Here is a 57008-nt window from a genome sequence, read left to right as displayed (position 1 = left end):
GAAATGATGGGTACCATGCGGCTTTCGCAATACTGTTCAAGGACAAGGGTGTTCTCCAAGATCGGGGCGACTCCGGGTCTTGGTTGGTTGATTGAGTCAGTTCCCTCGTTAGGATCTTCCTTCCAGACCTGTTTGCGACCTCCCCTATGACAGCGGCTTGTTTCGAGCCTTCTTCACGGATTCTTTTCGGCAGAATATCTTCCTCTTCAGTTGGCATAGAGAGGGGCGGCTCTTCCGGCGTGGGGGTAAGTGGGTGCCGCCCAGACGTTGAATCAGGGAGGAAAACCCTGGGCCGAGCCGACAGAGGGCACTCAGGGTATTGCTTGGGGCTGGTGGAAAGGCATAACCCAAAGCCTTTGGTTCGAAGGCACGAGCCGTGTTCCGATCCGCCGCCACAAGAGCCCAAGATGGATCGTGATTGACAATCAATTAAACTCGCCTTATACTTTTAGAGGAGTCAAACTTTATTGGGTTGGTCTAAACCAAAGACGGATCACGGGGGGAATGCGTATCCTCGCCGGGAGAGACCTTATCGGCTACCCCCCTTGCCGGTTGAAAAACCTGAGAGTGGAGGTGCACCGGTCGAGAAGTCTGACCCATGTGACGCGATTTTTGGATGGAAAGGCTGCGGATCGTATTGCGGTGTTGTTCCTGAGGCCCAACTCGTAGAGTTGGTCCGAGTGGTTCGGACAAATACAGACAAAATGGAGCAAGGTGAGTCATGCCAGTTTCCAGTCAACCGCGAATAATAGTTTTCACAGGCTCCTCGTGTCCCTGGTGCAATAGGGTAAAGGCGTACCTGAAGGAGAAACGCTTCAGGTTTCGAGAGGTGAATGTTGAGAGGGATCGGGATGGGGCCAGGGAGTTGCAGCGCAGAGGTATTACGGGTGTGCCGGTTGTCTTGATCGGAAGCCATACCATAGTCGGCTTTGACAAGGCAAGGATCGATAAACTACTGGGAATCAAAAGCTAGGAATGAAGATTGCTCAAAAGGGAGATTAAGGCCTTTTGAGGGTCGGGTCTCAGTTGAACCCGAAGAGGTTGAAGAGAGCAGAACCAAGAACGGGATAATCATCCCTGACACGGTGAAGAAAAAACCGAGAAGAGGCAAGGTTGTCGAGGCTGGAATCAGATGAATAACCTGGAAAAGGCCTTAAGTAAATTCCTAAACGATAGTAAGCTTACAGGTCTCTTGGCACAAGTTCTAGCCTGTGCGTGTGAAAAAGGCAGAGTCTCCTATCATGACGTAGAGAGGATAGCTAATGATAGTCTTGAGGATGTTTTACTCCTGGGCAGCGAATGGAGGCTGCTTCTCCCAGTGAAGACACTCAAGAGCGGTGCATGGGAGGACCGGCTACTCCCAGCTGCGCCGGGTGACTTGTATGAAGTGCCTAACATCATAAAATATCTGCTTGAAGATGCCGGCAAGACAGGTTCCTGGAACTCTCAATATGCCATAATTGAAGTCTTCAGGGAGATGGGCGAGCCAGCGTGGGAGCGGATGCCAAGACTGGTCGAAGGGTTGTGGGACCAGGCTAGAGATTACCGGATTACGGTATTTCAGATAGAGAAGATATGCTGTGAGCTGGGTCTGGGAGACAGGGTTGATACTCTGATAGCCGAGCTCAAGGGAAGTGGGGTGATGAGTCCCAAACTGGGCTCATTGGCCGAAGTCTCCCGGACAGGGATGCCTATCTATGAAGTAAACCCATCGCTATTCGTAAAAGAGGGGGAGAGGCAATAGGCGGAAGATGCTGGTTGAGGTGAGATGATGAAGACGCCATCAGGCTGAGCACGAATCTAGGAAGGAGCGCTCCGGGTGGAGAGAAAAAGGACAAACAATCAGAAGGAGGGGAAGGAGGAAGCGAAGATGCAGATCAAACCTTTTGAGGATCGGGTCTTGGTTGAGCCACAAGAGCTTGAAGAGAGCAGAACCAAGGGCGGGATAATAATCCCTGACACGGCGAAGGAAAAACCAAGAACAGGGAAAGTTGTTGAGGTTGGAACCGACGAGGGGCTTGCCGAGAATATAGAGGTGGGAGATAGAATAGTCTTTGCCAAATTCACGGGTGACGAGATTGAATTTGAGGGCAAAAAGTATCTGATAGTTTCCAGAAGCGACATACTCGCCGTAATTAAATAGGCCACTCCGGAAGCAGCAGGATCGACCCTGGCACAGGGCAACTTATCAGCCGATAGACGAGGGGCTTATTGAAAGGGATAAACGAGGAGGGAAGTATGAGCAAGGTGATTGAGATAACAGACCAAAACTTTGAGGAGGAGGTTCTGAACTCGGAACTCCCCACAGAGGTTGATTTCTGGGCCCCTTGGTGTGGCCCCTGTATGATTGTCTCACCGATATACGACAGGCTTTCGGAAGAGTATGACGGCAGATTCAAGTTTTGCAAGATCAATGTGGATGAAAACCAGCGTACGGCGGCGAAATATCAGATTATGAGTATACCCATGCAGATGTTTTTCAGTGACGGCGAGAAGGTCGACGAGATCCTCGGTGCGGTTCCTGAGCAGACAATCCGGACGATGATTGAAGATATTCTCAAATCGTTCCCAACTGATGAAGCGGGAAGACTCAAAGTGATTTTCACCTCATGGGTTGAGCATAACAAAAAGCATAGGGAGCAGTTTAGCAAATGGCTGGAGAAAACTGAGAAGCTGGGGGGCAACCCGCTCTATGATGGCGCGATGCAAGCAGTACGACAAATGGAGAACGCCGATGCGAGGTTGTCCGAAGTCTTGGTCCGGTTACAAGAAGAGGGATAAACAAGGTAAGTATCGGCCTTTTGCCTTATTGGAATGGATATGCGGAGGTCGAAGAGTCGCTTCTTGAGTTCCTCCTCCATGACTTTCATACCGTAAAGGGATCCAGAGACTCTGCCTTTGACCAGGTGTAGGTCGAAGAAACGAGAGACGTCGGCAAGCCCGGTGAGTTGCTTGAATTTCAATCCTTTACGATGTGAAGCAGTTTGAGTAGAAGCCTTAGGAAGTTGTGGTTTTTCTCCGCACAAAAACTCCGAACCCGATAAGCAAAGGAAATATTGAGATGAGATAGAGGATGTCGGCCCTCTCCTTTTTCAACGCGATAATGTTTCTTGTGCTCTTTTCCAGTGGCTGCCCCTCCTTGTTTTCCAATCGGAATGTGTATTTTCCCTTTCCAGAAGGGGGGGGGAAGACTATCTTGTGCGCCTCAAAGGTGGGCGTCGTGTCTGGGAAATCCTGGGCTTCATAATCCAAGATCCTGTACCCCAGCTCCGGCCCCGGAATGTTCCTGACGAGATAGGGCTTTCTCTCCTCCTTTGCCACCACGCGGCTTCCGGCGAGCAGTGCCAGCCGGACCTCCTGGATGGGGGATATGTGGACCCAGATCCACCGGTCAGGATTGCCCTTGTTCTGGGGATCCTGGAGCTTCCTGTAGAAGAGTTCGTTGTATTCATCCTCGTGAAAGGGACGGACGTAAAGGGTGTTCTCCCCTGCTGCGTAGAGAGTCTCAGCGGGATCGTTGGAATTCTCCGGTTTTGTCCACTTGTTTGCCCGGATGATTTCATAGCCGACCCCGCCGGCTCTCCTCCGGGTGAAGACCACGAGCCTCTTTTCACTGTCCTCGATGATCGTGCCGTCTCGTGCTCTCATACGTATCTTGTAGAGGCCTTCCGGAAGGTTGAGGACGAAGTCGCGGCGCAGAGAGGTGACATCGAACTCCGGTCTCTGCGGAGGGGTGGGTTTCCGGGGCATCTCGGCCCTTATCTCATCAGGGTCGAGCTTCTCTCCGGCCTTCTTTCTCCTTTCGAGATCTTTCACATAGGCAAGGATTCTCTTCCTGTACTCCTGGTTGGCTCTCTGAAATTTGTCCATCCTCGTGTAGTAATCGGTCAGGGGTTTTTCGTATTTCTTGAAAGTCGCATAGGCATCCCTGCCCACGTGCATCTCGGCAATCCCCTTCATGAAGCCCTCTGGATAGAAGAGCATGTAGTCCTGCTTCTGGTGTGATTGGATCACCCGCCCCTCTCTCAAGATCTCAAGGCTTCCCTCTATCTCCTCGTTCAGCTTCTTGAACGCGGCCACATATTTGCCGGTGATCGGCCAAAAGTAGACCAGTGTGGCCCGGGGCGAGAGTGCATTGTTCTTGCTGGCCATCATGTAAATCGTCTCTTCACTGCGGGGAACGAAGGCCTGGGTGTATCCTCTCCCGTCGAAAAGGCTCATGCGGTAGACCAGTTCTTCATGGAACTCGGGGACATCGGCCCGAGCAGGCAGCGGCATGAGTCCGAGAAGAAGAAGCAGCAAGAGCGACGGAGGGAGTCTTCTCATCCGCGAACCCCCTTCCTCTCCAACGCCAATACGGCAGCTACCATGAAAGCAGCCGAATAGGCGAGTGAATGGAGAAGATTCAACCCATACAGGCGGGCGCTCTCCACGTGGATCGACTCCATGCCCCTTTTGAGATAGGAGAAGGGGGAGATCCATTCCGTACCCTTGAAGAGTACACCCAGTGCGGCCCTCAGATACTGCTGCGATGGAGAAAGAGCCGCTTGGTCGAGCCTGGTAAGCATGGTATGAGAAACCTGGATGGCGACAAACACCGAAAGGAGGGCCACAAGCCAGACAATAGAGGTTCTTGTCTTTGAAGTCAGGGAGGATATGAAGAGGCTGAAGCTGATAACGCACGACATAGAGAATATGGATAGGAAGACGGCCTTCACGAGATTCCAGGACAAGGCCAGATTGGTCAGCATGGATACGGCGATAAAATAGAGAACCAGGAGGCAGATAACGAGGAGATAGATGACGAGGTCGGCCAGAAACTTGGCTGCCATATATGACAGGGAGTCGACGTTCCCATAGAAGAGAACCTCCAGGGTTCCCTGGTCCCTCTCGCGGGAGATAGAAACGACCGAGATTACCGCCAGATAGAAGGATATGACCACCAGGGAAATGAGAAGAGGGAAATTCAAGGGGTCCGAAGAGATGAGGATGTCCTTCTCCTTGATCGCCTCAACGTAGTTCTTGAGAAGGAAGGAGGAGGCCAGGAAGGAGACAAAGATCGCCACGTAAGTTCCCCAGCCCCTGAGATTGGAGAGCAGATCCCTTCGAGTCAAGGCGTAGACCGTCTGGAGAGCCGATGAGAATCTACCGCTCATTCTGCGACACCTGCCTGACCAGTTCGACCCGGTCGGTCGTATAGCGAAAATCGCCCTGAGGTGTATGGAGAACAACCTCGAGGACCCCGCTCTTTTCTCGTTCGGGATTGACCGTTATGCGATCCCAGGGAATGATTCCCTTGTTCTTGGCAAGGGGATCGTGGGGCTCCCAGAAGAGATCGATGGGGCCCTGGAAGAGCTTTCTGCCCCTGCTGCATTCTCCTTCCTCCCCCTTTCTGACATAGAGAGTCCCCTCCAGTGTGAAGGGAAGGGCCGGAGGGTTCATGATAGCCATTCGCTTGCTGTCGGTCAACCTTATCTCTATCTCGAGCCCCTTGTCGGTAGCCTCCGTGAAGACGATGATCCCCTGGAGATCCGGTATCTCCCGGCCTCTCATGGCTATGTCGATCACGTTCTTCCCCCTTTTGATCTTTACGGGTTTTACGAAATCGTAGTAGTTGGGGGCGGTCGCCCTGAGAGTGTAGGAACCCTTTTTGATCCCCGTAAGCCGGTAAGAGGTGCTGGCGAACTTGGTCGTGGATTTTCCTCCCACACGAATCGTCACGTGCCAGACCGCGTCCTTGCTCAGGGTGTCGATGATCCTTCCCTCGATCCAGGAGGGTCTCTGGTTGAACAGGAAGAGAAACACACCAACAGAGGCGAGTCCCGCAGCCGGAAGGACGATTCGATATATGGCAGAGGTTTTCGATTTCATCAAACAGGCCTTCAGGGCTCATCTGGAGAGGAAGCCAGGAGGGAGACGTTCCTTTGTGTAATCGTCATAAAGGCCTCTTCAAGGGAGATCTCCTTGGTGCGGATGCCGAGGACCACTCCTCCTCTGCTGGCGATGGCCTGGGAGATGTCCCCCCGGTAATCCCTGTCGGAGTCGATTTTCAAAACGAGGCTCTTCCCCTCGTGCTTGATCTCCCTTACAAAGTCGAATGCCGACAGGGCCTCCACTATCTCCCTTCCCACCGATGAGAGTTCAACCTCGAGCTCTACGGAATCGCTGAGTCTTCTCTTGAGATTCTCCATGCTTTCCTCGGCGAGGAGTTTCCCCCTGTTGATGATGCCCACTTTTTGACAGAGTTTTTCGACTTCGGAGAGAAGGTGGGAAGAGATGAAGACGGTCTTCCCTCGCCTGTTCATTCCGGCGATCAAGTCCCGGATCTGCTTCACGCCTCCCGGGTCGAGACCGGATATGGGTTCATCGAGAATCAGCAGGTCCGGGTCGTGGAGGAAGGCCCTGGCAAAACCTATCTTCTGCTGCATGCCCCGGGAAAAAGCCCCAAGCCTCCTGTTCTTCGCCCCCGCGAGATCGAGTTCCTCGAGGAGTCGGTCGATTCTTCTGGCCCGGTCAGGGACCTGGTAGAGATAGCCGAAAAAATCGAGATACTCTCCCGCCGTCATCTCCTTGTAAAGGTACTGTTTTTCCGAAACGACCCCCACCCTTGTCTTGATCCTCAGATTGGCCCGGGTGAGTTCTTGGCCCAGCAGAAAGACTCGGCCGCTGCTGGGCTTGACTATGTTCAGGAGCATCAAGATCGTGGTGGTCTTGCCGGCTCCGTTGGGCCCCAAGAACCCATAAATCTCCCCCTGTTCTACCCTCAGATTGAGGCCGTCCACCGCCTTGAAACCGTTGTATTTTTTTGTCAGGTTTTCCACTCTGATCACGGGTCTTCCGCTCACAAACACGAGAGTGTACGAATAGTAGTCGATAAGGAAATCTCTGTCAAGATTGGGTCCCGCGGCGATTTCCGGGGATTAAGATGGCTCGCAGGCCTTTCTTTGTCCGGGGGGAGGCGGGGGAAGGTGGTCTGCGGGTTTTCAGGGGAAGACCGAGGCCGTAGGCTGTGAAAGGGGGAGTTCTCTCGAGGAGAGGGGTGAGAACTCTCTCCGTCCAAGGATTACGGCCCCATTTTGGAGCGTAGAGCCCTTGACTTTTCGGTTGTCTTGTGGTCTAAGAGATATCATGAAAGAAATTTCGCACCTCCCAGGCAGTTTCTCCGACCGGGTCGAAAGGAGCTATCTCACCCTGCGGCGATCGGAAAAGAAGATTGCGGACCACTTGAAAAGGAGTCCCCCTCAGAGGCTCGATCTCTCGATCACGGATTTTGCGAGACTCCTCGATGTAAGCGAGGCCACGGTCAGCCGCTTCTGCCGAACCTTGGGATACCGCGGATTCCAGGATCTGAAACTCTCTCTGGCTGCGGATCTCGCTGCGGTAGAAGGGTTTCAGAACATCCCCGTGGATATCTTGGAAACCGATTCGCCCGCCGTGGTGGGCAAGAAGCTCTCGGATACCCTTTCCAGTGCCATCGTCGAGACCCAGAGAAGCCTCGAAATGGACAAGGTGGATGCCGCGGTGGAAGAGATCGTCCGGGCCAGGAGGGTCGAGTTCTATGGAGTGGGAGGGGCTTTTGCCGTGGCGAGCGAGGCAAACCATCTCTTTCTCAAGGCCGGCATCAACTGCACCGCGTTCCGCGACGGCTACATGCAGACCGTGACAGCATCCATGCTGGAAGGGAACTGTGTGGCCATCGGGATCTCCCATACCGGGCTGAGCATGGACGTTGTCAATGCCATGAAGATAGCCTCGGACAACGGGGCCGTGACGATCGGCATTACCAGCAACAGGGAGTCGCCCCTGGCCCGGGTTTCGAGGATCCCTCTTTTTACGCCGCCAAGACAGAGAGATATCCCTCTTTACGGTGACTTCATGGAGGCCCGGGTGAGCCAGCTTTACATCATCGACCTCCTGTATCTAGGGATCATCTTCAGGAAAGGAGAGGTCTCCAAGAAAAGCCTCAAGAAAAGTGCTCATGCCCTGGAGACCTACTACAACCCCATACGATGAGGACGGCGTCTTTTCGGACGGTTCCGCTGGAGCAAGGCAAAGTGGGGAAGAAGGGTAGACATGGAAAAAGAGCTGAATCCAGGAAAGCGTGGAGACGTGGAGCTTGTCGCTGATGACCTCGATGAGGCGCTTCTGTTGGAAATGTTCCGGAAGGCCTATACGATCCGCCGTTTCGAGCAGAGGTGTGTCGAGCTCTATCGTGAGGGTTTCATAAGGGGTTATTTCCACCCGTATCTCGGGGAAGAAGGCGTTGCGGTCGGGTCCATCGCCGCCATCGGCCGCGACGATTACATCGTCAGTACCCACCGCGGCCACGGGCACTGCATCTGCAAGGGGGGGGATCTGAAGCTGATGATGGCCGAAATCATGGGGAGAGAGACCGGATACTGCAACGGTCGTGGAGGTTCGATGCATATCGCGAACCTGGATGACCACAATCTGGGGGCAAACGGCATCGTCGGCGGGGGTATTCCCATTGCCACAGGCGCGGCCCTGGGAATAAAGATCAAGAAGGGGGGAGAGGTCGTTCTCGGTTTTTTCAGCGATGGAGCGGCGAACAACGGCGTTTTCGGGGAGTCGCTGAATCTCGCGGCGATCTTCGATCTTCCCGTGGTTTTCGTCCTGGAGAACAACCACTACGCCGTCTCCACCCCTGTGGAGTATTCCAGCAGGGTGACCGATCTGGCACGGAGGGCCGACGGTTACGGGATGCCCGGGGTGACTGTAGACGGAAACGATGCCGTCGCGGTCTATCTGGAAACCAAGAAGGCGGTCTCTAGGGCCCGCCGGGGGAAGGGCCCCACCCTGATAGAGGCAAAGACCTATCGCCACGGCGGACATCACGTCAACGATCCCGGCCTCTACATGGACCAGGCCGCCATGGCACGGTGGAAATCAAGGGACCCAGTAGATCTGCTCAGGAAGAGACTCAACGACGATGCAAAGATCAGAGAGATCGAGGAGGAGGTTGAATCGGAACTAGCAGAGGCCGTCGAATTTGCCAAGAAGAGCCCTGCTCCGTCTGTGGAGGAATTTCTGGCGAGCATCGAGGACTACTGAACCTCGGGAAGTAAGGTACTTGTTAACCCCTCTTTCAGGAGTCGTAATATGGCTGAGATGATGTACAGGGAGGCGCTTAACATGGCCCTCCGCGAAGAAATGCAAAGGGACCCTCTGGTTTTCGTTATTGGGGAAGGGATCGGTCAAAGGGGGGGATCCTACAAAGTAACGGACCGGTTGTACGAGGAATTCGGTGCCCACCGGGTGATCGACATGCCCATTTCCGAGGCCTCCTTTACGGGTGCTGCCGTGGGGGCGGCCATTGTGGGCGCCCGGCCCGTGGTGGAGATCCTGTTCATCGACTTTTCCATGCTTGCCATGGATCAGATCGTAAACCAGGCGGCCAAGTACAACTTCATGTCCGGAGGAAAGGGCCATGTCCCCATGGTGCTGAGAACCCAGGGCGGGGCCGGAAACGGTCTGGCCGCCCAGCATTCTCAGAGCCTCGAGGCCTTTTTCTATCATATTCCCGGCCTGAAAGTCGTGATGCCCTCCGTACCTTACGATGCGAAGGGACTTCTGAAATCATCGATCCGCGAGGACAGCCCGGTGGTCTTCATCGAACACAAGTTGCTCTACATGACAAAGGGGGAAGTCCCGGAAGAGGAATATTTACTCCCCCTTGGAAAAGCCGATGTGAAGAGATCCGGTAACGACATAACGGTGGTGACATACTCCTACATGACCCTGAAATGCCTTGAGGCGGCGGAGGTACTGGAGAAGGAGGGAATCGGTGTCGAGGTTGTCGATCTGCGAACCCTCACCCCCCTGGACAAGGAGACGATTCTCGAGTCGGTCAGGAAAACCGGCAGGGCCCTCGTCGTTCATGAGGCCTGCAAGAGGGGAGGTGTGGGAGGTGATATTGCGGCCATGATAATGGAGGAGGCTTACGACGATCTGGACGGACCGGTTCAGCGGGTGGCAGGAAAGAACACGCCTATTCCGTACAATATCGATTTGGAAAAGGTCTGCGTTCCCACGGTCGAGGAGATTGCGGAGGCGATTATCAGAATGGTATGAGAGGGCGGTGCCCTGTGAGTCTGCTCGCCGTCGAGTAACGGGATTTCCGACAGAGGAGACTCAGGGAGGAAGGACGAGGGAGGATTACGATAGATCATGGCAACAAGAATCATCATGCCCCAGGGGGGGCAGGATATCACCGAGGGGACCGTCGTGAGCTGGCTCAAGAAAGAGGGGGACGCGGTCAGAAAAGACGAGGTGGTCTGTGAAGTGGAAACCGAGAAGGCCGTCTTCGAGGTACCCGCTCCTGCCGATGGGGTACTGCTCAAGATCGTTGCAGGGGAGGGAGAGAGGGTTCCTATCTTTTCGGTGATCGGGATCATCGGGGAGCAGGGCGAGGAGATCGATCTCGGAGAGTTTATCGGGGGAGAAAGACAGGACGAGGAGAGACTCGACATAGCCGAGATTCGAAGGCGGGTGGGAAAGGAGGCCCCGGCGGGGACGGGCCGAGTCAGGGCTTCCGGAAGGGCGAAGAGGATAGCCGCGGAGAAAGGGATCGACCTTTCGAATGTGGAGGGAACAGGGCCTTCGGGCAGGATTACGGAGAAGGACGTCCTGGATTATGCAGAGCGGTCCGGAGCCGTCTCCGGGACCGGGGAACCCGGCCCACCGACTCGCGAGGCACGACCCGGCAGGGTCGTACCCATGTCCAAGATGCGGCGGGTCATCGCCCGCCGCATGCAGGAGAGCAAGCAGATAATCCCCCATTTCTACGTGACCGTCTCCGTCGACATGACGGACGCCCTCGGTCTGCGCGATCACCTGAACCAACGGTCTGAGGGAAAGGAGAAGATCTCGCTCAATGACATGATCACGAAGGCGGCTGCTCTCGCCCTGGATGAGTTCTACCAGGTCAACTGTACGCTCCAGGATGGGAACATCATCTATCTCAAAGATATCAATATCGGGATCGCCGTTGCCCTGGACGAGGGGCTGGTGGTGCCGGTGCTTTCCGGGGTCGATCGGCTCTCCCTGGAGGAGGTCGCCAGGAAGACGAGGGAGATGGTGGATCTGTCCAAGTCCGGGAAGCAGGCGAGCCTGGCTCGGGGCGGTTTCACCATCACAAACATGGGGATGTTCGGCGTGAAGAACTTCGTCGCCATCATAAATCCCCCTGAAAGCGCCATTCTCGCCGTGGGTTCCGTGGAGAAAAGGATCGTTGTCGGCGCCGACGGGGCCCTGCGCGTCCGGGACATGGTGGAGATGACCCTGTCGGTTGATCACCGCCTGCTGGACGGTGTCATCGCTGCCAGGTTTTTGAACAAGATCAAATACCATCTGCAGAACCCAAAGAGTCTTCTCTTGTAAGAGCTAAGTCAGGCGGGGGTATGGGCCGTGGAGAAGCGAAGATGACCAAGAGGCTTATCATCATCGGTGGCGGGCCGGGCGGATATGTCTGTGCCGTCAGGGCTGCCCAGCTCGGCGCACAGGTTAGCGTGGTCGAAAAGGGAGAGCTTGGTGGGACCTGTCTGAACAGGGGATGTGTTCCCACAAAAACCCTGCTTCACTCGGCCCGTGTCTACAAGGCGCTCGACAGCCTCAGGAGCTTGGGGATCTACTGCACGCCTGGGGAAGTCCGTTTCGACAAAATGGTGGAGAACAAGAACGCCGTTGTACGAAACAACGTCTCGGGCATAGGAAACCTTTTCAAGAAGAACCGGATCAAGACGATCAAGGGGAGAGGCCGCCTGCTCGACCCGGGGACCGTGGAGATCGAGGGGGAGGACGGCAAGCTGGCAAGGGAAACGGCCGATTCGGTGGTTATTGCCACCGGATCAGAGCCCCTCGTGCCGGGATTTATCAGGCTTGACCGGGACCGGGTCATAACTACCACGGAGGCCCTCAACCTCGACCACGTGCCGGGGAGCATCGCCATTATCGGCGGGTCTGTGTCCGGATGTGAATTCGCCTCTCTCTTCGGTCAATTGGGCTCGGAGGTCACTCTGGTCGAGATGCTCGACCGGCTTGTTCCCACAGAGGACTCCGAAATCTCACGGAGACTCGAGGGCTCCCTGAGGGTTCTCGGGGTCAAGGTCAAGACCAGGACCGCCATCAAGGCGGTGGAAAGGCGTTATCCGGACGGCTCGGTCCGGTTGATAACGGAAAAGGACGACCCCATCGAGGCCGACTACTGTCTTCTTGCCATGGGGCGGAGACTCAACACCGAAGGCATAGGCCTCGAAGAAGTGGGAGTTGCCTTCTCGCCCAAAGGGATTGTCACGGACCAGCGCATGGAGACGAGTGTGAAGGGAGTCTTCGCCGTCGGAGACGTGACGGGGAAGGTCCTGCTCGCCCACGTGGCGAGCCAGCAGGGTATCGTGGCGGCCGAGAACATCATGGAGAAGGACGCCGCCATGGGCTACTCGGCGGTCCCGGATTTCATTTACACAGAGCCGGAAATCGCGAGTGTGGGGATGACGGAGCAGGAGGCGGCAGACCGGGGCGTCGAGGTTCTGAAAGGCAAGGCGATTTTCAAGGCCAATGCCATGGCCCACGCCATGGGGAATACAACCGGATTTGTGAAATGCCTCGTGGCTCGAAAGACCGGCAAGATCCTCGGCATCCACATAATGGGCCCCCATGCGACGGACCTTCTGGCAGAGGGTGTTGCCATGGTGGGAACGGGGATGACAGTGGAAGAAGTGAAAGGCCTGATCCATCCCCACCCGACCCTCTCGGAGACGGTCAAGGAGGCGGTTCTGGCCTCGATCGGCCAGGCGATTCACGGCTGAACGGTTAGGAGGGCGGGTGTGCCGGGGATGGTCCTGGAGACTGTGAAGGTGAAAGAAGAAGTTCTCACCCGTGCGTATGAACTCGGACTTCTGTATGAGAAGAGCTATCACGGTTGCGCCCAATGCACTGTTGCGGCGATTCAAGACGCCTTGGAGATCAGGGACGATGACCTGTTCAGGGCGGCCAATGGACTGGCAGGCGGGCTCGGATCGAGTTCGAAAGGAACCTGCGGTTCCCTTGCCGGAGGCGTGATGATCATATCCTCTCTTTGTGGAAGATCGAGGGACCAGTTCGATGATCCGGGCCGTATCAGGGAAAGAGCGTATCGACTGGCTCGGAGGCTTCTCGAAAGGTTTGAAGCCGAATTTGGCAGCGGGATGTGCGGGGAGATTCAGAGGAGACTGATGGGCCGTTCCTTTGATCTGCTCGATCCTCAGGACAAAGAGATCTTCATGAAGGCCGGAGGCGAGCGGATCCACTGCCCGGACGTGGTGGGGAAGGGAGGCCGCTGGGCCGTCGAGATTATTCTGGATGAGGGGTTGGTCGGCGGGAAGTAAATCTCTCCTCGGTTGCGAACGGGTCGTCATGTCTGGGAGAAAGGGTTTGAGAAGAGCCGCGGTTCTGGGCGCCGGATATATGGGAAGTTCGATTACGTTTCCACTCGCAGAGAACGGAATAGCCGTAAACCTCTGGGGTACCTGGTTTGACGACGACATAATCGATTCCTGCCGTAAGGGGCACCACCCAAGACTGAAGAAGAGACTTCCTGAGGATGTAAATCTCTACGGTTCAGAAAACCTGGAGGCCGCACTAAGGGACGTGGATGCGGTCTGGATCGCCGTATCGAGTGGGGGGTTCCTTCCGGTGTTCAGCAGGGCGGTCGAGCTGATCAGCGGAGAGACCGTCTTCTTCGCCCTCACAAAGGGCCTTATCCCTGATAATGGAAGAGTGAAAAGGCAGAGCGAAATCGCCGAGGAACTCTTTGAAAAGGAGTTTCCGGGCAAGAGGTTCTTGTGGATCTCTATCGGCGGTCCTGTAAAAGCCGTGGAACTGTCGGACAGGATACCTTCGGCGAGTGTGTACGGGATAAGCGACCCTGAATTGAGGAGGATGGCCGGTCTGGTTTCAACGGATTGTTATCGAGTCTTTTGCACGACCGACGTTGTCGGGGTCGAACTGTCCGCCTCCTTCAAGAATGTCTATGCGATGGCAGTGGGCATGTGCGACGGCATCTATGGGGGTGACAGAAAGGGAGGGTATCACAATTTGAGTTCCCTCCTCTTTACCCAGGGTGTGAAGGAGATGTCGGTCATCGTCGCCAGAGCCGGTGGAAAGAATGACACGGCATTTGGTCTTGCCGGTGTGGGCGACCTCTATGTTACCGCCCGGTCCGGAAGAAACCGACGGTGCGGGGAGATGATCGGCAGGGGTATCGAACCCAGGGAAGCCTACGCTGCAATGCTCAAGGAGGGTGAAATCGCCGAGGGTTATCCTGCACTCGAACAGGGGGTGGAGTGGATAAGACGGCTCGATCCAGGCCTGATGAATCGACTGCCGCTGTTGGAATGCCTCCACCGGATCGTTTTCCAAGGGCAGGACCCGGCCGACTGCTTGAAGGGCCTCACCAAGATCCTTCCGTTGTTCTGACCGGCCCGTGTGAGCACGGCCGGCAAGACTCGTCTTTTTCCGGAGTTTACAGACTCTCCGATCGAGAACTCCGTCAGGTTGCCGACTCAACGACCGTTGCTCTCCCCCAGGAGAACAGCCGTGTCCGTTCCCTTCGACTGCGCCCAGGACCGCGCCCACTCGGCTTCGATGGGTACCTCCACGGCTTGCACGGTGTCCCTCTGGAACAAGAGGTTTCCCCGGAGTGGAGGGCCTTTGAGGGTTTCTCTATTGCCATGGGGGAAGGTGGTATTGTATCTATTGGATGGAGGTCTCTCTTTGACTCAATGGGACCGCCCGGGAGGGGCGACGTGACTCTGAAGAGGTTCCATTTCTACCTGGCCGTTATCGTCGCCGTAGCAGGCCTGGCAGCCTTAGGGGTGTTTCGCCACGGTTCCGGGCGGGAGGGGTGCATTGCCGGAACCGTAACGGACGCTCTGGGGGGCGGGCCTGTTTACAAGGCGAGGATCGTGGTGGACGGGCGGTCCACCATCCGTTACAGGGACAAGAACTTCCGGATAACTCGGCTGAAGCCGGGGTCCTATGAATTGAAGGTGACTGCTCCGGGATACGCACTGGCGCAGATTGGGGTCGTCGTCGGACGGGGAACCACCCGTGTGGAAGTACCGATGCGGGGTGAGAGGATTCCGGGACTCGACCACATCCTTGTTTTCGCGGATTCGGTGAAAAATCGCGGGATCGAACTCGAGATCCGATTCGTCAGCAAGGATGGTACCGGAATAAGGCATTATCCCCGGCTTCCGGTGACCATGGATGCCAGGCTCTGCGTCCGGCTCGGTGATGAGAGGAGTTACGCCCGGGGAAGGTTGATCTACTCGGGGCCGGTGGACCTCTACTGGGACCAGAAGGCCGTGCTGGCGAGAAACCGGGGTATAATCCCGAAGGAGAAGCTCAACCTGGATCCTGCAGTCGAAGGGACGTATGGGGTGCTCGATGTGGTTCTTCACACCCCCCAGGGTGATTTTCGAGATACCAGGGCCGATGTCCTTCTCGAGTGGTGACAGGAGCGGGTGGGGGTCCCACCTCTTCGGCAATGTCGCTCGGGGACAAGGGTGTTTTTCAAAGAGTCGGGAAGCTCAGGTAGCGAGTTCCTCGACGGGGTGGGGCAGGCGTGATTAGAACGTCCAATCTGGGCAAAAGATACGGTGACTTCTGGGCGGTCCGGGATCTGAACCTCAACGTGAAGGCCGGCGAGATATACGGTTTTCTGGGTCCGAACGGCGCGGGGAAGACGAGTACCATCCTGATGGTGCTCGGCATTATCCGGCCCACCACGGGGAAACTCACCCTTTTCGAGGAGGGAGATGCCTCGAGGCTGGACATACGCCGCAGGATAGGGGTGGTCTCGGAGAGCCAGTTTTTCTACCCGGAGATGACCATGGGGGAGTATCTCGATTTTTTCGGGGAACTCTACCGGGTGGAGGGGCGGAAGCAGAGGATAATGCAACTGGCAGAGCGGGTAGATCTCGCTCATGTACTCGACCGGCGGCTGGGAACGTTTTCCAGGGGGATGCAGCAGAAGGTGGGATTCCTTCGGGCCCTTCTCCACGAGCCGGAACTGCTCATCCTCGACGAGCCGGTTTCGGGGCTCGACCCCATGGGGATCCGCCAGGTGAGAGATCTCATCGAGGAGGAGAACAGGAGGGGGAAAACGGTCTTCATCTCCTCCCATCTCCTCTCAGAGATAGAGAAGCTCTGCCACCGGGTCGGGATCATGAACAACGGGAGGCTTCTGGCAGAAGACAGGATGGGCCGTCTCGTGAGAAGGCTCACGCAAGAGATCGAGCTCGAGCTGGAACTGGCCGGCAAAGGGGCGGCGGAAGGGGTCGATGCCGTCAAGGACCTTGATTTCGTCCGTTTCGCCTCGGGGGAGGGCGGCTTCCTCAAGGTGAAGATAGCCACGGACCGGGACTATCGGCTGGATCTTGTCCAGGTCTTGATCTCTCGGGGACTGGTTCCGGTGGGAATCCAGATGCGGGGGATGAGCCTCGAGGATGCATTCATTACCATCACAAAGGAGAATATCCCCCTTCTTGCAGCGGGAAACGGGTGAATGAACGCTTCGAGATTGGGTACGGTTTGGGTGCTGGCCAAGCGGGAGATCCGTTCGAGCCTTTACGGTTACGGTATTTACCTGGCTGTGCTGATCTCCCAGGTTATCGCCTCTTTCGTTCTCATCAACTACCTGAGGGCGGTCACGCGGGACGGCATGCTCATCACTGCAAGTCCCCTGGCCTACCCCCTGTTCATCGCCACGGCTGTCTGTGCGATCTATCTCGCTCTTGCCGCGGTGACCTCGATTTCCCGTGAGAAGGACATGCAGACCCTGGAGGTTCTATTCTACGGGCCCGTGGACTACGTGGTTTACATCCTTGCCAAGTATATCAAGGGGCTGCTTAGCTATGGTTTCATAGTCCTTTTTTTCGCGGTCTATTTCGCGGCCGTCTCCATGGTATGCAACCTCGGAATCTCGGCAAAGTTCTGGGGGGTCATTCTTCTCTCCCTCTTTCTTTCTTCCTGTGTAATCACCTTCGGCATCTTCGTTTCAACCCTGAGCCGAAGCGTGCGGACCTCTGTAGTCCTGTTCCTGGGGATTGTGGGAGCGCTCGTCGCCGTTCAGGTGATTCATGGGACGCTCACCCAGGTGGAGGAGGCGGGCCTGTCACTGCCGGTGGTCTATCTCAGAAACACCTTGGGTATCATCAACAGCGCAGTAAAGTGGGTATCACCCTTCTACTACCTGAACGAGGGGATGGAAGCCGTCTCCATCGGCAGTTTCACAAAGTACGCCCTTAGCGGGGGTGCCTCGCTCGTCTACTCGGCGGCTGCCCTCTTGCTTTCCACCTTGGTGCTCAAGAGGAAGGGAGTCAGGAAGAGTGGGGGGATGTAGCGGCCTGCAGGTTGGATAGGACTACCGCCTGATCGGGGGAGCGGCTTTTGTCGCACCTACCTCGCTTTTGGAAAAGGCGGGCTCGATCCCTCTGGCCGGAGGGTGAAAGTCTCGAGCCCGGCGAGGGAGGAGTTGTTGCCCGGGAGGAACCGTGCACTGGGTGAAAAGATTCCTCATCTGCCTGGTTTTCTTGCTTCTCGTCATGGGTTCAGGCCGGACCGAGGCACCGCTCATGGAGGAGCAGATGGTCTACAGGTTGGGGCTGTTCGACGGGAAGGGGTATGCCCGCTCTTTCTGCCCCCGGACAGAGCCCTGCATTTACATCATCGCCGGCACCGACAACCTCTTGCTTCCCACCATGACACTTGTCTACTACTGGCCGCTGACGCGCCGGTATAGGGCGGGCTTCAAGACCCTGAGCGAGCCCGTGGAGGGGATCCTCGAGATTATCCGGAAGGGGAAGGTGGTGCAGAGGCTCAACCCCCAAACCTATACGTTCTACTATGAGAAAGGGTGGTACGCGGGGACATCGGAGATCCTAGTCGGGCAGGAGGCTGAAAGGAGGTATGCTCTCTACCAGGAGGCGGTGAGGAAGTACACCGCCGAGCTCAAGATATACTACGACAGAAAGAGGGCCTATCGGAAGCAGATGGAGGAGTTCTATGCCATGGCCCGCAAGCGGAGCAGGTCCCGGTCGAGTGCCAAGCCCGGTGCGGGGTTCTCTCCTCCCGAGGAACCGGTCTTTCCCGAGGCGCCTCGATTCTTTGTTCAACAGCCCGGCCTGGGGTATATCGTCCGCCTCCCGGTGGGGAGGTACGGCATCAGGTTGCGTGCAGAGGACGGGACCCTGGTTGAGGGGGGGGAGAAGTGTCTGATCAGTTTTACTCACCGCCGCACGGGGAGGGTGGGGTACGAGGTGATCTCTGCAAAGCGTTGGACCATGCCCGAGACGTCGAGCGACCCTTCGGAGATAATCTACCTCGCGGGGCGGGAGACCCTCTACTTCCGGCCTTACATCCAGACGGAGTACAACCATCTCTGCTACTCGAAGCTCCTCGACCCCCAGAACGAGGGGTACCCGGACCTCTGGCGCTGGGTCAACATCAGCCAGATCGAGAGGGGAACCCTCGAGCTTATCAGAGAAGGGCGGATCGTCGACCGCATTCAGGAGAAGCCGTACCGTGTCGAGCAGATTCCAGGCCCCGAGTTGGGTTACAGGATCGTCGAGTTCAACAAGGAGAAGCTCCCGGACCGGGCCCCGAGTCTGGTTGGATACAGGGTCGATTTTGACCCTCCACGGGGAGTAGTCCGGATACGGCTCGTCGATCCGGAAGGAAAACCGATCCCGGGAAGCGTTCGGACGGTTAGAACTCTGGAGGCGGCGGGTCAGCGCGATCTCTACCTTATTGCGGTGTTCCTACCCCTCGTCGTGGGGATTTCCATGCTCCTCTGGCGCAGGTGGAAGTCCAGGTAGCCGCCACTGAGAAATGCCGGCTCTTCTGTCCGAACGGGCTTTCCGACCCGTTCCAGGCCTCCCGCCCGTTCGACTCCCTGAACTCGGCTCACACAGCAGGAGTTCGCTCTCCGGACGGCCCTGAGTGGTCCTCCGGAGAAGAGATCTGAACAAAATTTCAGCTCTTTTCGATCCGGGGTCTTCGGCTTTAATCTATGATAGTTGTGTAGCCGGGCCTTTGCAAAAAAATTCTTGACAGAACGAAGGAGCTGTGCTAATCAGAGTTCGGGATGTTCTGCGTAAGCCAAAGCGAACAAATGAACGCAACACGATCCAGGGAAACCACGTCGCCTGAGAAAGGGGGTGATGCCGGCCAGGAGAACGAGCCGAGTGAGTTGTGTTGTGCATCTTTCTGAGAGGCCGTAAGGAAAACCAGATCAGTCAAAGGAGGAGGATGATGAGAAAAACACTGCTCATAGGTTGTCTGGTGATTGCTGGATTGTTTCTCTGGGGCCCAATGGGCTTTGCAGTGGAGAAATTCATGCAGGGCCCTGAGGTGGCAAACGTCGACTGGACCTCTCACAAAGGGGAGACACTGACCATCGGGTTGAACAAGCACCCCTTTACCGAGTCACTCCGTCCATTGCTTCCTGAGTTCGAGGCGTTGACCGGGATCCGAGTGGCCTACATTATCCTGCCTGAACAGGAGTACTTCGAGAAGCTCCTCATCGACCTTTCCAGTGGGGCCGGGGTATTCGATGTCTACATGACCTCGCCCATGTTTGAATGGCGGTATCAGTACGCCGGCTGGATAGAGGACCTCTGGCCCTACTTCAACAACTCCGAACTCACCGACAAGGAATGGTACAACCGGGATGACTTCATCGCCACGGTCATGAATGCCAACAACTGGGATGGCACCATCGGCGGTGGAATGGGAAAGGGACAGTGGAACGCCATTCCTGTCATGGTCGAGTATTACGTTCAGGCTTACCGTGAGGACTTGAGAAAGAAGTGGGGCCTGACCGTTCCTAAGGACTACCCCGAGTGGTACGATGTGGTGGTGAAGGCCAACGAGGCCGGCGGTCCGGACTTCTTCGGTATCGTGGAAAGGGGTATCAGGAGCTGGTCGACGGTTCATTCCGGGTACTTCACCGGATTCAATTCCTGGGGGCAGAAGGATCTCACGAAAGATCTCCACGCCGCCATCAACACCAAACCGGCCAAAGAGTTTACAGAGATCTGGGTGAAGGCGCTGCAGGATGCCGGCCCTCCGGGATGGCCCACATATACGTGGTATGATGCGAAGCAGAGCTTTGCGGCGGGCAGGTTTTACATGTACAACGACTGTGATTTCTTTGCCGCGAGCTACGAGGATCCGGAGAAGTCGAAGATTGCCGGCAAGGTCGGCTATGCACTTCCACCGGCCGGCCCGGATGGAAGGATAGTCTCCAACATGTGGACCTGGTCGTTGGCCATGAGCAGCCTGTCCAGGCACAAAGAGGCGGCCTGGTTGTTCCTGGAATGGGCGACCTCCAGAAAGACGATGATCGACAGTACGGTGAAGTACAACAATTTCAACCCCACACGGAGATCCATCTGGAATGACCCGGCGGTTGTTGAGAAGATCCATCCCTGGGGAGCGTATCCAGGGGAGTATAAGAAGAATGTCGATCTGCTCTACGACAAGTACGGCGACATCCGGTGGACCCCCAACCCCGATGTGACCACTGTCGGCGATATCTGGTGTGACGCCCTCCACGAGTCCTATGCCCGGCAGAAGAGCGTCAGCAAAGCACTGGATGACTCGGCAAAGCGGATCAACAGGGTGATGAGGAAGTGGCGCATGTCGCTTGGAATCAAGGATTAGCTAGGGACGGGCTATCTCCGCCATGGGGGCGGAGATAGCCCAAACACAGCCGACTGCGGGTGTTGCCATGAGAGAAGAAGCCGGTAGCAAGAGAGCGAGTGGAGCGATTTCCGAAGTTACCGCAGCCCACCGGACAGGGGGGGTGGCGGGCTGGTTCAAGCGGACAAAGAGGAGGATCATAACCCCCCGGACGATCCCTTATTTTTTGTATCTGCCGTGCTTTGTCATTACCGTCGGTATTCTGTATCCCTTTTTTCGTTCCGTTTATTTCAGCTTTACCGATTACAACCTCACCTACCGAACGGCCTTTTTCATAGGGTTTGAGAATTACATCGAAATGCTGACCTCAGCGGATTTCTGGAACTCCGTGAGGGCCACGCTCACCTATGCGGGTTGGGCCACCGGCGTGGAACTCGTGCTGGGTTTTGCCATGGCTCTGCTCCTGCTCAAGCCCATCCGTGGCCGGACGATCTACCGGGCGATCATCCTGTTGCCCTTCATGATACCTCCCGTCATCGAGGCCATCATGATGCGGCTCATGCTGGCCCCGGTCATCGGGGTGGTGAACTACCTCGGGTCTTTTGTCGGTATGCCCCGGCTGGGATGGTTCGGAGAGGCGAGCACGGCCATGCTCTCGGTGGTTCTCATCGATGTCCACAATTTCACCCCCTTTGCCGCCATCATTCTTCTGGCGGGCTTGCAGTCGCTCCCTGCCCGGCCCTTTGAGGCGGCACGAGTCGACGGGGCTTCCACCTGGTTTATTTTCAGGAAGCTGACCATCCCCCTGCTGAAGCCGGTCATCTACGTGGTGGTGCTCTTCAGGTTGATCGAGTCTCTGATCATGTTTGACATGATCTACGCCGGAACCAAGGGAGGACCGGCAAAGGCCACCATGACCCTCCACCTCAACGCTTACTACTATGCGATGCGATGGACGATGATGGGTGAGGCCTTTGTCCAGCTTGTCATCCTTTGGGGCATCGTCTTTGTCTGTTCTTTCATCATCGTGCGGGCCTGGAGAAGAGCTCTGGGAACGAGGCTGATCTAGATATATCACCGGCTTGCGAGGTTTTTCGAGGAGTGAGAAGATGGTAAAGAAGGGTTTGCGGATCGTTGCTATCGTGCTGGTACTGCTATGGACCTGTTTCCCGATATACTGGATGGTCCTCATGTCCTTTAAGACTCCCACCGACGTGACCCACTACCCGCCCAAGTTCATTTTCAAGCCGACCCTGGCGAACTGGGAAAACGTGCTTCTCGGAAGAAAGTGGACTGGTACCCATTACGAGACGGTTCAGATGGAGGTCCTCCGGTACTTCAAGAACAGTCTCATCATCGCCACGGGAGCAACGGCCCTGGCCCTCGCATTGGGTATGCCTGCTGCTTACTCCCTGGCGAGGTACAAGTTCTTCCGCAAAGAGGATTTTGCTTTTACCCTCTTGAGTTTCAAGTTCGCCCCGGCATTGCTGGTCGTGTTCGGCCTCTACTCCATCTACCAGACCCTGAAACTCTACGATACATACATAGGGTTGATCCTCATCCACCAGCTCATCCTCCTTCCCTTTGTCGTCTGGATGATGAGGAGCTATTTCGCCGCCATACCCGTTGAGGTGGAACAGGCGGCACGGGTGGACGGGTTCTCGTGGTGGGGGGTCTTTACCAGGGTCACCCTGCCTCTTGTCAAGCCCGCAATCGCCGCAACCAGTGTCGTGGCCTTCATTTATTCCTGGAACGAGTTTCTGTACGGTTACGTCCTGGCCGGTGAGGTCAGCAGGCCGGTGACCCCCTCGCTGCTCGGGTTCATCTCCTACGAGAGGGTGCTCTGGGGACAGATGGCTGCAGCCGCCACCCTGGCCATGGTTCCGAGCGTGCTTCTCTCGCTCTTCATCCAGCGTTACGTGGTGGCGGGTCTGAGTTTTGGCGCGGTGAGAGGATAGCGGACAAGGAACGAGGTGAAGATGGCTGATCTGGAACTGCAGGGAGTGGAGAAGAAATACGACAAGGTTAGTGCCGTAGAGCGGTTGGATTTACGGCTCGAAGATGGAGAACTGGTGGTCCTGCTCGGCCGTCCCGGTGCCGGCAAGACCACGACTCTCAAGGTCGTGGCCGGGATAGAGCCGGTCACTTCCGGCCGGGTGTTTATCGGAGGAGAAGACGTCACCCTCTTGCCCCCCGAAGAGAGGGACGTGGCCATGGTATTCGAGACCTATGCCCTCTATCCCCACCTGAGCGTTTTGGACAACATAACCCTTTCGTTCAGGGCGCCGGCGCGGGCTGTCAGGGTGGCTCAGGAGGAGATCGAGAGACGCGTCAAGGAGATCACCGACATGCTGGAGATCTCCGGTTTCTTGGATAGACGCCCCAAGGAGCTGAGCGGAGGCCAGCGGCAGCGAGTCTCCCTGGCTAGAGCACTGGTGAGAAAGCCTCGAGTCCTTCTCATGGATGAACCGATCGCCCATCTGGATGCCAGGCTGAGGCACGGACTGCGGCCGGATCTGAGGAATTTTCTCAAAGAGCGGGGGTTGACGACCCTCCATGCCACCACCGACTACATGGAGGCCTTCGGCATGGCGGATCGGGTGGTTATCCTCAGCGAGGGGTCGGTGCTGCAAATCGGAACCAGGCAGGAGATATTCAGCAGGCCGGCAAACGAGAAGGTGGGCGAACTGATCGGTATCCCGCCGATGAACCTTATCAAGAGGGCCGTGCCCGTGGTCGAGGACGGCAGGATGAGTCTCGACGCCGATGGGTTCAGGGTGAAGATAGGGCGGCAGCAGCAGGCGAAAATAGAGGAGGAGGGCTTGTCCTCCGTGAGGATCGGGATCTATCCGAGTGAGATAGAGCTTCTGGAGGCCGGGGATCCCCGCGAGCCGACGGTGACCGGCGAGGTATACGTCTACGAGCCTCTCGGAACAAAGGGGTCTCTATCAGTAAAGGTTGGAAGCGAGATCCTCAAGGTGCAGACCGGTGCGAGAATCGACAAGAGAACGACCGGTGAAGAGGTGAGGCTCTTTATCGATGAGAAGAGAATCCACGTCTTCGATGCCCGAGACGGCAAGAATATCATGGAGAGTTGAGAGGGAAGGCCATGGAGAAGCTCAGGTTGGAGAATGTCTACAAGTACTACAGGGGGAAAGATATAGAAGCGGTCAAGGACCTGAGCCTTTCCTGCAAGGAGGGGGAGTGCCTGGCCTTTCTGGGGCCCTCTGGCTGCGGGAAGACTTCCACCCTGAGGATGATTGCTGGTCTTGAAAAAATCTCAAGGGGGAGCATATACATCGGGGAAACGAGAGTCAACGATCTCCCTCCGCAGCGCCGCAACATAGCCATGGCCTTTGAGGATTACGCGCTCTACCCTCCGCTCACGGTCTTTGAGAATATCGCCTTTCCCTTGCAGGCAAAAGGCATTCCTGCCAGGGAGATCAAGAAGAGGGTCAAAAGGGTTGCCGAGGTTTTGAGAATCGACGAGGTTCTGGAGAAGACCCCGGCGGAACTGAGCGGAGGGCAGCAACAGAGGATCTCGCTGGCAAGAGCCCTGGTAAAAGAGGGTGTCGAGCTGATATTGATGGACGAGCCGATTTCTCATCTCGACACGACCCTGAAGAACGAGATCCGGACAGAGATCAAACGGCTCCATCTGGAGGTGGGCAATACGATTGTATATGTCACCCATGACCAACTCGAGGCCATGGCCCTGGGGGACAGGATAGCGGTAATGAACCTGGGGGTTTTGCAGCAAGTGGGAAGGCCCGACGAACTCTACGACAAGCCGGCCAATCTCTTTGTGGCCGGATTCATCGGCGAACCTCCAATGAACTTCATAGACTGCACCGTCTCCCAACAGGGGGACGAGCTCTACCTGGAGAGCCCCCTGTTCAGGTTACCCCTCTCCCCTGAGGAGGCCGTGAGATTCCGGGGCAGCAACAAGAGGATGGTGACCATCGGGATACGCCCGGGGGACCTGGAACCGGGGCGGAAGGACGGTCCGGGGTTTGTCTCGATTCGCGGCAGCGTATATGCCGTAGAGCTGGTGGGAGACATGACCGTTGTCTATCTCCGGTCTGGTGAACACCGTCTCCTGTTGACCCTTCTGGGGGCCGTGGACCTGGGAAAAAGGGAGGATTTCGTGGCCAGTTTCTCCACAGACCATGTCCACGTCTTCGATAAGGAGAGCGGAAAGGCTTTGGCTTCGGCCTGAACTATCCTTCCGCGACCATCACAGGAGGTGGGCGGCCGAGGCAAGGGCCCTTGAGGCATGCCATTTTACCTTTTGGCCTCTGGATGAGAAGATCTGTCTCTGCATGTGACCATCACAGTGAACCCCTGGAAAAGGAGGAGATCCCATGTTAACCAAGGCGGTCGTGATATACGGAAAGGAGGATTTCAGGTACGAGGATTTCGAGATCCCCGAGCCCGGTGAGGAGGAGGTCCTGGTAGAGATCGAGAGCTGCGGGATCTGTGCGGCCGATCCAAAGATCTACTACGGCAATGCTTACTTCGCAAAGGTCGCCTACGACAATGCTCCGATCGTTGCCGGCCACGAATTCATGGGCCGGGTCTTGAAACTCGGGCCTGGAGCGGGAGAAAAATACGGGCTCAAGGTGGGTGAAAGGGCGATAGCCGAGAACATCGTGCCCTGCGGAAAGTGCTACTGGTGCAAGCGGGGACAGTACAACCTCTGCGACCCCCATGCGGTTTTCGGTATCGTGAAATACAACGGGGGATGGGCCGGGCACATGATCTATCCAAAGGGATCGATTGTGCACAAGGTGCCGGACAATGTTTCCTGGAGCGATGCGGCAGTGATCGAACCCCTCTCCTGTGCGCTCCACGGGGTCAACAGGGCGGGTATCCAGTTCGGCGAGACGGTGGTGATCATGGGGTGCGGTCCCATCGGGCTATTCATGCTCCAGGGTGCAAAGCTCAAGAATCCAAGACAGGTGATCGCCGTCGATGTCGATGATCACAGGCTCGAGGTGGCCAGGGACCTCGGGGCCGATATGACCGTCAATCCGAAAAAGGAGGATCCTGTTGCCAGGGTCAGGTCGGTGACGGAAGACGGCATAGGGTGCGACGTTGTCCTGGAGGCTGCGGGAACGAATCAGAGTGTGCACTCGGCAGTCGATATGCTCCGCCGGGGAGGGCGGCTGATGGAGTTCTCGGTTTTCGGGGAAGAGGTCTCCCTCGACTGGTCGATCATTTCAGATATCAAGGAGATGGAGATAAGGGGAGGACACCTCGGGTTCCACACCTACGGGCCGGCCATCGATTTTCTATCCAAAGGGCTGATCACATCACGGGGCATCGCCTCTGAACCGTTTCCGCTTTCTGAGTTCAAGAAGGCAATCGATGTGTCAAAGGGCCACAAGGGGGGTGCCATCAAGGTCCTCATGAAACCCGAGTGAGGGGGCCGGCGGCCCCCCAGGAGCCTGAGTCTTCATCCCGCTTGCTTCATCCCTTCGGAGAAGGCGCGGAGGATGAAGTAGCAGGAGGCGGCTCCGGCATCGAGGTGCCCCTTGGTTCTCTCTCCCAGGCGGCTAGCCCTCCCGATCCTGGCCACGAGGTCTCGTGTCGATTCCATGCCTCTCTTTGCCGCTTTTTCGAAGTCGGACATGGCATCGGAGAGGGACTTTCCCTGCTGAGCGGCTTTTTCCAAGGCACGAACGGCGGGGCTCAGGGTGTCGATCAGGGTCTTGTCCCCCACATGGGCCTTGCCGATGTCGAGGATCCCCTTTTCGGCTGCCTGGAACATTCTCACGAGGTCGCCGAGATCGATTTCCGGCTTTTCTCCAGCCTCCTGGGCCAGCCTTAGAAAAAACGTGCCGTAGAGAGCTCCCATTGCCCCGCCCACGGAGTTGAGAACGACCATGCCCACGGATCTGAGGATGGCACCCACGTTCTTGTCCCGGCTCTCGGGCAGCTTTTTTCTCACCTCGCGGAAGCACTTGGCCATATTGACACCATGGTCCCCGTCCCCGATGGCCCCGTCCAGTTCCGAGAGGTAGTCCTTCTCCTTCTCCATGGTGTCGCAGAGACTCTCCATGATCGCCATTACTTCTCTGTTCGTAACTCCATGTGCCATGGGATCCCCTCTTCAGAGCCTGTAATATGGAGTATCGGCAGGCGCTTCGAGAAGAGACTTCAACTCGGGATCGAGTTTCATCAGAGTGATCGAGAATCCTGCCATCTCCAGTGCCGTAAAATACTCTCCCACATAGGAGCGCTCGATCTTGATGCCTTTTCCGTCGAGGATCTGTTTCACCTTCCGGAAGCAGACGTAGAGTTCGATCAAGGGTGTGGCTCCCAGGCCGTTGATCAAGACGGCAACCTCGTCTCCTGAACCAAAAGGAAGGTCCTCCAGGATCTCTCCTGTCATTTTCTCCGTGACCTCGTCTGCGGTCATCAGCTTTATCTTGGCCGTCCCGGGCTCTCCGTGGTGACCCACACCGTATTCCATCTCGTCCTCTGCCAGGGTGAACGTGGGTGTCCCCTTGGCCGGAACCGTGCATGGCGACAGGGCAACCCCCAGGGTTCTCGTATAGCTGTTCACCTTTTCGGCGACCTGCCTGCACTCTTCCAGACTCCCTCCTGCCTCTGCCTTTGCCCCGGCTATCTTCCACGCCAAGAACTCTCCTACGACTCCTCGCCTGTTGGAGGCCTTCTCCTTCGGTCCGGAGCCGACATCGTCCGTGGCGATGACCTGCTCCACGGCAATCCCTTCTGCCCTGGCCATGTCGGCGGCAAGCTGAAAGTTCATCACGTCCCCTGCGTAGTTTCCGAGCAGGAAGAGGACTCCTCTGCCTCCGTTCACGGCCCTGGCCGCCTCGAAGACCGCGTTGGGAGGGGGCGAGGTGAAGATCTCTCCCACGGCCACGGCGTCCAGCATACCCTTGCCTACGAATCCGATGAAGGCCGGTTTATGCCCGGATCCTCCACCGGTGACGACTCCCACCTTGCCCTGGACCGGTGCATCGGCGCGGACCACGGTCCTGGCTGATTCCAGCCTGCGCAGATACCTCCCATGAACGGCGAGAAACCCCTCGAGCATCTCGTCGACCACATGGAATGGGTCATTGATAAATTTCTTCATCGGAAAAACCCCCTTGTGTAAGACTGAAAACGGACAGGATTCGGAAGCTATTATAGGTTGGCACAAGGGTTTGTCAAGCAGAAAATTGAGGATGAAAAGGACTTTGAACATTGTTTCATGCTTCCAATGCTTCAGAGATAAAGGCGATTCGGCAAAGACCAGCGGTACTCGGTGCGGAGGAGAAAAACTCTTGACACTAAGATTGAGCTGTGCTAAGCAGAGTTCGAATAGTGGGAACAGGGGAGCTTATGAACAGATGAGCAGAGAAGAGAGATCTCGGAGGGGCGATCTCGCCGGTCGAATCGCGTGGCTCTATTTTATCAAGGGCCACACACAGCGTGAGATTTCCGATATGCTGGGCCTTTCGAGGATGCAGGTCCAGAGGAGTATCTCGAAATCCCGGGCAACGGGTTTGGTTCGAATCAAGATCGACGATCCCTTGATCGGATGTTTTGAGAAGGAGGACAAGCTCAAAGAGCGGTTCTCCTTGTCCGACGCCGTGGTATCGGTCACTCCCCGGGACGAGGAGGGGCTGAAGAAGACCCTGGGAGAGGCTGCGGCCCGTTACCTGTTGAGAAAGCTGGAAAAGAATCAGGTGGTCGGCGTGGGTTGGGGGACCACGCTGAAAGAGATCACCAAGTTCCTTCCCAGGAGACCCCTCGCCCAGTGCCATGTCGTATCGCTCATCGGTGGCTGGACCAAGAAAGCCGACGAAAACTCCTATGAGGTTGCCTGGAAGCTGGCCGATGCTCTGAGTGTGGAGTGCTACTACATATCGGCTCCTGCGGTGGCCGACTCCGCCAGGAGCAGGTCGATCATCGCCTCTGAAAAGAGCGTCAACCGCGCCTTGGAAATGGCCAGGCGATCGGACCTCGCCGTGGTAGGGATAGGGAACGCAAGCGAAGACTGCTCTCTTGTCAAGGCCGGCTTTCTATCTCCCGGAGAGGTCAGACGGCTGAGAAGCCTTGGGGCGGCCGGAGATGTATGCGGCCATTTCTATGACAAGGAGGGGGTCCCCGTCAACAGTGGGTACGCGGAGCGGGTGATCGGGGTCGGTCTGGACGAGCTGAGAAAGATCAGGACCGTGATCGGCGTGGCAGGAGGCGTGGGCAAGGTCGACGCCATCCACGGTGCTTTGAAAGGAGGATACGTGAATGTCCTGATAACCGACGAGGAGACCGCCGGCAGGTTGCTCGTCTCCGAGGAGTGATCCGTCTAGGCAGATTAGGTCTGATAGAGGCGGAGGCCGCTGGGAAGGCGTAGGAAACAGCGTGGAGGGAACCGGCATGGAGATCAACCGGAAGATCGAATCAGGAGATGTCTTGGTCGAGATGGAGGGTGCACGGGGTGTGGTCAAGAAGGTACTCGTTGGGCCTGAAGAGGGATCGGACGACATCGTAATGAGGTACTTCAAGGTCCTTCCAGGAGGGTATACCGTCCGGCACAAGCACCAGTACGAACATCTCGTCCAGGTGGAAAAGGGCAGGGGTGTAGCCATCGATGAAAAGGGGCAGGAGCACCCTCTGTCTGCTGGCCACAGCATCTTCGTGGCCCGAAACGAGGTTCATCAGTTCACCAATCCCTACTCGGAGCCGTTCGAGTTTATCTGCGTGATTCCGAACTACGCCAAGTAGGCTCTTTCCAGCCGGGCGGCTGTGATGGGGAAAAGGAGGCGGGAGATGGCAAGAGAATTCAAATACGCAACGGGACTCTGGTGCCTGGGCGGATGTGCCGACCGGTTTGTCCCCTCAGGATACCTCGGCCGGTCTTACCAGCTCAGGGAGCTCATCGACATGGCGGCCTCGGTCGAAGGGATCAAGGGCATCGAGCTGTTCTCCTCCCAGCTGGAAGGGGTCGACCTGAAGGAGACCAGGAGCTATATCAGGGACAAGGGGCTCCAGGCTACGGGCATACTAGCCAATACCTTCGGGGATCGGAGGTTCAAACTCGGTTCCATCACCCATACCGATGAGAGGCTCAGGAGAGAAGCGATCGACCTGTGCAAGCACACCGTCGAGATGGCGGAGAAGATCGAATGTCCGGCGGTGACCCTCTGGTTGGGCAGCGATGGTTTCGACTACCCCTTCCAGGTCGACTATGTAGGACAGCTCGACAGCCTGATCGAATCCATCAAAGATATAGCCGACTTCAACCCCAACTTGAGAATCTGCCTGGAATACAAGCTGAAAGAACCCAGGATGTACCTGGCCGTGGGAAATGTGGGCAAGGCCCTCTACCTGGCCCTTGAATGCGGCGAAAACGTGGGAGTCACCCTCGACTTCGGCCATGCCCTCATGAGCAAGGAGAAACCGGGCGAGTCTGTGGCCCTCCTGAGCCGTCACGGCCGGCTCTTCAATGTCCACATCAACGACGCTTACGGAGAGTGGGACGATGATCTAATAGTTGGGTCAGTCCATATACCGGATACCCTGGAGTTTCTCTACTACCTCGATCTGACCGGCTACGACGGCTGGTTGGGACTCGACATCTTCCCTTTCAGGGAGGATGCTCTGAAGGCCGCCGGCCTCTGCATCAAGAACCTCAATAACCTCGTTGCCATGCTAGACCGGATGGATTACGGGGAACTCAGGAGAGCCCAGGATACTCTTGATGCAGGAGTGACACAGGAAGTAGTGAGCAAGGTCATCTTCGGGAAGTGAGGGATCCCCTCTCTTCGATTCGGATGAGAAAGGAGGAGGTTGCGGCGTCAAAGATCTCTATAACCCCGATCCGGGAGCCATAAGGAAGGGAAGGCCAGCCTTAAACGTCCGTGGTGGTAGCAAAGGAGGTGTCCCATGGAGCGAAGAGGTTTGAGAAAGTGGTCAAGACTCCTTTTGCCTGTGATGATCCTGGCGCTGTGTGTCGCAATTCCCTATGCGGCAGAAGGAAAGATCAAACTACTGAAGCCAGGCGTCAAGAATCCGGATGTTGACTTTTCTGGAATAGAGATCACGGCCATCCATGACGCCTTTGCCGGGAAGATCCTAGAGTGGTACGCTCCTCTCCTCAAGAAGGAGTGTGGAGTCACGATAGGCAAGACCGAAATGGTCGATATTCCCAAGTTGAGGGAGAAGGCCATCGGTGACCTTATCGGGGGGAAACCGACATGGCAGCTTGTGGAGATAACCCCGAATTTCCTCGCCGATTTCGTTCTCACCGGGAAGATCGAACCCCTTGATAAGTATTTTGCCAAGTACGACGATGCCCAGATGAAGGCGTATTTCGACGACATCCTGGAACCCTACAAAGAGTTCTACATGAAATGGGGCGGCAAGCTCTGGGCCATTCCCTTTGACGGCGATGTCCACCTGTTCAACTACAGAAAATCCTATTTTGCAAATCCGGAGTACAAGCAGAAATACCGGACAGAGTATGGGAAGGAGCTCGCCCCTCCTGAGACCTGGGAGGACTACATGAACCTCTGCAAGTTCTTTTCCGGGGTCCTTCCTCCCGGTGTCTGGCCGACCATGTGGTGGGGCATGCCTCCGTGGAGCTGGGCCTTCTACTTCAACATCGCGGCCAGTCGCGGGGTGAACTACTTTGACAAGGAGATGGAGCATGCCCTCTGGCCGAGAGAGGAGGCCATCGCGGCCCTCAAATGGCAGGTAGCCACCGTGCCCTACTGCCCGCCCGGAGTGGCCACCTTCGGAAACGAGACCGTCGACTACTGGCTTGCCGGAAAGGTGGTCATGCAGATCTGGTGGATAGACATCAACGAGTGGGGCCAGATGGGAACTCCGAAGGTCTAAGGCGACGTGGCCAATGCTCTGATTCCGGGCTATCGTGACCCAAAGACGGGCAAGGTACGCCACCGCGCCATGATGCCCTACAACCGGGTGTGGGTGATTCCCAAGAACCTTCCCGAAAAGGTCAAGGAGGCTGCATTCTACGTGGCTCTCCATGTCTCCCATTCCGATTACAGCTTCTATTCCACCCCGGATCTCCTGTGTGGGATGGACCCGTACATGTACTCCCACTATACGGATGAGAATGCCTGGCAGTACACCAAGCCCAATCCCCTGAGAGGCACTGCACCCGACTGGCCGACCAATGAACCCTGTTTCCCGGCCTTCGAGGAGGCGAGGAAACATCTGTATGGCGGGCTGGCCGCAACAATCGCCCTCTGCTGGATCTTTATCTGGAACGAGTTTCTTATCGGTTATCTTCTGTCGGGCAAGGAGGTCATCACATACCCCGCCTTCTTGCCGAGCCTGCGCCGGGGGATGCGCATAATGTGGAATCAAATCGCGGCAATCTCCATATTGGCGGCAATTCCATCGATATTGATTCTCTTTTTCTTCAGGAAGTATATAATCCGGCTCTATTTCAGATGAGCTTCCGCAGCAGTGAGGGAGGCCAAGAGATCAATGGCAAAGATCTTCATTGACGGCATATCCAAACGTTTCGGTGACCGCCCCGTTCTCACGGATGTCTCTCTTGAGGTCGGCGAGGGTTCTTTCACCTGCCTCCTGGGCCCTCCGGGAGCGGGAAAGACCACGCTTCTCAGAATCATAGCGGGACTCGAGGATCCCACAGAGGGAAGGATCCTCTTTGATGGAGCGGACATGGCCTCGGTCGGCCCCCAGCAGAGAGGAGTCGCCATGGTCTTTCAGGATTTCGCCCTCTACCCGCACCTCACCGTGTTCGGCAACATCGCCAGCCCCCTCATCGCTTCCAGGCGGCCTAAGGATGAGGTCGACCGTGAGGTCAGGTCTGTAAGCGACTTCCTCAATATAGGCCCTCTCCTCGACCGCAAGCCCTGGCAGCTCAGTGGAGGCGAGCGACAGCGCGTGGCCATCGCGTGCCTGCTGGTGAGGAACCCCCGGGTCGCCCTCTTCGATGAACCTCTCGTCAACCTGGATTACAAGATCCGGGAGGAGATGAGGGGGCAATTCAAAACGATGCAGGAAGAATTCGGCCAGACCATCATCTATGCCACCCCGGATCCCGTGGACGCCATGGTCATGGCAGACAGGGTTGTGCTGATAGACAGGGGGACTGTTCAGCAGTATGCGCCTGTGGACGAGGTTTATGAAAGACCGGCAAACGTGTTTTCAGGGGTTTACCTGGGCTTTCCTGCCATGAACACGATCCCCGGCACCATAACGATGAAGGGGGGGAATTCTTTCTCGATACCCAGTCTCTCGGTCTGATCAAGCTCGGCAAGGTCGAACCTCATCTGCTCTCACCCGGGAAAGAAGCTATTCTGGGAATCAGGCCCGAGCATATCCTGGTCGGTAGAGAGAAGGGCGTGGATTTCGACGTCACTCTCGAGGGGAGAATCGTGGTCGGAGAAGTCATCGGGTCGGATACGATCCTCCATGTGCAAGTCGGGGATTTGCTGATAAAATCCTTTGTTCCGAGGATCGAGAGGATGGAACCAGGTACCAGGGTATACGTGTCCTTCTGGTCGAAAGATGGCTATCTTTTCGACCAGAAAACAGAAAAACTCATTGAGTAGCTTTTTTGGAGCGGCGCCATGGCTAGGGTCTACCTGGAAAATATAACAAAGGTCTTTGATGGGACTGTGGTGGCTGTGGACGACCTCACCCTGGAGGTTCCGGACAGGGGGCTTGTCAGCCTCCTCGGTCCTTCGGGTTGTGGAAAGACAACAACGATGAGGATCATCTCGGGACTCGAAACCCCTACATCCGGACGGGTCTACTTCGACGACCAGGACTTCACGGATATCACCGCCAGGCACCGCGATGTAACCATGGTTTTTCAGTTTCCGGTCCTCTATCCAAGCATGTCGATCTATGATAATATTTCTTTTCCCCTGGTCGCTCAGGGACTGTCACGCGATGAAATCAGGCGGCGGGTGGAGGAGGTGAGTGCCCTTTTTGGGTTATCCGGCTTCCTTTACAGGGGTGCGACGGAACTCGATGCGGGAGACAAGCAGAGAGCGGTTTTGGCACGTGCATTTATCAGAAGGCCCAGGGTCTATCTGCTTGACAAACCACTCACCAATGTGGATCCCAAGGCAAGACTCGACCTCCGATCCGAATTGAAGAGGATGCAGATAGATCTCGGCCAGACGATGATCTATGTAACCCATGATCAGAGCGAGGCGCTCACCCTCGCCGACAGGATCGCGGTGATGGACAAGGGGAGGCTGCTCCAGTACGACAGTCCGGAGAATATTTACAGATACCCTGCCAGTACGTTTGTCGCCTGGTTTATCGGCAATCCAGGAATGAACTTCCTCGACTGCAAGGTCACAGAGAGGGACGGCCGGGCCTTCTTGAATGTCGGCGGACTCGAGCGGCCTGCGGAGAGACTGGTGCCGAAGCTGGGGACCGGCCGGCTGGCCCGGGAATTCATCCTCGGCATCAGGCCCGAACACATCGAGGTCGGCCTGGAGGAGGGTGCAGACTATTTTCCGGCGACTTGCAACTTCGTGGAGCCCATGGGAAACCGGCAGATTCTCCATCTTGTAGTTGGAGGACAGTCCATCAAGGCAAAGGCTGTCGGGTCGAAGAGGACACTCAAGGGGGAGCGGGTCTGGGTGCGGTTTCCACCTGAGGAAATCCGTGTATTTGATTCTCTGACGCATGAGCTTGTTGTCTAACCGAGAATTCGGCGGCAGGAGACGGGTATGAAGGCATTGGTGACGGTTCCATTGGCCGAGGACGGCCTGAGGAAGCTGAGGGAGATGGTCGAGGTTGAGCTCGAGGGACAGGCCAAGGGTGGAAGGGTTCTTTCGGTGGATCGGCTGAAGGAGGTTCTGGCCGGCAAGGAGATCGTTATAGTGGAGTTCGAGCCGATTGTCCGCGAGGTGATCGAGGCGGCCAGCCTGAGGATCATCGCGTGCACCCGGGGGGGACCCCAGGCCAACATCGACATCCCCGATGCCACCGCCAGGGGGATACCCGTTCTCTATGCGCCTGGCCGTAATGCCGTGGCGGTGGCAGAGCTTGTCTTCTCCTTGATGATCGGGGTGGCCCGGCACGTGGCTCAGGCCCATCATCTTCTGAAGACAGGGCATTACCTGGCCCCGGCAGGGACTTCCGAGGGGGGAGAGAGAAACGTGGTGTGGGGGGTGGAGGAGGGCAGCCCCTACATGGTTTTCAAGGGACCGGAACTCTGCGGCAGGACCCTGGGGATCATCGGCTTGGGCGAGGTGGGAGAGCGAGTGGCGGCAAGGGCCAGGGCCTTTGAGATGAAGATCATTGTCTACGACCCTTACATCCCCGAGGAGAAGATACTCCAGGCAGGAGCCCGGCCCGTGGATCTGGAGACCCTGCTCAAGGAATCGGACTTTGTCACGGTCCACTGCAAAGTCACGCCTGAAACGAGGGACCTCATAGGCGAGAAAGAGATCGCCTTGATGAAGCCGTCAGCCTATCTGATCAACACCGCAAGGGGAGCCATTGTGGACGAGAAGGCCCTGGCTGTGGCATTGAGAGAGGGGAGAATCGCCGGGGCCGGTCTCGATGTCTTCAAGCAGGAACCTCTTCCCTCTGATAGCCCCTTACTCACCCTTGACAACGTAGTGCTGACCCCGCATATTGGAGGTGCTTCCTGGGATGTGGAGAGGCATCAGACAGAGATCGTGGTTGGAGACTTGGCCCGCTTACTTTCCGGAGAGCGGCCCAGGTGCTGTGCCAACCCAGAGGTCTTGGAGTCTTTTCGCCTCGGTTGACACCTTCCAGGCATAGAGGAAACTTCCTGTTCAGGGGAGGGGGCATGAGAAAGCCGCTTCTTCTCGGGATCGACGCAGGTACCTCCGTCGTCAAGACGGTCGTCTTTGACGAGGACGGCCGTGAGATTGCTGTAAGCCGGGAAAGGGTGCCCGTAGAGACGACAAGGCCCAACTGGGCGGAACAGGACATGGACCTGGTGTGGAGTGCCGTCAAGAAGACCGTATCGCGCTGCCTCAAGGGCCATGGAATATCGGCCTCGGATATCGCCGGTGTAGGGGTCGCCGGGCAGGGGGATGGATGCCGGCTGGTCGACAGCCATTTGAGACCGGTGCGAAAGGCCGTGCTCTGGACCGACGGCCGTGCGGGAGAGATCGTTCGCCAGTGGGAACAAGATGGGTCGGCACTCTCGAGTTTCCACATCTGTGGGTCCGCCATCTTTTCAGGTGCCCCGGCAGCCGTCCTGGAATGGCTGAGGAGGAACGAACCCGACTCCCTGGCTAGGGCGGCCCACTTTCTCTTTGCCAAGGACTGGATCAAGCTCAAACTGACGGGACGTATCATCACGGACCCATCCGATGCATCCCGTGCCCCCTTTGATATCAGGAAGAGGGGATACTCCCCCGACCTCTTTGAAATGCTGGGTCTTTCATCCTATTTCCGACTCTTTCCGGAGATCTCCGAAGCCTCGGAGGTTATCGGGGAGGTTACCAGGGAGGCGGCCCGTGAAACCGGGCTCCGTGTCGGGACACCGGTGACCAATGGGATGATCGATGTTGTGGCTTGCGGAGTGGGCGTCGGGGCGATCAATCATGGCCAGGCATACTCCATTATCGGGACGACCTGTTTCAACGGTGTTATCATGGACAGGGTGGAGCTGAAGCCGGTGGGGGTGGGAATGACCCTGGCCTATGCATTCGACGAGCAGACGCTCCGCTCGATGCCGAGCCTCGCAGGGACCCCGAATCTCGACTGGTTCATCGACAGGTTCTGCCCCCAGGAAAAGGAGAAGGCGGCAAAAGAGAAGCTCGATCTCTATGCCCTCCTGGAGGATGAGGTCAGCCGGGTGCCTGTCGGGTGCGAAGGGATCATCTATCACCCCTATATCAATCCCGGAGGAGAGCGGGCCCCCTTTGTCAAACCCTCGGCTGTCGCTCAGTTTTTCGGACTCAGCCTGAGGCATTCCAGGTGGCACCTGCTGCGTTCGGTCTACGAGGGGGTGGCACTCTCCATGGTCGACTGCTTCGATCACATCCCCGTCTCTGTGAGCAACCTGATGGTGTGCGGCGGGGGGGCTGAAAGCCCGCTCTGGTGCCAGATCGTCTCCGATGCTACCGGCAGAGCTGTGAGCATACCCAAGGGGAGCGAGTTCGGCGCCCTTGGGGTCTCGATAACGACGGGCCTCGCCACCGGAGTATACAGAGACAAGGGGGAGGCGGTGAAGCGAACGGTCTCTGTGGGGGCTACCTTTGAGCCCAACATGGAGAACCACCGGAAGTATCAGGAACTGTCCAGGTTGTATAGGAGCCTTTACCGGCATGTCTGGGATGACTGGGACTTGAGGGCGGAGATACTCGGCAGGGTGACCTCAGGGACCCGGCCTTAGCAAGATCCCTTTACCCGGGCAGATCAGAAGGTTTCCGTGGAGGTCTTCCATGCGAGTGGCAATGTATTACAGCAACGATGATGTTCGCCTGGAAGAGATACCCAAACCGGAGATCCATCCCGGTGAAGTCCTGGTCCGCGTGGAGGCCTGCGGTATCTGTGGAAGCGACGTAATGGAGTGGTATCGCCTCGGCAGGGCTCCCCTGGTGCAGGGCCACGAGCTTGCCGGAGAGATCGTGGCCGTGGGCCCGAATGTGGAGGGGTACAGAAGAGGTGACAGGGTATTCGCCTATCACCATGTTCCCTGCAATACGTGTCACTACTGTGTTCGGGGCCACCAGACCGTGTGCGATACCTTTCGGAATACCCATCTTGATCCCGGGGGCTTTGCGGAATATGTCCGAATCCCGGCGATCAATGTGGACCGGGGACTCTATCTGCTCCCCGAGGAGGTCTCCTTTGAAGAGGCCACATTCGTGGAGCCCTTGGCCTGCGTCGTACGGGGGCAGAGACTCGCGCGTATGAGGCCGGGTGATTCGGTTCTTGTCATCGGGAGCGGCATCGTGGGGCTTCTCCAGGTGCAACTGGCCCGTGCCACGGGGGCCAGCCCGATTGTGGCCACGGATCTTGTAGACTACAGGCTGGAGGCTGCAAGGAGATTCGGGGCCGACGTGACGGTTCACGGGAAGGAGGATGTTCTTTCATGCCTGCGAGAGGTCAACGGGGGGCGACTGGCAGACACCGTGGTGATTTGTACGGGAGCCGTGGCTGCGCTCTCCCAGGGGCTCGCGTGTGTGGAACGGGGAGGCACGGTTCTCTTTTTCGCACCCACACAGCCGGGGGAGACGATTCCCGTGGAGGCGAACGAGCTCTTCTTCAAAGAAATCACCCTCACCGGTTCTTACTCGGGAAGCCGGGAGGATGCAGCCGTTGCCCTGGAGCTGATTCGTACCCGGCGTGTCCGGGTCAGGGAGATGATCACCCATCGATTCGGCCTGGCCGAAACGGGCAAGGGGTTCGCCCTTGTAGCCTCGGCCAGGGACTCCATAAAGGTCATCATCGAACCTCAGAAATAGGGATGGAACATACCTGCTCGGCTGGCTGGCGAGCAGCGGCCTGAGTACGGTCCGAAAGGAGGAGAGGATCATGGATTGGGGAATGGAGAACCGTCTGGCCCGTTTGATTCAGTCGGACGGCCACTGCTTTTTTCTGCCTATCGACCACGGGTACTTTCAGGGGCCCACGACCCGGCTTGAGAGGCCGGGGGAGACGATAAGACCTCTGATCCCCTTCGCGGACGGACTCTTTGTAACCCGTGGGGTGCTCCGTGCTTGCGTGGACCCAAAGAACAGTCCTCCCATCATACTCAGAGTCTCGGGGGGGACCAGCATCATCGGAAAGGATCTTTCCCATGAGGGGATCACCACCTCGGTCCAGGAAGCCCTTCGCCTGAATGTGGCCGCGGTGGGCATGTCGATCTTCGTTGGGAGTGAGTATGAGCACGAAACCCTCATGAGTCTCGGGAGACTGGTGGATGAATGCGAGAATTACGGAATACCGGTGATGGCCGTGACAGCGGTGGGGAGGGAGCTTGAAAAGCGAGACGCCCGTTACCTGGGCCTCTGTTGCCGGATTGCCGCTGAACTGGGAGCAAAGGTGGTCAAGACCTACTGGTGCGAAGACTTCGAGCGGGTAACCAACGGCTGCCCGGTGCCCGTTGTCATGGCCGGCGGGCCGAAGTGCGAGACGGAGCGGGAGGTTTTCGAGTTTGTCCACGACGGCATGGAGAGGGGGGCCATCGGTCTCAACCTGGGGAGGAATGTGTGGCAGCATGACCACCCCGTGGCCATGATGAAGGCCCTGCGTGCCATAATCCATGAGAAGGCTTCCGTCAAGGAGGCCGAGGAGATCTTTACAGAAGAGAAAGGGAGATAGGCTCTCCCCGGCAGGGGATTGCTTCCCTGATCCCAGGAGAGGGAAGAGACAGAGACAATGGGAAGAAAGTGGGTCGGCACGGGATGGAAGATGAACAAGCTCCTGGCCGAGGCAGAGGCCTATGCGAGGAGCCTCAGGGAGTTCGTGGATGGTCATGCCCCTGAGATCGAGGTCTTCATTGTCCCGCCTTTCACTGTTCTGAGAAGGACATGCGAGATCCTCAAAGGATCTCCGGTAAAGGTCGGGGCTCAGAACATGCACTGGGAAGAACGGGGGGCCTTCACCGGTGAGATATCCCCCCTCATGGTCAAAGACTGCGGGGCCGATCTGGTCGAACTCGGGCATTCCGAGAGGCGGGCCCAGTTCGGGGAGACCGACTACACGGTGAACAGGAAGGTCCTCGCGGCTCTCGGGCACGGTCTGAGGCCCCTTGTGTGTGTGGGAGAGACCGGCCCTGAGAAGGCCTTCGGTGTTGCCAGGGAGTGCGTGGCGCGCCAGGTGAAGATAGCCTTGAAGGACGTGCCCGAGAGCAGAATCGGCGAGGTGATTCTGGCCTACGAGCCGGTCTGGGCGATCGGTGAATCGGGGACGCCGGCCGAGCCGGACTATGCAAACTCCGTCCACGGCGTGATAAGAGATGCGGTCTCAGGACTCTACGGGAGCCGGGCTGCCGGGGAGGTTCCCGTTCTGTACGGGGGCAGCGTCGACGCAGAGAACGGGCCTCTTTTTGTGAGGGAGAAGGAGGTTGACGGCCTCTTTGTCGGGCGGGCGGCCTGGGATGTGAGAGGCCTGATTCGGATTATCGAAGCGGTTCAAGGGGAGAGCCGAGGAAGGCCCCGGGGTCACGAAGGGCCGGCTCCATGAGGGGGCTGACGCGTGATGGGTCTGCCGGTTGAATCCAGGGGGGATTGACGGCCAGGGGAGAGGGGGATGAAGGGGGAGAGGTTTCGAGATCAGGTGTCGTGATCACCGGTGGCGGGACCGGGATCGGAAAGGCCTGTGCCCTGGCCTTTGGCGAGGAGGGGGCGAGGTTGGTGGTGGCTGGGAGGCGCGAGGGGCCTCCCAGAGAGACGGTGGATGAGCTCCGGTCGCACAACAGCAGAGGAGAGTATCGAGTCGTGGACATCAGCAGGTCCGATCAGGTGAACGGTCTGGTCGATGGGGTCTTGGAGAGGTTTGGAAGGTTGGATGTGTTTGTGGCGAATGCCTCGATGGTTCTCGTGTCTCCCATAGAAGAGACGACAGATGAGGAGGTTCACCGTCTTGTCGACATCAATATCAAGGGGACCTACTTCCAGCTCCGGAAAGCCGCCATGACGATGAAAGAACAGGGTTTCGGAAACATAGTGGCCATGTCATCCATGTCCGGATTGGTCGGGCATCCGTACATGACCCTCTACTGTGCGACCAAGGCAGTGATTGCGAATATGGTTCGGGCCCTGGCCCTCGAGCTTGCAGCCACGGGTATCAGGGTCAATGCGGTCTGTCCGGGTACCATCGATACGGCCATGCCTCGTGACTACGCTGCTTCCACCGCTGATCCAGAGGCGACGATTCGGAGATTCATCGAGGCAGAACCGATGAAGCGGTTGGGGCGTCCCTCGGAGGTCGCCAGGGTGGTTCTGTTTCTCGCCTCTACTGAGGCCTCCTTTGTAACGGGTTCCACGTACCCGGTGGATGGTGGGTTCCTTGCAGGGAGGTGAGAGCCTTTTCCCCCTCACGGAGTGGCACGGGCGGGTCGCAAGGTGGGCCTAAATGCGAGAAGGAGCAGGGGGTTTCCGAGCCGGGGCGTCGGTCTCGGTTGCATGGCAACACTCATGGGAAAGGAGGTGAGAAGGAAGGGATTTTGCGGTACACCGTGAGGAGAGGTGGGAGTAGATTGCAAACCCCTGAATTGGAAGGAGGGAACGTCATGAGAAGCAGAAAAGCTCTGTTTTTGGCGTTCAGCCTGTTGTTGGTCATGACCGTGAGCATGCTTTTTGTCGTCTCCCAGCCCATGGCAGGGGAGCATCCGCTCAAGGGGAAGAAGATCGACATGGCCATCTTGGGGATTGGTGGTTGGTTGCCGAGCCGGCTGGGGGTGGACATGTCGCCCCTGTTCGCCGAGTACGCCAAGGAGAAGTACGGATACGAGGCCAGGTTCACTTTTGCCGAAGCGCCGTTCTCGGCGCTGTTCCAAAAGGCGGCCTCAACCCTGGCGACACGGTCCCAGGAGTTCAACATCATCATCAGCGACAGCCAGTGGTTGGGCGCTTTTGCCGAACCGGGTTGGATCGTCAAGGTCAGCGATCTCATCAAGAAACACCCCGAGCTGGATATCGACTGGTATGACCCTGTCGTGGTGAACACCTATATGGAGTATCCGGAAGGGTCCGGGGAGCTGTGGGGACTGCCGGAAGAGGGGGACACAATCGCCCTCTTCGTGCGGACGGATCTTTTCCATGATCCGGCCGAGAAGGCGGCCTTCAAGGCCAAGTACGGCATGGATCTGCCTCAAACCTTCGAGGACTTTGAGAACCTGTCGATGACGGACTTCGAAAAGATCGCCGAGTTCTTCACACGGCCCGACAAGGGTCTCTACGGCACGGCCATGCAGTACTCAAAAGAGTACGATTTCATGACCATGTATCTCTATCCCTTCATGTTCTCCATGGGTGGCGATATCTGGGATCCGAGAGAAAGGAAGGTCTACGGGATCCTCAACAGCGAGATCAACGCCGAAGCCATGAAGTGGAACAGACGAATGCTGAATTACCAGCCTCCGGGCGCTGTCAATTACGGGATTGCCGAAGAGATCGACGCGTTCACCCATGACAAGGTCGCCACGGCGTTCCAGTGGGCTGCGGTCGGTCTGGCCATGATCACGGACGAGAACCGAGACAGGGTCATGGTCGTGCCTCCGCCCGGTTTCAAGCAGAAAGACGGATCCTTGAAGCGGCTTTACTCCATTGGCGGCCAGCCGTGGGTGATCAATGCATACAACGACGAGGCCCACATGACCGTGGCCATCGATTTCTTGAAGTGGTGGTACCTGCCCGAGACTCAGCTCGAGTTCGCCAGGCGCGGGGGAAACCCGTGCGTGAAGGCGGTTCTGGAGAAGTCGGGTTTTGAGGAGATCCAACCGTGGTTTCGTGCCTTCAAGTATATGCTCCGTACGGATCGTTCCCGTGACTTCTGGCACGACCCGAAATACTCCGAGATGCTGGCCGCCCAGCAGGAAGCCTTCACGGCGTATGCAACGGGGCAGATCGATGACCCGATGCTGGGCCTCGAATACGCGGCCTGCCAGCAGCAGAAGATCCTGTTCGAGGCCGGCAGGAGCAAGGTTGCCCCTCCGAGCTCGTGTGCAGACGTGAGACTGAGGTAGGGTTGCAAAGTGAAGTGCCGGTGGGCAGGGACGGCCCGCCTGCCCGCCGGTTATTGAGTCTGCTGGTTGTGAGGCGACCGATATGGGAATGGACCGGCTGGAACAAGGAGCGGGCGCGGCGGAAGGAGTGCAACCTCGAAGGGGCATCGGAGCGCGGCTGAGAACCCTGCGTATCCAGTGGATCGACAACTCACGTTACTTTCCCCTGATGTTGCTCTTGCCCGTGCTCCTCTTTTTTCTCATTTGGAACATCATCCCCCTGCTCTGGATGGTGGGGATGAGCTTCTACAACTTCTCCCTCGTTACCGGCAGCCCGCCGAGATTCATCGGTTTTGACAACTTCGTCGATCTCTACAATAGTTTCTCCGTCTGGCTTGCTCTGAGCAAGACCTTTGTCTTTGTCATCTTTGCCGTCGGGATTGAAACGGTGCTCGGGATGCTGCTTGGTTTCCTGTTCTGGGGGAGCACCCGGCTCCCGGGGCGCCGGCTTGCGCTGACACTGCTGTTCTCACCGATGATTCTGACTCCGGCGGCAACAGGTACTTTCTACCGTTTGATCTACGAACCGACTTTCGGGGTGGCCAACTATCTGATAAGCTCGATCTTCGGTGTGAAGATAGACTTCCTGGGCGACAAAGCCTGGGCCCTTGCCTCTGTGCTGCTTGTCGACGTCTGGATGTGGACGCCTTTCATGATCCTGATCACCCTGGCGGCTCTCGGTTCGGTTCCGAAGGCCGAACTGGAGGCGGCCGAGGTGGACCGACTCCCCTGGCCGAAACGCATCTGGTATGTCGTGCTGCCCCACGCCAAGTTCATTCTCATACTGGGTGTCTTGTTGCGGACCATCGACTCCTTCAAGGTCATGGACCTGATCTACCAGCTCACCCGGGGAGGTCCGGGGAACACCACCGAGGTGGTGGGGGTGATGCTGTTCCGTAAGGCGTTCGAAGGGTTTACCATGGGCTGGTCATCGGCACTGGCGGTCGTTACATTGCTGATAGCGATCGCCTTCACCTCGATCTATCTCTATATCCTGAACCTCCGTAGACAGAGAGGAGAGGTCTGATGCAGAGGGGCTGGCGTCAAAGGATATACCATGTCGTGCTCTGGCTCGTGTCGATTGTCTTTTTCTTGCCTGTCCTGTGGATTATTCTGGCGGCCTTCAAGACGAAAAGCGACGTGCTGGCCATACCCCCCAAGTGGATCTTCAGGCCGACCCTGGCCAATTTTGCGGATCTGGTGTCGCGGTACGACTTCATCCCCTCCCTGCGGAACAGTTTTCTGATATCGGCTTCGGCTGTGATCATCGCGATCATTGTTTCTTTCCTGGCCGCTTACAGCTTTTCCCGTTTCAAGCCCCGGGGTACCAACTTCCTGATGTTCATACTGCTTTCCATACGTATGGTGCCGGCTGCCGCGGTTGTGGTTCCGATCTTCCTGATGTACACTGCTTTTGGGTGGAAAGACACGTTCTGGGGAGTCATGCTCTTCTATGCCATGTTCAGCATTCCATTTTCCGTCTGGATTCTGAAGGGCTTTGTTGACGGCGTCTCCCCCCGCTACGACGAGACCGGGCTTGTCAACGGCGGATCGAGACTCCACGTCCTGTTTCGGGTCGTATTGCCCCAGGTCCGGCCTGGACTGATTGCGGCCTTCATCTTCAACCTGATCTTCGTTTGGAACGAGTTTCTGTTCAACTTCATCATCGGCGGAAGGCGGACGACCATGATCCCTGTAAGCCTGGTGACCGGCTCCCTGGCCCAGGGAGGGGTTGATTGGACCTTTGTGGCTTCTCTGGCCTCGGTGTATCTGGTGCCGCCGGTTCTGGCCATCTACTTCTTCCAGAAGTATCTCCTGGTCGGCATGACCTTCGGGACCGTGAGGGGGGAGGTATGATGCAGGGTATTGGAAGACGACCGTTTGCCTCGGCCATGCAGGCGATTCTGGTGGCCCTGCTGCTCTTGAGTTTCGTGCTGATCACCCAACAGCTTAGCAAGGCCCTCTACCAGGTGGGATTCGTGCTGCTGGCAGCCTCCACCTTTGTCCAGATTGTCTTCGGCAATGTCCCGCCGACCGCCAACTTCAGGCAATCGATGAGGCTTCTGGGCACAGGGTTGGCGATAGTTGCTGCGGTATTTGCCCTGGGTATCATCCTAGCGCCCTATCTGGTCAATCTCGGACGGCGGTGAGTCTGTGATTGCGGTTGAGCTGCGCGAAGTTACCAAGATGTACGGCCGGGTACCGGTTCTCCAGGGCGTGAATCTGACCGTAGAGGCCGGTACCTTCATGGTGATCTACGGTCCCCCTGCCTGCGGGAAGTCGGTCCTGGTCCGGTTGTTGACAGGGCTCGAGAAACCGAGTACAGGGCAGATCCTTCTCCGGGGAATCGAGGCAGGAGACGCCGACCCGGGAGAACGGAACATCGGATATGTCCCGCAGTCCTTTGCGCTGTACCCGCATTTCCGGGTCCATGAGAATATCGCCTATCCCCTGTCATTGATGAAAGTCCCCAGGAGCCGCATCGAACCGACAGTCCGGCAGGTGGCGCAGCAGCTCCAAATCGTGCCCCTTCTCGACAAGCGCCCCGACCAGTTGAGCGGTGGGGAGAAGCAGCGGGTGGCCCTTGCGCGGGGTATCGTGAAGCGCACCGAGATCTACGTCTTGGACGATCCTCTGACCGGACTGGACTTCAAGCTCCGCGAGCAGCTCTTTGACGATCTGAAGGAGATGCAGGAGTCGCTGCAGGCCACATTTATCTACACGACTTCTGATCCGCTGGAGACACTGGCGCTGGCCGATCATGTTGCGATCCTGGACGGTGGCCGCATTGTCGAAACCGGACCCATCGAGAGGGTCTACCTGGAACCGCAGCACGTGCGGACGATGGAACTGCTGGGTTTTCCCCATGCCAACCGGTTTGAGGGTCATTTGTACAGCCGATCGGGGCGGGTGTGGTGCCGGACGAGGCTGTTTGAATTCCCGGTTCACCCGGTTGAATCCGCTGATTTGCTTGGTGCGATGCATAACGTCGACGTGGTTGTCCGGCCGCAGGACATCGTACTGGAGCTGGATGAGACGGGCTTCTTGAGGTGTGAAGCCCGGGTTGTGTTGCGGGAGGATTTGGGGGCCGAAGTCATTGTCTATCTGGACGGAGAGGAGATCTCCCTGGTGACCGTCGTGCCCCATGCCAAGGATGATCTGATCGCCAGAGATACGCTGGCGATAGGGGTGCGGCCTTCGGCCGTTGTGCTTTTCTCTCCGGAAACGGGTCGAAGAATCGGGCAGGGGGCTGCAGGTCATGTCTGAAATTCGTCTGGTCGACCTCCGCAAGGAATTCGACGATGTCGTGGCTGTCCGGGACGTGACCATTACCTTTCCCAGCGGCACGGTTACGGGTCTGCTGGGACCTTCCGGGTGTGGCAAGACGACGATGATGCGAATGATCGCGGGCCTGGAGCGGCAGACCGCGGGAGAGGTCTATTTCGACAATGAGAGAGTTACAGATCTTCCGCCTCGTGAGCGGAGGATCGGAATGGTCTTCCAGTATCCCGTCGTCTACCGCGGCATCAGTGTGTATCGTAACATCGAGCTGCCCCTGATGGAGGAGAAGTTGTCCGGGGAAGAGCGAAAAAGGCGTATCCAAGAGGTCGTCGAGATCTTGGGGCTGCAGGAGAGCATCGACAAGGATACGGCGCAGTTGGACATGGGAACCCGCCAGAAGGTCGCAGTTGCCCGTGCCGTGGCACGCCAGCCCAGGATTATCCTGTTCGACGAGCCGATCACCAATGTGGATGTCGAAGCCAGGGTTCAACTCAAACGGGCTCTCAAAGAGTTGACCAAACAGAGGGACCAGACCGTCATCTACGTAACCCACGACCAGACCGAGGCCATGACGCTTGCCGATCAAATCGCCCTGATGAAAGACGGCCGGATCGTTCAGTGCGATGCGCCGAGGAGACTCTACAACCAGCCGAATGACGTGTTCGGCGGGTGGTTTCTCGGCAATCCGGGTATGAACTTCTTCGATCACGATGTGGAGACGTCGGATGGTTCCCAACGATTGACATCACCGCTTTTCCCCGGTCCGGTGGAGATATACGGAGCAGACGGAGCACGTCGGGTTACCATTGGTATCCGCCCTGAACATGTCAGGATCAGCCTGGAGCAGACGTCCAGGTCGGTCCGTGGCAGGATCTCCCGCAAGTTCATCGTCGTAGGTGGCCAGTACCTGCTTTCCATCGAATTTGGCGAGCGGCTCCTGAAGGTGAAAGTCGACCCTGTGCTTGGCCGGCAGGTACAGGATGAGGTATGGGTCGAGTGTCCACTCGAGTGGGTTACGGTGTTCGGGCCGGATGGGCATCGACTCGGGGCGGCGCTGTCGGTGGATCGGCCGGGGAAAAACACGGGTCTGATTTCCTGAAGACCGCCTGAGGGCATCCTTCTCAGTAATTTGCCAAATTAGCTCGAAAACGGCCGAATCTGAACGCCAAACGGCTCTCTTCAGCCGGTTTTGAAAAAAGCCAGGCTTGCATTTTTTGGCTTTTTTGAATATGGAATCCATATTCCACGATCCTCCAGGATGAAGGGTAGAGGAGGCCTGGGAAGGGCGGGAAGCCCCGCACCCGGGTGCAGGTATCGGAAATCGTCCGGGAATGCACAGATGATCCAGACAGGATTGATCTCGGATAGCCGCCTCGTTTCCCCTCTGATTCGGGGGATGAGGATCCTGGAGTTGCTGTCAAGGGAAGCTCCTCTCTCACTCGAGAAGATATCCAGCCAGACAGGGATCCCCCGTACCTCGGTTTTCAGGCTTTTGAATACCTTAGAGGCTCTCGGATACGCCGAACGGGAGCAGATCAGGGGTATCGATCATTGGATGCTCGGCCTGAAGCTTCTCGACCTGACGAGTTCAAAGCTCTCCAAGCTGGACCTGAGAAAGGAAGTCAGGAGAACCATGGAAGAGCTGGCCGAGAAGACCGATGAATTCGTTCAACTCGGCGTGCTGTACGGGGGCAAGGTGATGTATATCGATCATGTAAAACGACCGAAACCTCTGGCCATGTACGCGGAGGTCGGAAGTCAACTGCCCATCAATGTGAGTGCCGCCGGGATGGTTCTGGCTGCAGCCCTCGATGACAAAGAACTGGGCAAGCTGCTCAGGGAGCAGGATTTCCCTGCAAATACTCCCAATGCACCGACGGACCCGGATGAGCTGCGAAGAATCCTGATGGATGTCGCCCGCCAGGGGTTTGCGATCGACGACCAGCAGTACGCAGTCGGTATCCGGTGCATAGCCGCGCCGATCCTAAACCATGACGGCCGGGTAATTGCCGCGATCAATATCACCGGTTCCCTGCTCAGCATGACCGATGACCGCATGGATACCCTGATCGACGAGGTGAGGGGTGCGGCACTGGAGGCCTCGAAAAAGATGGGGTACCCCGGAGAATCGATTGCAGGGCCTCTCAGGCCTGAGGGTGTTTGAGCGATTCGGCCGGACCGTGGAAGAACGGAGGGCGAGGAGGAGGGCTTGATGGCCAGAGTTCTGCTGAAGAATCTGGTAAAGAATTTTGACGAAGTGACGGCGGTAAAGGACCTCAACCTCGAAATAGAGGACAGGGGGTTTGTGGTGCTTGTTGGACCTTCGGGGTGTGGAAAAACGACGGTTCTCCGCATCATCGCCGGGTTGGAGTCACCCACAGAGGGTGACGTCTACATCGATGATACCCGGGTCAACGAGGTGAGCCCGAAGGACAGGGACGTGGGCATGGTTTTTCAGAACTATGCGCTCTTCCCCCATCTCAATGTGTACGAAAACATGGCCTTTGGTCTCAGGCTGAGAAAGTTCCCCAAGGAGGAGATAGAGAAGAGGGTGCATGAGGCTGCAAACCTGTTGGGCATAGCGGATCTTCTCCGGAGAAAGCCCGGTCAGCTGTCGGGAGGCCAGCGGCAGCGGGTGGCGGTGGGCCGGGCCATTGCCAGGAAACCGAGGGTTTACCTCTTTGACGAACCCCTGAGCAACCTCGACGCGAAGATGCGGGTTCAGATGCGGGCCGAATTCGAGAAACTCCACGAGAGAACCGAGACGACCTTCGTCTATGTGACCCACGACCAGGTGGAGGCCATGACTCTGGCCGATCGGATCGTAGTCATGAAAGACGGAGAGCTCCAGCAGTCGGGCGAGCCATTCGAGCTTTTCGAAAGACCCGTCAACATGTTTGTTGCCGGTTTTATCGGGAGTCCTTCGATCAATTTCATCCCTTTGAAGGTGGCCGGGGGCGACTCGGGACTCCGCCTGCAGGGAGGGTCCCTGGACATCGAGTGCCCGGCAGACCTTGAGGAAGGACTTATGCCTTACAAGGGGAAGGAGGTCGTTCTGGGGATCCGGCCGGAACACGTCTACACTTCCCCGCCGGCGGGTCGTGACTCTCAGAGGCCGGATCTGAGGGCGGAGGTCGAAGTCTGCGAGCCCACAGGTACGAACGTCTATCTCTTTCTCGTCTCCGATTCGTTCAGGTTCGTATCCGTGGTGAGTGCCAAGAGGCGGCCCAGGCCCCATGACCGCGTCGACGTCTGGTTCGACATGGGAGAGATGCACTTCTTCGACCCTGCAACGGAGAAGGCGATCCTGTCGCCTGGTTGACCTTGTCCGTGAGGATGTATCTCGAGGGTTCCGGCCCTTGTACTCTGCATTGCCGAGAAAGGAGGTGAAAGGCTGAGCATCGTGTCTCGATCGTATTTCTAGCCAAAACAGGGAGGTGACTTATGAAGAGATTTGGATTCGGATTCTTGGCCTTGTTTGCCCTCTGTCTGGCGTTGGTGCTCTCGACACCGGTTGCGGCGGGCAACAGACCCTTTGAGGGCGTCACCATCAACATCGGGGTTCTGGCCGCGGGCCAAAGGGGAGCCATCTCTGGAGCACTCTACCAGTGGCGGCCCCAGTGGGAGGAGATGACCGGTGCCAAGCTCAATATTATCGAGGTTCCCATCGCTCAGATCCGTGAAAAGATCATGACCGACCTCTACACGGGAGCAGGGGGATTCGACGGCTTTGACGGCCCGGTCTGGTTGATGGGGGATCTGGTCAAGGGCGATTTTCTGGTTCCCATCGAGAAATGGATGAACGACCCCCGATTCCCCAAATGGAATCCCGATGATGTGGTAGAGCCCCAGCGCTCGATCCACTTCTGGAAAGGGGTTCGCTATCTTGCCTCCAACGACTACGACTGCCATACCCTGATCTATCGAAAAGACATTCTTACCGATCCGAAATGGCAGGAGGCCTTCAAGAAAGAGAAGGGATACGCCTACCATGTGCCTCCCCGAACCTGGGAGGAACTGGCCGATGTTGCGGAGTTTTTCAACGGCAAGGATTGGAACGGCGACGGCAAGCCGGACCACGGGATCTCCCAGTCCTGGAAGAAGGGGGAGCAGGCCATGTGGCACTTCTTCTCCCTCGCCTCGGCCTATATGATAGTTCCAGGAGCCGAGGAGGGTCGTGTGACCGACGCGAGCAACGCCTACTGGTTCGACCCCGAGGATATGAGGCCGCTGATCAACGAGCCCGGCTATGTGCGGGCCATGGAGATGGCCGTTCGCCTGTACAAGGCCGGTTCCCCTGCCCAGGCAGGCTGGGGACTGGGCGAGATGTGGGGGGATTTTCTGGCAGGCAATGCCATCTTCAACTACGGCTATGGCGACCACGGCGCCCTGGTCCAGGAAGAGGAACGGTCCAAGGTAAAGGGGAAGATAGGCTGCAGCATCCTTCCGGGGACCAAGGAGGTCTGGAACGCCGCCACCAAGAAGTGGGTGAAGATGGACAAACCGAATTTCGTTGTCAACACGATCGGGCCCTCCTGGAGCATCTTTATTTTCAAGCAGACCAAGCATCCGGAGGCCGTCTATCACCTGGCCGCCTTCCATGCCCGGAGTGATGTCCATTTCTGGAACGTTACCCATGGGTTCACGGGGATCAACATGGGAACCTACACCGAGTTCTTCAAGGACCACGGAGGCCAGGCGACGGTCGACAGTTGGGTCGAGTCCGGCTGGAACCGCAACGATGCGATTGAGTACGAGAAAGCCTTCTACGAGAACTACTTCATGGGCAAGGTCTGGCTGCCCAACCTGAGAATCCCCGGTACCTTCCAGTACGTGGATGCCCTGGATGAACAGTTACAGGCAGCCATCACCGGGCAGCTCAGCCCCAAAAAGGCCCTCGATCGCTGTGCTCAGGACTGGGAGGACATCACGGATCAACTGGGAAGATCCGAGCAGCTCAGGTACTTCAGGGAAGACGTAGGCTACACGAAGTAGCAGTGTCCGGGTGGATGAGGGGGAAGGACGGGTTCTCCTCCCTCATCCCCCTTGAGGGGCAAGGATGGAATATCTCATACTCGGGTTTCCGGTTTCACGGTGGATCGTGGTCTTTATCGGCCTGCTGGTTATCCTCTTCATCCTTCGTCAGATACCGAGTCAGACAAGGGAGAGACACATAAAGGTCCTGCTCCTGGCTCCGGCCATTGTCTGGATCGTGGGAATGGTCATCTATCCACTCTTCTACGCCCTGTATATCAGCTTTCTCCACAAGGGGGCCGGGGTGACCACCTCCTTTGCCGGTCTCTCGAACTACTCTAGGGTTTTTCGAGATTACAAGTTCTGGGCCTCGGTCCGGTTCACCGCGATTTTTGTCGCCGTGGCAGTAAGCGTGGAGCTCGGGCTGGGCCTGATCATGGCCATCCTGGTCAACCGCGAGATCAAGGGAAAGCGGTTTTTCAGGCTGGTATTCCTGCTGCCGCTTTTCACACCCCCCGTGGCCCTGGGGTTTCTAGCCTTTACCCTGGTCTTCGAGACCGGCCCCCTCAACAGTTTTCTCTCCCTCTTTGGTATGGGGCCTGTGGCCTGGACAGCCGACCCCAAGGTGGCCCCCTTCACGATCATCCTGCTCGACATATGGGAATGGACCCCGTTCTGTTTTCTGGTCATTCTGGCGGGTCTCCAGCTGGTACCCGAGGATCTGGCCGAGGCGGCCTATCTCGACACGAACTCCGATTTGGAGGTTTTTCGCCGTGTGACCTTCCCATTTCTCCGCCCGGCCTTTCTGACCGCGCTGATGTTGCGCCTCATAGAAGCCTTGAAACTCTTCGACGTGCCCTATGCCCTCACATACGGAGGGCCGGGCTTGGCAACTGAGAGTTATTCGATTTTTACATACAAGACGGCTCTCAAGCACTTCACCCTGGGCCGAGGGGCGGCTCTGGCTTTTCTCTTTCTCCTTGCGATCCTGATTCTCTTTTCGCTCCTCTTCAGGATCAGCCGGTTCACCGAGGTCTACGAATGAGGAGAGATCGACCTTCGACCGAGAGGGCGGACAGAACCTCCTGTTTCGCCGGAGAGGAGAGCAAAGGGGGCGAATATGTACAGTGGTAGATCGAGCAGGCCGACATCCATCCTTGTCTATGCGGTTCTGATCCTCTTGAGCATCTGGGCCGTTTTTCCCTTTTACTGGGTGATTGTGACCTCCTTCAAGCATCCCAAGGACACGCTGGGGACGAAGCTCATTCCCTTTGTTGACTATCAACCCACCCTGGAGAACTGGAAACAGGAGATCGGCAGGCGCTGGCCGGAGCTTTCAAAGGGGCTCAAGAACAGCCTCTCAATTGCCGTGACGACCTCTCTGCTCACCCTGTTCCTGGGGAGCATGGCCGGGTTCAGTCTGGCCAGGTATCGTTTCCGGAGGTGGAGCAACAAGAATATACTGATCTTTTTCCTCTCCCAGAGAATGCTGCCTCCCGTGGTTCTCGTCATCCCCTTCCTGCTCATGTTCAAGGCTGCCAGGCTGGTGGACTCCCAACTCGCCCTCATCCTGGTCAATACGACTATCAACCTCCCTTTCGTTGTGCTCATCATGCGCGACATCTTCAGGGAGATCCCGCCCGAGTTGGATGAGGCGGCCCGTGTCGAGGGATGCAGCAGCTTTGCCATCTTCTACAAGGTGGCTCTCCCACTGGCCGGTTCCGGTCTTGTAGCGGCGGGGATCCTCGTCTTTGCCTTTACCTGGAACGAATACCTCTTTGCCTTGAGTCTGGCCTACCAGCGGGCTGTGACGATTCCCCTCCAGATCGCCGGTACGGGAAATGTCCAGGGGGTTCAGTTCTGGATCACATCGGTGCGCGGTCTGGTGGCAGTCCTCCCTCCGGTCGTCCTGGCTCTCTCTGTCCAGCGTTTCATAGTGCGGGGGCTGACCTTCGGAGCCCTGAAGGGCTGAGAAGGGACAGAGAGGCCCGCCCGCCTCCGGGGTCTCACCTCATAGGGCCGGGCAAAGAGGAAACAACGCAAAGGGGGCAGTGCGTGAACCTCACTGGAGTGTGGCTTTGACGTCTCCGGCCACCCTGGTAGGTATGCCGAGATGGAGGCAGGTTGCGACCAGCTCTTCGAGGATTTCTCCATACCCGATGGTTATATGGTTCGACATATGGGAGGCCATGCACTGGTCCCGCCCGTAGCCGGGAATGTGCACGTTTGCAATGGGCCACTCGGCCGTGGTCTTTTCCAGGCGATCCCTGACTTCTTGTTCCGGCAGTTCCAGGACTTCCCCTGTTCCGCAGTCCATGCCGATTTCGCCGAAGCGCTCGTAGAAGCGCGCCCAGGTGATCTTCCCTGGTTTCGAGACGCCTGAGCAGGTCCCGCCGCCGAGGGGAAAGTACATCTTCGGTTGGCGATAGACCTTCACTCTGTTCCAGCCGCCGAAATGAGCGGGCGGTGCACCACCGGAAATCTCGAGGACCCAGACAAACCTGCCCTCGTACTGCCGGCCCCAACGGATGTCGTGGAGAGTGGTCTCAGGCGGCATGCCCTTCAGCTGGTAGATGTCGTGCATGAGTACCTGCGGGACACCCGACCCAATGTCTCCTTCGTTGAAATGGACTATGGGCTTGCCCTGGCAGACCACTCCACCCGTCTCAGGATCGACCACGTCGGGACGGTCTGAGTTGTTCAGCATCCCCTCAACGAGATCCGAGGCGGGCACCGAACGGACGAGACCATACTGGTAGGGGATGCCTATGGCACTGAGCCCGTAGCGCTGGTAGATCCGTGCTGCCGCGGAGTACATCTTCATCTGGGTCAATACCTGACTGTGGACGAGATGATCCCGGTAGTCCGTACCCCAGTCGAACCAAACCCCCTTCCCGACGAGCCAATTCAAATGGTTCTGGGCTTCCTCATCCGATACGAGAGACATCTCCGCAACCAGGTCCGACTGGTTCAGCAACTCGATGGGCGTACCCATGGCTCCCAGTTTGGCGGGATTCATGACGGCATTAAGCATCCCCATGCACCCCGGGTCGAGCTGTCCCATGATCCGCTTGTTGCGGATGATATCCCGAGCGAGTCTTTCGCCGAGGCTCTGAGCCTCCGGGGACAATCTGAGCCTTTGAGCCTCCACGAGGTGTGACGAATCGTACTGAATCACCCCGCTGTCGCACCACGCAGAGAGCCGCTCCATGAAGACCGGGTCGTCCGTAAAGGTCTCGCTCCACAGGCGCGAATGTTTCACCCAGAGCCTCTCCAGGGTGGCGGCGTGGTTCAGGAGTGAGACGAGACCCGGCCAGGTACCGTCGAAGTTGGCCACGAGGAGGATCGGGCCCTTGTGGGTCTGGAGGCTGCCCGCCACGTGGTGGGCATAGGCCCAGGAGCTGAGCACCACCGCCACGGGAGCGGTCGGGTCGATATTCGAGAACACACGAGCCCCCTCGTACTGTCTTGTCAGGAATCCGTGTTTGCGTCCGGCATCATACCCGGGGAGAACCTCGGTCTCCCGGCCGAGTCTGGCGAAGGCCTGGCTGACCGCCTCCAGCGTCTCCTCCTGTTTCGGCCAGCAGACCTCGCCCACGGAATCACGAAAATCCCCGTTTGAGATGAGGTAGATCTTCTTCCCCTTCATTCTCTCCCTCCTTGCGGGTCCCCCCGGTCCGAAGGCCCAGGATTATCGCCCTTCCCCGCTGTTTGCCGCCTCTGCTACTTCTGGTGCTCCCTGGCGTATTCGTATATCCTCTGGATCTTCGGCTCTGACCTTCCTCCCGGGGTATATTCCGAATTCATCCAGATCGTGACCAGGCTCTTGGCAAGCTCAACCCCGGTCACCTGGGAGCCGAGGGTCATGATGTTGGCGTTGTTGCTCTTTCTGGACCGCTCTGTCGAGTATGCATTGGCGCAGAGGGCGGCATAGGCTCCCGGCACCTTGTTCGCCGCGATGCACATGCCGATCCCGGTGCCGCAGATGAGAATGGCACGATCGTGTTTTCCCGATGCCACTGCTTCAGCGACCCTGATCGCGACGTTTGCGTAAATGGGATCCTCGCTTCCGTAGTCCTCCCACTCGTAGCCGAGATCGTTGAGGTGTTTCTTTATCACCTCCTTGAGTTCAGCAGCGTTGGGGTCGCATCCGATGGCTATGGTCTTCATATGGGATCCTCCTCTTCTCGGTTTGGATCTGAATATCTATACCATGAAAATCGCTCTCTCCGCCACAGGAACCCCGCCTACAAAGGGGGCAGCGTAAGGGTCGGCCGCCGGTGCAGGGAAGGTCCGTACAGTCCTATTTCCCCATCGGTCCGGCCTCCACGGTCGGACTACTGAGGTATCAGCACGACCTTTGTGCTCTCCTTGGTCTCAAACTTGCGGTACCCCTCCTCCCACCTCTCGATTGGCAGGATATCGGTCACCAGAGGTCTGGTCTTCACGACGCCCCTTTCCAGCAGTTTGAGAGACCTCTCCCAGGCCGTCCACCGCTGGCTGAAACATCCGCTCACCCGGAGCTCCTTGTATGCTATCTTCTCGAAATTGATCTCGAAGGGCATTCCGAAAAGGCCGATCTGTGCGTAAACACCCTGCTTCTTGATCACCTCCAGCCCGACTCTGGCAGCCTCAGGAGCCCCGGAACACTCAAGCACCACGTCCACTCCTCTGCCGCGGGTAGCCGTCTCCAGAATTCCCGTCAGATCCTCCTGTTCCACGTTCACGCACTCCTCGAACCCGAGAGACCTGGCCAGATCGAAGCGCTTCGCATCCTGCGAGGTTCCGGAAATGATCACCCTCGCCCCTTCTGACCTTGCAACCTGGGCGGCCAGTAGCCCGATAGCACCCATTCCCGAAACCAGAACCGTGTCTCCCGGGTCGATGCGGGAGAGTTCGATGGCCCCGTGGATCACCACAGAGAGGGGCTCACAGAGTGCACCGGAGACAAAATCCACGTTGTCCGGGAGTCTGTGGAGCCTCTTGTCCGGGATAACGACGTACTTGGTAAAGGCCCCGTTGAACCAGAAGCCTATCCCCTTCCGTTCGGTGCAGAGGTTGTAGTTTCCGGTGCGGCAGTACTCACACCGCTCGCACACCGAGAAAGCCGTCTCACCTGTCACCCTGTCGCCCACGTGCCAGTCGGAGACGCCTGATCCGACCTCTACGATCACCCCGCAGAACTCATGGCCCACAACCACAGGGGTCCTTATGGGAATGTCTATCTCGTCGTGGTATATGTGGAGGTCCGAGCCGCAGATGCCGGCTCCCTTGACCTCGATCTTGACCTGATTCGCATCCGGAGAGGGTTCCGGAACCTCGCGAATCTCCATGTTTCCCTCGCCCCTTGCATACTTGACCAATGCCTTCATCAATCCTTTCCTCCCGTCACGTTCGTTCTTTCACTTGCAGGCCCCCGGCCCCGGGGTCTCGACCCGAAAAATCCGCTCCTGTTACCGTCGGTGCCTCTCTCCACAAGGGGGACCACGACCGGTATCCCCCTTTCAGCCTTTCACGGCATCCGGAAGCTTCGAGATACCGCCGGCCCGGACCTTTTCAAACAGGGCATTGTTGAAACGACCCAAGCCGAGGAGTAGGAATCTTACCGTTGCCGGCAGGAAAACTATGCAGGGAGGCATGAACGAGGGGTCATTCGCTGTCCAAGTTTGAGATTGAGTGACCAGACGACGCACCCCGGGGTCTTTTCTCCACACAACGCTCCAGTCATGCTCGGCCCCGAAAAGTCTCCACTCGGATTCCCGCTTGGGGCGACCCCCACCGTTTCCAACCTATCACCCCGCCCTTTTGGTGTCAATGGGACGAATCACAGGACTTTCCCCAGAATTTTGGAGGGTAGTGAGGTAAGTTATTGGGAGGCAAGGGGAAGCTGATATGAAGAAGTGGAAATGGGGGTTCCTCCTATGGTAGAAGAGTTTCGAGGGAGAATTTTGAGGAAACTCTCAGGACCGCAAGGAGGAACCCATGGACAATGATAGCAAAATTGCTGGAAAAATCAAAATTTGCCCATAAGATCTCTTGTGGCTTTCAGAAGCCTGGAAGGAAGTTTATGGTTCAGATGCTTTATGGGATTCAGGCAAGCAAGGATGTGAAGCTCTCCAGCATCTCAAGGAGCTTAAACGAACAGATTCCTTTGATTAAGACCGAGGGAAGGTTATCGAGGAATATCGGCAAGCACGATCTCACGGGGCAGATAAACGGAAACTTATTGGCCGATGGTGCGGGCAGGGTAAATCCCGATGCGGTGATAGCCCTGGATATTTCTGATATTGATAAGCCGTATGCGAGGAAGATGGAGAATTTAGCCTTGGTGAGGGATGGTAGTACGGGA

The 57008-nt window shown here is 57.3% G+C and carries 57 protein-coding genes; 48 read left to right on the top strand and 9 right to left on the bottom strand.

Translation table 11 applies throughout. The features are described from left to right. The first annotated feature begins 721 nt into the window (after positions 1–721). From JRJ26_07065 to trxA, 5 genes are all read left to right on the top strand, one after another. Entirely contained in the window at positions 722–973 is a 252-nt protein-coding gene (locus JRJ26_07065) for a glutaredoxin family protein (protein ID MBW2057241.1), read from the top strand. Continuing rightward, positions 948–1136 carry a hypothetical protein gene (locus JRJ26_07060; GenBank protein MBW2057240.1) on the top strand — a complete coding sequence of 63 codons (189 nt, stop codon included), beginning with the start codon at positions 948–950 and terminating at the stop codon, positions 1134–1136. Before JRJ26_07065 ends, JRJ26_07060 begins: the two co-directional genes overlap by 26 nt. Continuing rightward, the gene (locus JRJ26_07055) at positions 1133–1744 is read left to right on the top strand and encodes a hypothetical protein (protein ID MBW2057239.1); all 612 of its coding nucleotides are present in this window, start codon (positions 1133–1135) and stop codon (positions 1742–1744) included. The genes JRJ26_07060 and JRJ26_07055 overlap by 4 nt, the downstream gene beginning before the upstream one ends. A 126-nt stretch (positions 1745–1870) precedes the next feature. Further along, complete coding sequence (locus tag JRJ26_07050) at positions 1871–2143, top strand: co-chaperone GroES (protein MBW2057238.1); 273 nt, start codon at positions 1871–1873, stop codon at positions 2141–2143. Positions 2144–2238: 95 nt separating this feature from the next. Beyond that, on the top strand, positions 2239–2781 hold the full coding sequence (gene trxA / locus JRJ26_07045; protein MBW2057237.1) for a thioredoxin: 543 nt from the start codon (positions 2239–2241) through the stop codon (positions 2779–2781). A 216-nt stretch (positions 2782–2997) separates the two neighbouring features. Here the strand turns inward: trxA and JRJ26_07040 are convergent, their stop codons facing one another. The 4 genes from JRJ26_07040 to JRJ26_07025 are packed head-to-tail and all read right to left on the bottom strand — an operon-like array spanning position 2998 to position 6830. Continuing rightward, a complete protein-coding gene (locus JRJ26_07040) occupies positions 2998–4326 on the bottom strand; it encodes a hypothetical protein (GenBank protein MBW2057236.1) in 1329 nt (442 codons plus the stop codon). Then, positions 4323–5156, bottom strand: a complete 834-nt coding sequence (locus JRJ26_07035; protein MBW2057235.1) for an ABC transporter permease subunit — start codon at positions 5154–5156, stop codon at positions 4323–4325. Before JRJ26_07035 ends, JRJ26_07040 begins: the two co-directional genes overlap by 4 nt. Beyond that, on the bottom strand, positions 5146–5871 hold the full coding sequence (locus tag JRJ26_07030; GenBank protein MBW2057234.1) for a carboxypeptidase regulatory-like domain-containing protein: 726 nt from the start codon (positions 5869–5871) through the stop codon (positions 5146–5148). Before JRJ26_07030 ends, JRJ26_07035 begins: the two co-directional genes overlap by 11 nt. A gap of 11 nt (positions 5872–5882) precedes the next feature. Beyond that, positions 5883–6830, bottom strand: a complete 948-nt coding sequence (locus JRJ26_07025; GenBank protein ID MBW2057233.1) for an ABC transporter ATP-binding protein — start codon at positions 6828–6830, stop codon at positions 5883–5885. 298 nt (positions 6831–7128) lie between these two features. On the opposite strand from JRJ26_07025, the gene JRJ26_07020 reads away from it, so the two are divergent. From JRJ26_07020 to JRJ26_06940, 17 genes are all read left to right on the top strand, one after another. Next, positions 7129–8013: a MurR/RpiR family transcriptional regulator gene (locus tag JRJ26_07020; GenBank protein ID MBW2057232.1), complete on the top strand. Its 885-nt coding sequence runs from the start codon at positions 7129–7131 to the stop codon at positions 8011–8013. Between the two features lie 60 nt (positions 8014–8073). Beyond that, positions 8074–9072 (top strand): thiamine pyrophosphate-dependent dehydrogenase E1 component subunit alpha, encoded by a 999-nt coding sequence (locus tag JRJ26_07015; protein ID MBW2057231.1) that lies wholly within the window; start codon positions 8074–8076, stop codon positions 9070–9072. A gap of 48 nt (positions 9073–9120) precedes the next feature. Then, on the top strand, positions 9121–10092 hold the full coding sequence (locus tag JRJ26_07010) for an alpha-ketoacid dehydrogenase subunit beta (GenBank protein MBW2057230.1): 972 nt from the start codon (positions 9121–9123) through the stop codon (positions 10090–10092). Positions 10093–10188: 96 nt separating this feature from the next. Next, a complete protein-coding gene (locus tag JRJ26_07005; GenBank protein MBW2057229.1) occupies positions 10189–11400 on the top strand; it encodes a 2-oxo acid dehydrogenase subunit E2 in 1212 nt (403 codons plus the stop codon). Positions 11401–11441: 41 nt separating this feature from the next. Continuing rightward, entirely contained in the window at positions 11442–12824 is a 1383-nt protein-coding gene (lpdA, locus tag JRJ26_07000) for a dihydrolipoyl dehydrogenase (GenBank protein MBW2057228.1), read from the top strand. 18 nt (positions 12825–12842) lie between these two features. Further along, a complete protein-coding gene (locus tag JRJ26_06995; protein ID MBW2057227.1) occupies positions 12843–13382 on the top strand; it encodes a C_GCAxxG_C_C family protein in 540 nt (179 codons plus the stop codon). A gap of 46 nt (positions 13383–13428) precedes the next feature. Continuing rightward, positions 13429–14472: a hypothetical protein gene (locus tag JRJ26_06990; GenBank protein MBW2057226.1), complete on the top strand. Its 1044-nt coding sequence runs from the start codon at positions 13429–13431 to the stop codon at positions 14470–14472. A gap of 329 nt (positions 14473–14801) precedes the next feature. After that, positions 14802–15512 carry a carboxypeptidase regulatory-like domain-containing protein gene (locus tag JRJ26_06985; GenBank protein ID MBW2057225.1) on the top strand — a complete coding sequence of 237 codons (711 nt, stop codon included), beginning with the start codon at positions 14802–14804 and terminating at the stop codon, positions 15510–15512. A 110-nt stretch (positions 15513–15622) separates the two neighbouring features. After that, entirely contained in the window at positions 15623–16564 is a 942-nt protein-coding gene (locus JRJ26_06980) for an ABC transporter ATP-binding protein (GenBank protein MBW2057224.1), read from the top strand. Further along, on the top strand, positions 16565–17401 hold the full coding sequence (locus JRJ26_06975) for an ABC transporter permease subunit (GenBank protein MBW2057223.1): 837 nt from the start codon (positions 16565–16567) through the stop codon (positions 17399–17401). Positions 17402–17552: 151 nt separating this feature from the next. Then, the gene (locus JRJ26_06970) at positions 17553–18875 is read left to right on the top strand and encodes a hypothetical protein (protein MBW2057222.1); all 1323 of its coding nucleotides are present in this window, start codon (positions 17553–17555) and stop codon (positions 18873–18875) included. Between the two features lie 433 nt (positions 18876–19308). Beyond that, complete coding sequence (locus JRJ26_06965; GenBank protein ID MBW2057221.1) at positions 19309–20724, top strand: extracellular solute-binding protein; 1416 nt, start codon at positions 19309–19311, stop codon at positions 20722–20724. A gap of 67 nt (positions 20725–20791) precedes the next feature. After that, a complete protein-coding gene (locus JRJ26_06960; protein ID MBW2057220.1) occupies positions 20792–21772 on the top strand; it encodes a sugar ABC transporter permease in 981 nt (326 codons plus the stop codon). A 40-nt stretch (positions 21773–21812) separates the two neighbouring features. Further along, positions 21813–22661 (top strand): carbohydrate ABC transporter permease, encoded by an 849-nt coding sequence (locus JRJ26_06955; protein MBW2057219.1) that lies wholly within the window; start codon positions 21813–21815, stop codon positions 22659–22661. 21 nt (positions 22662–22682) lie between these two features. Next, positions 22683–23801: an ABC transporter ATP-binding protein gene (locus JRJ26_06950; GenBank protein MBW2057218.1), complete on the top strand. Its 1119-nt coding sequence runs from the start codon at positions 22683–22685 to the stop codon at positions 23799–23801. A gap of 11 nt (positions 23802–23812) precedes the next feature. Further along, the gene (locus JRJ26_06945) at positions 23813–24922 is read left to right on the top strand and encodes an ABC transporter ATP-binding protein (protein ID MBW2057217.1); all 1110 of its coding nucleotides are present in this window, start codon (positions 23813–23815) and stop codon (positions 24920–24922) included. Positions 24923–25067: 145 nt separating this feature from the next. Next, positions 25068–26129 carry an alcohol dehydrogenase catalytic domain-containing protein gene (locus tag JRJ26_06940; protein ID MBW2057216.1) on the top strand — a complete coding sequence of 354 codons (1062 nt, stop codon included), beginning with the start codon at positions 25068–25070 and terminating at the stop codon, positions 26127–26129. A 32-nt stretch (positions 26130–26161) separates the two neighbouring features. Here JRJ26_06940 and dhaL read toward each other — a convergent pair whose 3' ends face one another. Both dhaL and dhaK read right to left on the bottom strand, forming a co-directional pair. Next, positions 26162–26806: a dihydroxyacetone kinase subunit L gene (gene dhaL / locus JRJ26_06935; protein ID MBW2057215.1), complete on the bottom strand. Its 645-nt coding sequence runs from the start codon at positions 26804–26806 to the stop codon at positions 26162–26164. Positions 26807–26818: 12 nt separating this feature from the next. Further along, positions 26819–27814: a dihydroxyacetone kinase subunit DhaK gene (gene dhaK, locus JRJ26_06930; protein ID MBW2057214.1), complete on the bottom strand. Its 996-nt coding sequence runs from the start codon at positions 27812–27814 to the stop codon at positions 26819–26821. Positions 27815–28070: 256 nt separating this feature from the next. On the opposite strand from dhaK, the gene JRJ26_06925 reads away from it, so the two are divergent. The 25 genes from JRJ26_06925 (at position 28071) to JRJ26_06805 (ending at position 52631) form a co-directional block, all read left to right on the top strand. Beyond that, positions 28071–29024, top strand: coding sequence for a sugar-binding transcriptional regulator (locus JRJ26_06925; GenBank protein MBW2057213.1), 954 nt, complete (start codon positions 28071–28073; stop codon positions 29022–29024). A 76-nt stretch (positions 29025–29100) separates the two neighbouring features. Further along, positions 29101–29448 (top strand): cupin domain-containing protein, encoded by a 348-nt coding sequence (locus JRJ26_06920; protein MBW2057212.1) that lies wholly within the window; start codon positions 29101–29103, stop codon positions 29446–29448. Positions 29449–29493: 45 nt separating this feature from the next. Next, positions 29494–30474 (top strand): TIM barrel protein, encoded by a 981-nt coding sequence (locus JRJ26_06915; GenBank protein MBW2057211.1) that lies wholly within the window; start codon positions 29494–29496, stop codon positions 30472–30474. Positions 30475–30609: 135 nt separating this feature from the next. Continuing rightward, entirely contained in the window at positions 30610–31563 is a 954-nt protein-coding gene (locus JRJ26_06910) for an extracellular solute-binding protein (GenBank protein MBW2057210.1), read from the top strand. Positions 31564–31569: 6 nt separating this feature from the next. After that, a complete protein-coding gene (locus tag JRJ26_06905) occupies positions 31570–32148 on the top strand; it encodes a hypothetical protein (GenBank protein MBW2057209.1) in 579 nt (192 codons plus the stop codon). Positions 32149–32181: 33 nt separating this feature from the next. Beyond that, positions 32182–32967, top strand: coding sequence for an ABC transporter ATP-binding protein (locus JRJ26_06900; GenBank protein ID MBW2057208.1), 786 nt, complete (start codon positions 32182–32184; stop codon positions 32965–32967). Further along, positions 32964–33275: a TOBE domain-containing protein gene (locus JRJ26_06895; GenBank protein MBW2057207.1), complete on the top strand. Its 312-nt coding sequence runs from the start codon at positions 32964–32966 to the stop codon at positions 33273–33275. Before JRJ26_06900 ends, JRJ26_06895 begins: the two co-directional genes overlap by 4 nt. An 18-nt stretch (positions 33276–33293) precedes the next feature. After that, entirely contained in the window at positions 33294–34385 is a 1092-nt protein-coding gene (locus JRJ26_06890) for an ABC transporter ATP-binding protein (GenBank protein ID MBW2057206.1), read from the top strand. 27 nt (positions 34386–34412) lie between these two features. After that, the gene (locus tag JRJ26_06885) at positions 34413–35459 is read left to right on the top strand and encodes a 2-hydroxyacid dehydrogenase (GenBank protein ID MBW2057205.1); all 1047 of its coding nucleotides are present in this window, start codon (positions 34413–34415) and stop codon (positions 35457–35459) included. Positions 35460–35503: 44 nt separating this feature from the next. Further along, positions 35504–37063, top strand: coding sequence for a carbohydrate kinase (locus tag JRJ26_06880; GenBank protein MBW2057204.1), 1560 nt, complete (start codon positions 35504–35506; stop codon positions 37061–37063). Between the two features lie 49 nt (positions 37064–37112). Then, positions 37113–38138, top strand: a complete 1026-nt coding sequence (locus JRJ26_06875) for a zinc-dependent dehydrogenase (protein MBW2057203.1) — start codon at positions 37113–37115, stop codon at positions 38136–38138. Between the two features lie 70 nt (positions 38139–38208). Continuing rightward, positions 38209–38997, top strand: a complete 789-nt coding sequence (lsrF, locus tag JRJ26_06870) for a 3-hydroxy-5-phosphonooxypentane-2,4-dione thiolase (GenBank protein ID MBW2057202.1) — start codon at positions 38209–38211, stop codon at positions 38995–38997. A gap of 57 nt (positions 38998–39054) precedes the next feature. Next, positions 39055–39861 carry a triose-phosphate isomerase gene (locus JRJ26_06865; GenBank protein MBW2057201.1) on the top strand — a complete coding sequence of 269 codons (807 nt, stop codon included), beginning with the start codon at positions 39055–39057 and terminating at the stop codon, positions 39859–39861. 44 nt (positions 39862–39905) lie between these two features. Continuing rightward, complete coding sequence (locus JRJ26_06860) at positions 39906–40700, top strand: SDR family oxidoreductase (GenBank protein ID MBW2057200.1); 795 nt, start codon at positions 39906–39908, stop codon at positions 40698–40700. A gap of 209 nt (positions 40701–40909) precedes the next feature. Continuing rightward, positions 40910–42364, top strand: a complete 1455-nt coding sequence (locus JRJ26_06855; protein ID MBW2057199.1) for an extracellular solute-binding protein — start codon at positions 40910–40912, stop codon at positions 42362–42364. Between the two features lie 88 nt (positions 42365–42452). After that, positions 42453–43430 (top strand): sugar ABC transporter permease, encoded by a 978-nt coding sequence (locus JRJ26_06850; GenBank protein ID MBW2057198.1) that lies wholly within the window; start codon positions 42453–42455, stop codon positions 43428–43430. Beyond that, the gene (locus JRJ26_06845) at positions 43430–44260 is read left to right on the top strand and encodes a carbohydrate ABC transporter permease (GenBank protein MBW2057197.1); all 831 of its coding nucleotides are present in this window, start codon (positions 43430–43432) and stop codon (positions 44258–44260) included. Before JRJ26_06850 ends, JRJ26_06845 begins: the two co-directional genes overlap by 1 nt. Then, on the top strand, positions 44257–44553 hold the full coding sequence (locus JRJ26_06840; protein ID MBW2057196.1) for a hypothetical protein: 297 nt from the start codon (positions 44257–44259) through the stop codon (positions 44551–44553). The genes JRJ26_06845 and JRJ26_06840 overlap by 4 nt, the downstream gene beginning before the upstream one ends. Before the next feature lie 4 nt (positions 44554–44557). Continuing rightward, positions 44558–45670, top strand: coding sequence for an ABC transporter ATP-binding protein (locus JRJ26_06835; GenBank protein ID MBW2057195.1), 1113 nt, complete (start codon positions 44558–44560; stop codon positions 45668–45670). Then, complete coding sequence (locus JRJ26_06830; GenBank protein ID MBW2057194.1) at positions 45663–46784, top strand: ABC transporter ATP-binding protein; 1122 nt, start codon at positions 45663–45665, stop codon at positions 46782–46784. The genes JRJ26_06835 and JRJ26_06830 overlap by 8 nt, the downstream gene beginning before the upstream one ends. Positions 46785–47024: 240 nt before the next feature. After that, positions 47025–47849, top strand: a complete 825-nt coding sequence (locus JRJ26_06825; GenBank protein ID MBW2057193.1) for an IclR family transcriptional regulator — start codon at positions 47025–47027, stop codon at positions 47847–47849. 48 nt (positions 47850–47897) lie between these two features. Next, entirely contained in the window at positions 47898–49007 is a 1110-nt protein-coding gene (locus JRJ26_06820) for an ABC transporter ATP-binding protein (protein ID MBW2057192.1), read from the top strand. A gap of 122 nt (positions 49008–49129) precedes the next feature. Then, a complete protein-coding gene (locus JRJ26_06815; GenBank protein ID MBW2057191.1) occupies positions 49130–50680 on the top strand; it encodes an extracellular solute-binding protein in 1551 nt (516 codons plus the stop codon). A 64-nt stretch (positions 50681–50744) separates the two neighbouring features. Beyond that, positions 50745–51704 carry a sugar ABC transporter permease gene (locus JRJ26_06810; GenBank protein MBW2057190.1) on the top strand — a complete coding sequence of 320 codons (960 nt, stop codon included), beginning with the start codon at positions 50745–50747 and terminating at the stop codon, positions 51702–51704. 75 nt (positions 51705–51779) lie between these two features. Beyond that, positions 51780–52631, top strand: coding sequence for a carbohydrate ABC transporter permease (locus JRJ26_06805; protein ID MBW2057189.1), 852 nt, complete (start codon positions 51780–51782; stop codon positions 52629–52631). Positions 52632–52721: 90 nt separating this feature from the next. Here JRJ26_06805 and JRJ26_06800 read toward each other — a convergent pair whose 3' ends face one another. From JRJ26_06800 to JRJ26_06790, 3 genes are all read right to left on the bottom strand, one after another. Next, positions 52722–54308 carry a hypothetical protein gene (locus JRJ26_06800; GenBank protein ID MBW2057188.1) on the bottom strand — a complete coding sequence of 529 codons (1587 nt, stop codon included), beginning with the start codon at positions 54306–54308 and terminating at the stop codon, positions 52722–52724. Between the two features lie 74 nt (positions 54309–54382). Continuing rightward, a complete protein-coding gene (locus JRJ26_06795; protein ID MBW2057187.1) occupies positions 54383–54829 on the bottom strand; it encodes an RpiB/LacA/LacB family sugar-phosphate isomerase in 447 nt (148 codons plus the stop codon). Between the two features lie 167 nt (positions 54830–54996). Then, entirely contained in the window at positions 54997–56031 is a 1035-nt protein-coding gene (locus JRJ26_06790; protein ID MBW2057186.1) for a zinc-binding dehydrogenase, read from the bottom strand. Between the two features lie 617 nt (positions 56032–56648). On the opposite strand from JRJ26_06790, the gene JRJ26_06785 reads away from it, so the two are divergent. Then, a partial coding sequence (locus tag JRJ26_06785) for a transposase (GenBank protein ID MBW2057185.1) occupies positions 56649–57008 on the top strand: 360 nt, incomplete at its 3' end.

The organism is Deltaproteobacteria bacterium, assembly GCA_019308905.1.
Taxonomy (GTDB): domain Bacteria; phylum Desulfobacterota; class BSN033; order WVXP01; family WVXP01; genus JAFDHF01.
The sequence above is the reverse complement of the archived record's forward strand: the minus strand, read 5'-3'. Positions and strand labels throughout refer to the sequence as shown.

Coding starts and splice junctions, on each gene's coding strand:
- JRJ26_06885 (MBW2057205.1), top strand. CDS start 34,413: ATGAAGGCATTGGTGACGGTTCCATTGGCCGAGGACGGCCTGAGGAAG.
- JRJ26_06910 (MBW2057210.1), top strand. CDS start 30,610: ATGGAGCGAAGAGGTTTGAGAAAGTGGTCAAGACTCCTTTTGCCTGTG.
- JRJ26_06830 (MBW2057194.1), top strand. CDS start 45,663: ATGTCTGAAATTCGTCTGGTCGACCTCCGCAAGGAATTCGACGATGTC.
- JRJ26_06920 (MBW2057212.1), top strand. CDS start 29,101: ATGGAGATCAACCGGAAGATCGAATCAGGAGATGTCTTGGTCGAGATG.
- JRJ26_06800 (MBW2057188.1), bottom strand. CDS start 54,308: ATGAAGGGGAAGAAGATCTACCTCATCTCAAACGGGGATTTTCGTGAT.
- JRJ26_06850 (MBW2057198.1), top strand. CDS start 42,453: ATGGACCGGCTGGAACAAGGAGCGGGCGCGGCGGAAGGAGTGCAACCT.
- dhaK (MBW2057214.1), bottom strand. CDS start 27,814: ATGAAGAAATTTATCAATGACCCATTCCATGTGGTCGACGAGATGCTC.
- JRJ26_06960 (MBW2057220.1), top strand. CDS start 20,792: ATGAGAGAAGAAGCCGGTAGCAAGAGAGCGAGTGGAGCGATTTCCGAA.
- JRJ26_06965 (MBW2057221.1), top strand. CDS start 19,309: ATGATGAGAAAAACACTGCTCATAGGTTGTCTGGTGATTGCTGGATTG.
- JRJ26_06945 (MBW2057217.1), top strand. CDS start 23,813: ATGGAGAAGCTCAGGTTGGAGAATGTCTACAAGTACTACAGGGGGAAA.
- JRJ26_06825 (MBW2057193.1), top strand. CDS start 47,025: ATGATCCAGACAGGATTGATCTCGGATAGCCGCCTCGTTTCCCCTCTG.
- JRJ26_06845 (MBW2057197.1), top strand. CDS start 43,430: ATGCAGAGGGGCTGGCGTCAAAGGATATACCATGTCGTGCTCTGGCTC.
- lsrF (MBW2057202.1), top strand. CDS start 38,209: ATGGATTGGGGAATGGAGAACCGTCTGGCCCGTTTGATTCAGTCGGAC.
- JRJ26_06915 (MBW2057211.1), top strand. CDS start 29,494: ATGGCAAGAGAATTCAAATACGCAACGGGACTCTGGTGCCTGGGCGGA.
- JRJ26_06795 (MBW2057187.1), bottom strand. CDS start 54,829: ATGAAGACCATAGCCATCGGATGCGACCCCAACGCTGCTGAACTCAAG.
- JRJ26_06890 (MBW2057206.1), top strand. CDS start 33,294: ATGGCTAGGGTCTACCTGGAAAATATAACAAAGGTCTTTGATGGGACT.
- JRJ26_06875 (MBW2057203.1), top strand. CDS start 37,113: ATGCGAGTGGCAATGTATTACAGCAACGATGATGTTCGCCTGGAAGAG.
- JRJ26_06950 (MBW2057218.1), top strand. CDS start 22,683: ATGGCTGATCTGGAACTGCAGGGAGTGGAGAAGAAATACGACAAGGTT.
- JRJ26_06805 (MBW2057189.1), top strand. CDS start 51,780: ATGTACAGTGGTAGATCGAGCAGGCCGACATCCATCCTTGTCTATGCG.
- JRJ26_06820 (MBW2057192.1), top strand. CDS start 47,898: ATGGCCAGAGTTCTGCTGAAGAATCTGGTAAAGAATTTTGACGAAGTG.
- trxA (MBW2057237.1), top strand. CDS start 2,239: ATGAGCAAGGTGATTGAGATAACAGACCAAAACTTTGAGGAGGAGGTT.
- JRJ26_06865 (MBW2057201.1), top strand. CDS start 39,055: ATGGGAAGAAAGTGGGTCGGCACGGGATGGAAGATGAACAAGCTCCTG.
- JRJ26_06840 (MBW2057196.1), top strand. CDS start 44,257: ATGATGCAGGGTATTGGAAGACGACCGTTTGCCTCGGCCATGCAGGCG.
- JRJ26_06940 (MBW2057216.1), top strand. CDS start 25,068: ATGTTAACCAAGGCGGTCGTGATATACGGAAAGGAGGATTTCAGGTAC.
- JRJ26_06790 (MBW2057186.1), bottom strand. CDS start 56,031: ATGAAGGCATTGGTCAAGTATGCAAGGGGCGAGGGAAACATGGAGATT.
- JRJ26_07050 (MBW2057238.1), top strand. CDS start 1,871: ATGCAGATCAAACCTTTTGAGGATCGGGTCTTGGTTGAGCCACAAGAG.
- lpdA (MBW2057228.1), top strand. CDS start 11,442: ATGACCAAGAGGCTTATCATCATCGGTGGCGGGCCGGGCGGATATGTC.
- JRJ26_06925 (MBW2057213.1), top strand. CDS start 28,071: ATGAGCAGAGAAGAGAGATCTCGGAGGGGCGATCTCGCCGGTCGAATC.
- JRJ26_06855 (MBW2057199.1), top strand. CDS start 40,910: ATGAGAAGCAGAAAAGCTCTGTTTTTGGCGTTCAGCCTGTTGTTGGTC.
- dhaL (MBW2057215.1), bottom strand. CDS start 26,806: ATGGCACATGGAGTTACGAACAGAGAAGTAATGGCGATCATGGAGAGT.
- JRJ26_06810 (MBW2057190.1), top strand. CDS start 50,745: ATGGAATATCTCATACTCGGGTTTCCGGTTTCACGGTGGATCGTGGTC.
- JRJ26_06815 (MBW2057191.1), top strand. CDS start 49,130: ATGAAGAGATTTGGATTCGGATTCTTGGCCTTGTTTGCCCTCTGTCTG.
- JRJ26_07010 (MBW2057230.1), top strand. CDS start 9,121: ATGGCTGAGATGATGTACAGGGAGGCGCTTAACATGGCCCTCCGCGAA.
- JRJ26_07015 (MBW2057231.1), top strand. CDS start 8,074: ATGGAAAAAGAGCTGAATCCAGGAAAGCGTGGAGACGTGGAGCTTGTC.
- JRJ26_07005 (MBW2057229.1), top strand. CDS start 10,189: ATGGCAACAAGAATCATCATGCCCCAGGGGGGGCAGGATATCACCGAG.
- JRJ26_07040 (MBW2057236.1), bottom strand. CDS start 4,326: ATGAGAAGACTCCCTCCGTCGCTCTTGCTGCTTCTTCTTCTCGGACTC.
- JRJ26_06955 (MBW2057219.1), top strand. CDS start 21,813: ATGGTAAAGAAGGGTTTGCGGATCGTTGCTATCGTGCTGGTACTGCTA.
- JRJ26_07030 (MBW2057234.1), bottom strand. CDS start 5,871: ATGAAATCGAAAACCTCTGCCATATATCGAATCGTCCTTCCGGCTGCG.
- JRJ26_06975 (MBW2057223.1), top strand. CDS start 16,565: ATGAACGCTTCGAGATTGGGTACGGTTTGGGTGCTGGCCAAGCGGGAG.
- JRJ26_07055 (MBW2057239.1), top strand. CDS start 1,133: ATGAATAACCTGGAAAAGGCCTTAAGTAAATTCCTAAACGATAGTAAG.
- JRJ26_06900 (MBW2057208.1), top strand. CDS start 32,182: ATGGCAAAGATCTTCATTGACGGCATATCCAAACGTTTCGGTGACCGC.
- JRJ26_07020 (MBW2057232.1), top strand. CDS start 7,129: ATGAAAGAAATTTCGCACCTCCCAGGCAGTTTCTCCGACCGGGTCGAA.
- JRJ26_07065 (MBW2057241.1), top strand. CDS start 722: ATGCCAGTTTCCAGTCAACCGCGAATAATAGTTTTCACAGGCTCCTCG.
- JRJ26_06880 (MBW2057204.1), top strand. CDS start 35,504: ATGAGAAAGCCGCTTCTTCTCGGGATCGACGCAGGTACCTCCGTCGTC.
- JRJ26_07035 (MBW2057235.1), bottom strand. CDS start 5,156: ATGAGCGGTAGATTCTCATCGGCTCTCCAGACGGTCTACGCCTTGACT.